Raw genomic sequence first — 41,790 nt, 5'->3', positions numbered from 1 at the left:
ACAACAACATCCAATCATCTGATATTTAACGCTATTAGCTCCTATTATTATACTTTCAAGGTAATAAAATACAATTTCGAAATAAAAAGCAACTAAATATAGTTGCCTATCTACAGGCAATCAAATATAGTTTCTTATGTAGAATAAAATAGGGAAAATAAATATGATTGCTGTATTAACCGGCGATATTGTAAATTCAACCAAAATGACTAATGAAACATATTCAGAGGTTATCAAAAGTATTAAAGGCTTTCTTCGCGAGGTTAATGAAAAATACCAAGCGACTGGTGAAGTATATAGAGGTGACGAATTTCAAATTCAGTATCCAAACGCTGTTTATGCGCTAAAAAGTACCTTATTAATTAAACTCGCCCTGCATTTATCTAAATTTTCAGCAAAGCCTATTCAATGCACACTATCTTTAGCCTATGGCGCGTATGAAATTTATGATAAAAAGCCAAATACTTCCTCTGGCCCTGTCTTCATTGAATCAGGTAGAGGATTAGAAAAAGCGCAAAGAGGTGAGTTATTAGTGAGTTTTGAGCAACAAGCCAATAACAGCGATATGAAACTGCTAAACCAGTTTTTAAATCACTTGCTCAATAGATTAACGAAAACACAAGCCGAATTATTGTATCAATACATAGAAAGCGACTTTGCCGAACATAAAAAAATTGCCGACCTTACAGGAACTACCCGACAAAATATCAGTAATAGGTTAGGTAATATTGGCGCTTTTCTGGTTAGAGATTATATGGCGATGATAAATAAAACAGTTTCGCAGCTTGGTACTCGAGGTAACAACTAATGGAATTACTACTATTAATGCTAACGGCACATTTTGTAGCAGATTTCTATTTCCAACCTGCTAATGGTTTAGAACGCTACGAGTCAAAAAAAATAAAGCCTAAAAAGCTATGGCTGCATTTATTAATGCATACCCTGCTTTATATCATGGTATTTATAATCGCAGAGCTACCATTACTTTCAGCAATCATCGCAATTTTGGTTATATCTCTAACGCAATTTTTGAGAGTGTATTACCGTGATTATCGAGCAAATAATTTACGATATTTTTTGATAGACCAAAGCATTCAACTTTTTGTTATCTCTATTGTTTGGGCCTATCTTGCTCATTTCACAGTAGCTCAGGCTTTACTGTTTTTCGGGCAACTTTTAACCGCTAAAAACATGATCATTGCCCTATCGTACCTACTGGTTTGTAAACCGGCTTCAGTGATTATTTCATTAGCGTTAAAAAAGCATACCGACGACTTAGCAAAGGCTGCTACAGAAGCTCAGGAGCATGCCAGTGACGGCAAAAATGTAAATATGGGGTTGTTATCAGCAGGTGCTTGGATAGGTTATATTGAGCGCTGTTTAGCTATTTCTTTTATCTTCATGGGGCAATTTGCTGGTATTGGCTTCTTAGTCGCAACTAAAACCATCTTTAGATTTGGTGATTTAACCAAAAACAAAGACATGAAGCTTACTGAATATATGATGCTAGGCACTTTATTAAGCTACGCTATTGCCTTGTTTGTTGGCTGGAATGCCATGCAAATGTACCATGCTATATAAATTTCTGGTGCAAAATGCTTGACCATTTAATCAATGATTGAACTAATATAAGGTGAGTTAAGAGTGCAGCGATAGTTATTCTTAACTAGAAAGATTAACTGTAGGGTATTGACGCAAGGTGAAGCGCTCACTCTGATCTACTGAAGTAAACGCTGAAATCAAAGTAAGTATTAACTATCGAGAAATAATTATGCAAAGTAGTCGCTTGCTTCAGGGTGTTTTGCTAGATAGTTAACAATATATGAACACTTGGCAACGGCTTTTTTATTATCCTTTTTGATCTGCTCAAGCACAGCTTCTAAAAGTATTCTAGCAAGTCCTTTCCCCGCTAGTTTTTCAGGCACAGTAGTGTGGGTTAAATGCATATTGCCATTTTGATCATCGTAAGTAATGTACGCAATATGCCCATCGATATGATATTCATATTGGTATGCTGATTCGTTATGTATCAGTGTGTACGACATATTATTTCCTTTATTAATAATTTAATTATATTTATTCATTCATTCATTCTGAAAAATAGCACGAAATATCTATGTGTACATGCCATAATTTACCAGAAGTGTCACATTACTGACATTGGTTATTTTCCTTTACATTTATACTCATACTATCAAATAGGAATAGCTAAAATTAATCGTCGGTGATTTCAACCTTGAGTTATTAATCACCCACTTTATCTTCTAAAATTATTTATAAAAGCTAGTTACAGAAGCTAGTTAAAAAGTTATCTGCAAGATATATATGCAGGAGGTCAGTGTGAATTATAAAGATTATTATAAAATTATGGATGTTGATAAAAGCGCATCCCAAGATGAAATTAAAACGTCATATCGTAAATTAGCGCGAAAATTTCATCCCGATGTAAGTAAAGAAAAAAATGCTGAAACTCGCTTTAAAGATATTAACGAAGCTTATGAAGTGTTGCGCGATAAAGATAAACGCGCAGCGTATGACCAATTAGGCAGTAATTGGAAAGCAGGCCAATCTGGTTTTACACCTCCCCCCAGTTGGCAAGATCAATATCAGCAAGGCAATGGTAATTTCAATGCGGGTGGTCAAGGTGATTATAGCGACTTTTTTGAATCATTATTTGGTGGCGGTTTTGGCGGGGGGCAACACGCATCACGTGGTCGTCGGTCTATGCAAGGGCAAGATAGCAACGCAAAAATATTGATTGATTTACAAGATGCTTACACAGGTGCAAGCCGCAATTTTACGCTACAAGACCAAGTGGTTGATCAACAAGGCAGAATGCAAAACAAAGAACGCACTTTAAAAGTTAGTATTCCAAAAGGCATTAAACCGGGTCAAAAAATTCGTTTGCAAAAGCAAGGTCAACCTGGTGTTGGTGGTGCAAACAATGGCGATTTGTATCTTGAAGTGGGATTTAATCCTGATCCTTTATACGTTATAGAAGGTGCTGATATTACCACTGAGCTTACCATTAGCCCATGGCAAGCCGCTTTAGGTGAAAAAGTAAAAGTACCCACACCTAAAGGCTATATTGATTTAAGTTTACCTAAACTGATCAGTAGTGGCAGTAAAATGCGCTTAAAAGGTCGCGGACTTCCAAGCAAGGTTGCTGGAGACTTTTTTGTTAAGCTAAAAATTGTTTTCCCAAAAAGTTTGTCTGCAGAAGAAGAAGCACTGTATCAATCGTTAAAAAAGCTAGCGACTAATGATAATGAAAACGGCAATGAAAGTGTAAAGCAAAAAGTTGATGCTTAACTTAGCTTAACTAGTATTGACTTACCTAAAAACAAGTGCGCCATACTGAGATATCAGTATGGCGCTATTCTACCTAGCACGTCATAACACCTAAGGCTTTAATAATAGTTAATCTATGCAGCCAGAAATAGTCAGGTTTGGTCGTTCGCCCTTGTTAGCTCGGGTATATACAAGCTTGCAAACGCCAGCACTGTCGATTTCACTTGTTGTCAAATCCTGGGTATCTTTGGTAAATGTAAAAGTGATTGCGGGATTTGATCCCGTAAGTTTAAAGTCGTCTTCGGTAAAATTAAGTACCGCCTTTAAATTTTCTTGCGTTGCAAAAGGATAGCCGTATCTAATTCTGATACCCGATGATAGTGTTTCATCGAAAGAATCTCCCACCCCTTCAATAATGGCTTTAGTGTATGTAAATGTCGACGCTGTTTCTAAAGATGCCTTAAGGCCATTCATTACGGCCTGTCGCGCATCACCTTGTAAATTTATAAATTTTGGTAATGCGGTTGCTGATAGAATTCCTAAGATAATAATAACAATAACTAATTCTATTAATGTAAAACCTGACTGCTTCTTCATTTTGAAAATTGTCTCCAAAAATTATTTTGCCTAATTTACCATTCTTATATTTTCCATAAAAGTGAGACGTATGTTTAAGTGATCAACGACTATGTTGAGCCTGTATAAAAACTGTTACAGACACAACACTTTGAGAATGCGTATTTGACTAGTTCTTAACTAAAGGCGCGTTCGCTAACGTTTGGGTGTATTTCGCTGCTTTTTCTAATGCTTCTAGGTCTTTTACAATAAGTTGATTACGTGTTTTATCTATGGTGCCTTCTTTCTTCCAGTGCTGTAATTGTTTATTAATAACTTGTCTGACTGAGCCGGTCATCCGTGCTAACGTTTCATCGTTTAAACCATTTACCAAATGATGCTGATGTTCTTCTGCTTTGGTACCGGTATAAAACTTAATTTTATTTATATGTTCTAAAATAATACGGCTTAAACGTGTGGTTACATCATGCAAAACTAGGCTACTTGCCTGTTGCTCTTTTTCACGCATTTTTTTTGCTAAATAAGGCATAAATTGTTGGTTAAATTCTGGATAGGTCCACAACCAATTTCGCATCGTTGTTAATTTTACTGATAGTAGTTTTACCGTGGTTAATGGTGAAACTATCACGTCATGGGGTTGATCATCTAATAACACCATTAAATCAAAACAATCACCGGCATAAAGCATATCTAACGTCGCTTCTCTGCCCGTTTCAGGGTTACTTTGTTTAATTTCCAAACTGCCATCTATCACAACAAAAAAACGCTGGGTTAATAAGTTCGAATTAAAGTAGTCACCTTTGCGCCATTCATCAAGCTGGAATTCTTGTTGAAAGTCTTCAATTAATTTTGCAGGTAAATCTGCAAAAATATTAGCTTGTTTAACTAATACTGGGCTGGCTTTTTGTGGTAAATGCGTAACATCGTTATTCATAGGTACAATGATTTAAACCGTGGTTTAAGTGTGTGATTTTATTCTAACCTCTTGTAGTGATATAGCAAAAGATAATCATGACTTTTATTTACTTAGCTTTAGCCGAAAACCCCGATTAATCTATTGATTTTTATATTTAAAAAATATAAAAACAGAAAATCATCATAACTGTCATATTTGTGACAGAAGCATTCTCTTACCTTCCGTATTATAGCTCCACTAACCAAACAGCTTGTGTTAAACCATTTATACAAGTTTGTTTATACGGTCAAATTGCTTACTGGGAAATAGCCATAAAGCATCAGACCTTTTTATGAAGTTCTAAAAGAATAGGTGATTATTATGTCTAAGACTATTGGTATTGATTTAGGTACAACAAACTCATGTGTCGCAGTGATGGAAGGCGGTGTTGCAAAAATCATTGAAAATGCAGAAGGTAGCCGCACTACACCATCAATTGTTGCTTATGCCAACAATGAAACTTTAGCGGGTCAACCGGCTAAAAGACAAGCGGTGACAAACTCGAAAAACACCTTGTTTGCAATTAAACGTTTAATTGGTCGTAAATTTGATGATAAAGAAGTGCAAAAAGATATTAAGCTCGCGCCTTATAAAATAGTTAAAGCAAGTAACGGTGATGCTTGGGTTGAAGTGAACGGTAAAGCTTTATCGCCGCAAGAAGTGTCAGCACAAATTTTACGTAAATTAAAAAAAGATGCTGAAGCTTATTTAGGTGAAACAGTAACAGACGCGGTTATTACCGTACCGGCTTACTTTAACGATTCACAGCGCCAAGCAACGAAAGACGCAGGTAAAATTGCAGGGCTTAATGTGAAGCGCATAATTAACGAACCTACAGCAGCAGCATTAGCCTATGGTGTTGACAAAAACAGTAAAGCTGATCAAAAAGTGGCCGTCTATGATTTAGGTGGCGGTACTTTCGATGTCTCTATAATCGAAATAGCAAATGTGGACGGTGAAAAACAATTTGAAGTGTTAGCAACCAATGGTGATACCTTTTTAGGTGGTGAAGATTTTGATTTACGCTTAATAAATTACCTAGCTGATGAATTCAAAAAAGAAAGTGGTATTGATATCAAACAAGACCCTTTAGCCCTACAGCGCATTAAAGAAGCGGCTGAAAAAGCGAAAATCGAGTTGTCATCAGCACTACAAACTGACGTGAATTTACCTTACGTTACCGCCGACGCTAGTGGCCCTAAACATTTAAAGGTACAAGTTACTCGCGCTAAATTAGAGTCATTAGTGGATGACTTGGTAAAAAGCACCATAGCACCATGTGAACAAGCATTAAAAGATGCTGGTTTAAGCAAAGGTGATATAAGTGAAGTTATTTTGGTAGGTGGTCAATCACGTATGCCAAAAGTACAAGCAGCGGTTAAAGCCTTTTTTGGCAAAGAGCCACGTAAAGATGTAAACCCAGATGAAGCAGTTGCCATGGGCGCAGCGATTCAAGCGGGTGTACTGTCAGGAACAGTCGGTGATGTGCTATTACTTGATGTAACGCCATTATCCTTAGGTATTGAAACCTTAGGCGGTGTAATGACTAAGCTTATTGACAAAAATACCACTATACCAACACGTGCTTCTGAAACCTTCTCTACGGCTGAAGATAATCAAGCTGCGGTTAATGTGCATGTACTGCAAGGTCAGCGTGAAATGGCAACAGATAATAAATCGTTAGGTCAATTTAGCTTAACGGATATTAACCCTGGCCCACGTGGTTCGGTACAAGTGGAAGTTACCTTTGATATTGACGCTGATGGCATTTTAAATGTTACCGCGAAAGACAAAGCCACCGGTAAGGAGCAAAGCATTAAAATTACCGCATCAAGTGGTTTAACGGAAGATGAAGTTAATCGCATGGTGAACGATGCACAAATGCACGCTACTGAAGATAAACAAAAGCGTGAGTTAGTTGAGCAACGTAACCAAGCTGATCAATTAATTCATACAGTACAAAGCTCGATGAACACCTTAAGCGATGATCAACAAGGCGAGCTTAAAACCTTAATTGAGCAACTTAAAATGGCGGTTAATGGTGATGACAAAGGCGCAATTGAAATGCGACAAAAAGCATTACAAGAAGCTTACACTAACATGATGCAAGCCCAACAAGCGCAGTCTCAGCAAGCAGAGCAACCTCAAGGAAATGCTGCTAATGATGAAGCTAGTACCGAAGATGTTATCGATGCTGAGTTTGAAGATGTTAGTAATGGTTAACTCTTAATGGCTAATCAATAGTCGCTAAATGCTAGAAACAAAACCCTAATATTTATTATTAGGGTTTTTTATTATATTTTTTCCAATAAAAACAAACCATTTAGTCAACTAACACATATGTGCCATTTTTATTAAGTAAACAATCACTTTTAATGGCTTAAATTATGAGGCACTATGCCTTTGCATAAAGTGTAACAGTTTGTAAAAAAACTTTAATGCATTGTAAATTTAAACATTAAAATATAAATACAAAACTTAACTAAATGGTTAAAGGTTACTTGTGAATTAACGGTTGTCATGTTTACCGTATGCAACAAACCGATTAAAAAGAAGGAACATTCTTTGAAAAATAATAAAAAATTACTACTCACTTTACTCAGCGGGCTTAGCTTAATGGCTAATGCTGATGTACTCAATGGTAACTTCGAAGCTTGGTCAAATACCAGTGCCGACAATTGGACTACGGTTGACTCTGGTATCAGTGTTAGCCAAAACACCACTACCATTAAAACAGGCGCTAGTTCAGCCGCCATAACGGTTAATACCGCAACGCAAAGCTCAACTGATTTTCTGCAAAATATTGCCGTAACCGCAGGGCAAAGCTATGATTTTTCAGTTTGGGTATATCACACCGAAGGCGGCTTAAAAGCCAGACTTTTTGCTGATGGTTATCAAGGTTACTCAAACCCTAATCTAGTCAATCAATGGCAACAAGTTAGCTATACCTATTCGGCTGCCAGCACCAAAGAAATAGCCGTTGGCTTACGCTTTTACGACACCACAGGATTTGACGGTTCTGAAACTGTTTTCATCGATGATTTTGAACCAACAGCAAGTGCAGGAACAGGTGGTTCAGCCTGTTTAGCTAATGATGTCACGTTTAGTTTAACCACAGATCAATACGGTTATGAAACTAGCTGGTCAATAACAGACAGCAACAACGTAGAACAAGCCAGTGGCAGTAACTTAAGCAATTCAACTAGCTACAATGAAAATATTTGTCTAACTGATGGTGCCTATACTTTCACTATTAACGACAGCTACGGCGATGGTATATGTTGTACCTATGGCAATGGCTCATACGACATTTCACTTGCAGGTACATCACTCGTTTCAGGTGGTACGTTCACCCAAACAGAAAGTAAAATCTTTACCCTTGGCAGTACTGGCGGTGGTTCAGGTGGTGATCCTGGCACATATTACCAGAGCATTACCACGCAAACCGGTTATAGTCTTAAAACTGCATTACACGATCTAATAAAAAACCATACCGCTCAAGGTTATGGTGCAATTTGGACGTTTTATGCTAATCACTCACTGGATACCTATTTCGAAAACGATGGTTCAATTTTAGATATTTACTCTGAAAAACCTTTCGGAAGTGATAGCTACACTTATACTAAAGTGACTAATCAATGTGGTTCTTACAGTGGTGAAGGTGGATGTTATAACCGAGAACATTCTTTCCCTAAAAGCTGGTTTGGCGGAAAAATTGAGCCGATGAATTCAGATATTCATCATATATTTGCTACCGATGGTTTTGTTAACTCAAAACGCGGCGGTTTCCCATTCGGCGAAGTGGCTAGTGCAACTTTCACCTCTACTAACAACAGTAAATTAGGTACAGCTACCTCGGCTTTAGGCTATAACGGCACTGTATTTGAACCTATTGATGAGTTTAAAGGTGATTTAGCTAGAGCGCAGCTTTACATGGCGACTCGCTATCAAAATGTTATTGCTAATTGGCAAACAAATAGCACCTATGGCGATGCCATATTAGACGGCAGTAGTAATAAAGTATTCGAAACTTGGCAGTTAAATATGTTGTTACGCTGGCACGCAAATGATCCTGTAAGCCAAAAAGAAATTGATAGAAATGAAGCGGCCTATGCTCATCAAGGTAACCGTAATCCATTTGTTGATCATCCAGAATATGTCAGTAAAATTTGGACAGCTAACTAGAAGTTAATCCGCACTTTAGAGATACCCATAATTGAGGCCGATTAATTATACAGTATCTTATTTCGGAAGAAGTTAATTAAAATTAACTTCTAAATAGCACGATAGCTAACGCAACAAAAACCCCTAATATATTTTATTAGGGGTTTTTTTATTGCTTAGAGAAAATAACAACCCATACATCAATTTACCTCATGACTTATCATTAGACCCCTAACCTTTAACGATACATGTGTAATGTTTTTCATAACCTCTATAACTTGTCTACAGCCTATACAAAGCATACAAAACCTTATTTTACAGTACCTGCCGCTAAGGTCAGTTTATAAAGCTGAGTTGATAATTTTACAAAAAACCATTAGAATAGAAACTAATTGAACGTTCAATTAATAAAAAAGATATGAAAATATGCCTAAAGTTGGAATGAAACCTCTGCGTAAACAACAGCTAATTGATGCCACATTAGAATCGATTGGCAAACATGGCTTACAAAATACAACCATAATAACTATCAGTAAAATTGCGGGCTTATCTTCTGGAATTATTAGTCATTACTTTGGTGGGAAACAAGGCCTAATAGAAGCAACCATTAGGCATCTTTTAGAACAATTAAAGTTAGCATTACTTGAACGTATTTCGCCGCAAAAACTTAATGCAACCGAACGACTTAATATGATTATAGAGGCTAATTTCACTTCATTTCAGCGCTCTACCCCCACCATTAAAACATGGCTTAGTTTTTGGGCAGAATCAATGCATGATCCAAAACTGAAAAGATTACAAAATATCAATAGCAAGCGTTTGTATAGCAACCTGCTTTTTTCATATCGTCAATTACTAGCAGAAGATGTCGCAATAGTAGCGGCTAAAAAAACCGCGGCGATGATTGATGGTTTATGGCTACGCTGTGCCTTAAGTTCATCGCCAGCAGAAGAGTTCATACAAGCTGAGCAATTATGTAAAAGTTTTATAGACGAACAGATTAACCAATATGGAGATGTTACTTGTCATTAATACGTTATAAAAATTATGTCGATGGTACTTATATAGATAATGCCAGTGGTGAAACATTTGATGTAATTAACCCCGCTACGGGAAAAGTTATCTATCAAGTTGAAGTTGCCGATGAACAAGTCCAAGAAAAAGCTATAGCTAGCGCAAAGCTTGGTTTTGCTACTTGGTCAGCAATGAGCGCTATGGAACGTAGCCGAATTTTACTTAAGGCTGTTGCGTTATTGCATGAACGTAATGACGAATTAGCCAAAATTGAAGTGCTTGATACCGGAAAGCCATGGCAAGAAGCATCAGTCGTTGATGTATTGTCAGGCGCTGATTCAATCGAATTTTTTGCCGGACTAGCTCCTGGCGTTGAAGGCAATCAACAAGCCGTCAATGGCGACTTTTACTATACGCGCCGCGAGCCCTTGGGGATTTGTGCAGGTATAGGTGCTTGGAACTACCCATTACAAATTGCTTGTTGGAAAGCAGCGCCTGCATTAGCTTGCGGTAATGTGATGATTTTCAAACCTTCTGAAGAAACGCCACTTGGCGCATTAAAATTAGCAGAAATTTTTACCGAAGCAGGAATACCTAACGGCGTATTTAACGTTGTTCAAGGTGCGGGTGAAGTTGGTGCTTGGTTAACGCATCATCCAGACATTGCTAAAGTTTCTTTTACTGGTGAAGTGGGTACAGGTAAAAAAGTCATGGCCGCTGCTGCAAGTTCACTTAAAGATGTCACCATGGAACTCGGCGGTAAATCACCACTGATTATTTTTGATGATGCTGATATCGACAACGCCGTTTCTGCCGCTATGTTAGGTAATTTTTATACCCAAGGTGAAGTTTGTACAAACGGTACTCGCGTATTCGTTCATCAAGCAATTTACCCAGCCTTTATCGAGAAACTACTCGAGCGCACTAAAAACAATATTGTCGTGGGCGACCCTATGGACCCTAACACTAACTTTGGTGCACTAATTTCTGCTAAACATATGGATTTAGTACAAAGTTACATCGATATTGGCGTTAAAGAAGGAGCAACGCTTCTTTATGGCGGCAAAGCGTTACAACCAGACAGTGCACCAAACGGTTATTTTGTTGCGCCTACTATTTTTGGTGACTGTACTGACCAAATGACCATTTGCCGTGAAGAAATTTTCGGCCCAGTAATGAGCGTATTAACATTTACGGATGAAGACGAAGTGATCAGCCGAGCTAATGCTACAGAGTTTGGTCTAGCCGCCGGTGTATTTACCCAAGATATTACCCGTGCACACCGTGTAGTTCATCAAATACAAGCCGGTATTTGTTGGATCAATAGTTATGGTGCATCGCCAGCCCATATGCCGGTTGGTGGTTACAAACAGTCGGGTGTTGGTAGAGAAAACGGTCTTGCTACCCTTAATTATTTTACCCAAATTAAAGCCGTGTATGTGGGATTACAGCCACTCGACAGTCCTTTTTAACTAACAGAGCTACTCGAATACTGTTCTATAGTTAGACCGTAAGAAAGGTCTTAATGCACAAAATTATTTAAAAGGTTTTAAATGAAAAGCGAAAAATTTGATTACATTATTGTCGGTGCTGGTTCTGCGGGCTGTGTCTTAGCCAATCGTCTTAGTGAAGACAGTAATAACAATGTATTACTGATTGAAACGGGTGGTAGCGATAAAAGTATTTTTATCCAAATGCCAACGGCATTGTCTATTCCGATGAACTCAAAAAAATATGCTTGGCAATTTGAAAGCCAACCAGAGCCGTTTCTTGATAATCGCCGTATGCATTGCCCTCGGGGTAAAGTTTTAGGGGGTTCGTCTTCAATTAACGGTATGGTTTACGTACGTGGACATGCAAAAGATTTTGATGAGTGGCAGGAACATGGCGCCCAAGAATGGGATTACGACCATTGTTTACCTTACTTCAAAAAGTCAGAAGACTGGGCATTTAGTGCCAATGAATATCGTGCAAAAGATGGCCCTCTTGGCGTAAACAACGGCAATGAAATGAAAAACCCGCTTTACAAGGCATTTATCAATGCGGGAGTTGAAGCCGGTTACTTTGAAACTCAAGATTATAATGCAGCTCAACAAGAGGGGTTTGGCCCAATGCACATGACCGTTAAAAACGGTGTGCGCGCTTCAACAGCAAATGCTTATTTACGCCCAGCAATGTCGCGTAATAACTTAACGGTTATTACCCATGCGTTGGTACATAAAGTGCTACTTGATGGTAAAAAAGCCGTTGGTGTTAGGTACGAACGTAAAGGCAAACTAATTGATGTTGCAGCAAATAAAGAAGTCATTTTATCGGCAGGCTCTATTGGCTCGCCACACATTTTACAATTGTCAGGTATCGGCCCTAAAGCCGTACTTGAAGCCGCAAATATCGAAGTAAAACATGATTTACCCGGTGTTGGCGAAAATTTGCAAGATCATCTTGAATTTTACTTTCAATTTAAGTGCAAGCAGCCCATTACCCTTAATGGCAAGTTAGATTGGTGGAGTAAACTGCTGATAGGTACACGCTGGATATTAAGTAAAAAAGGCTTAGGTTCAACCAACCATTTTGAGTCTTGTGGTTTTATTCGCTCTAAAGCCAGTGTTGAATGGCCAGACCTGCAATATCACTTTTTACCGGCAGCAATGCGTTACGACGGTAAAGAAGCATTTGCAGGCCACGGATTTCAAGTACATGTAGGCCATAACAAACCTAAAAGTCGTGGGCAAATTAAAGCTGTATCAAACGATCCAAAAGCGCATCCAGAAATTCGTTTCAATTACCTTGAACACGAAGCAGACCGTGAAGGGTTTCGTGCCTGCGTGCGACTAACTCGTGAAATTATTAACCAGCAAGCGCTTGATGCATATCGTGGCGAAGAAATTCAGCCCGGCATCAAGGTGCAAACAGATGAAGAAATTGACAGCTTTGTCCGCCAATCAGTTGAAAGTGCCTACCACCCTTCTTGCTCATGTAAAATGGGTACAGATGCAATGGCAGTGGTTGATCCACAAACGCGAGTACATGGCATAGAAGGACTAAGAGTTGTTGATTCGTCAATATTCCCAACAATTCCCAATGGTAACCTTAATTCACCAACCATTATGGTTGCTGAACGTGCCGCCGATATTATTCGTGGGCGAACGCTATTAGCGCCAGCTAACGCTGATGTAACGCTAGCGACTAACTGGCGAGAGCAACAACGTTCAAATTTACCAAAACGTACAACAAACTAATGTTAAATCGTCAGTGTTCTTGCAAACAGTAATTATCATCATAATGGTTTATATCTCGGTATTTTCCTTGGCATAAACCATGACGACAATTAATGTTTCAAGCCGAAAAAGCTTGTTATGAGCACTATAATTATAAGAAAAAAGAGGAGTAAATTATCTTTAAATTGATTAAAAACTTTACAGAGGAATTATCATGACCGCATGGCTATCAGCAGGAATGTTGTTTACTTTTTCCGCTATCGCATTCATTTTATATCGATGGGGAAATATTCGCTGTGTGGGTGTAACACCAGTTAAAACCTTCACATTTATTGCTATTTTATTTACTTCCGGACTTGATGTGGGCCTTATTATGTTCCCATTAACTGAGTTTGCGGGGTACGCCGATTTAGCCACCAGTCCTGAATACGGATTTACCAACCCTTTAGCTATTGAGTTTGGTTTTTGGGCCTTTCTTATCTGGAGTTTTTACTTCCTAACCTGTTTTTACTTTTGTGTTATTGAACCACGCGTACGTTTTTTTGAGATTCCGCTGGTTAAATTCATAAATAACATTGTTATTATAGGTACTTGTGCATTTACAGCTTATTTACTGCTGTCGAACTTACCTTGGTATTTGCCAGAACTGGGTGATGGTGAGTCTGTTATTGGTAGTTTCTACTTAATTGTATTATTAGTGATTGCCTTTGCGGTTTATTCAAGCACCAACATACGTTATGTACGCATTTTAAGCCTAGCTACCACTTGGCTTTTTCTCGCGTTAATTGCGGTCATGTGGGGCGGCGCATTATTTGGAGAAAATTCAAGTATTGGCCAATTTGCCAATATATTTTCTATGCTTGGTGGTTACTTTGGTAACATTCACGAATTCGTGCTACCGATGAATGATTATCATGAATTCTACCTTTACTGGTGGTTTGCATGGAGCATTATGATCGGCCAATTTACCGCCCGTTTTGTCAGTGGTTTACGCACTTATCAAGTACTGTTGGCGATGTTGTTATTTCCGTCTATCCCGATTGCAATCTGGTTTAGCGTTTTGTATTACTACAGCATGAATGGCATAGAAACTACGGGCTTTTATAATATTGCCATGGCGATTGTTGGTATAACCTTCGTGATTAACTCGCTCGATTCATTGATTCGTTTGTACACCGACAATTTGAATATAGGCGTAGCACGCATAGGCAGAGTGAAATACTTCTTAGGTAATATTATTGCCTTGAGTTTACTCACCTTATTATTCAAATTAGAATTTTTAGAAATCCAATGGGTTGGCGCAGTAGTGATTGGACTATTCTTTACTTGCTTTGGTTATATTTTGTTTAGCAAGTTTAAAGAAGTAGCAGCAATAGAAAGCTCACCAAAAGAAAATAAAATCGACTTTACAAAAATAGAACAAGTGACCTAAAAAATGAGTATACAAGTAATGAAAAAAAGTATTATCGCCGTAGCAACAAGTTGTTTACTAGCAACCTCTTCAGCTGTGTTAGCAGACGTATCTGCAACCGTAAATGTTACGTCTGACTATACCTTCAATGGTGTCAGCCAAACGGTTAACGATCCAGCGTTACAAGCAAGTTTAGATTACGCAGGCACTGACGGTTTTTATGCTGGTGCTTGGGCGTCTACAGTTGATTTTGGTAGCGGTGAAGACACTAATATAGAATTGGACGCATACGCAGGAAAGTACTTTCAACTAGACGAAAAAATTGGTCTTGATGCCGGTATTGCCTATTACACTTACCACGGCGATTCAGCTTCAGATACTTACAATTATCCAGAGGCTTACGCCAAGTTTAGTTATAACTCATCTGTTGGTGATACCGAATTAAACTTCTGGTACAGCTGGGACTATTTTGGTCTTGATGCTGGGCACTATATTACAATGGTTGCTCATACGTTTGAAGTAGCGCCAGGTCATAATGTTAGAGCAAGTTTTGACCGTTCAACGTCAAACGATGCAAACAAATGGTCATGGAATGGCAAAGAGTCATACAATCATGTTCGTCTTGAGTATATGACTAGCTATGAAGGTTTTGATTTTAACCTTGCTGTTGAAGACACAAATATGGATATTGATATTGCAGATTCACGCATTATTTTATCCGTATCTCGTACCTTCGGTTTATAACATGAGTAGGTGGTATTAATTTTTTAATATCTCAATACTAATTTAAGCGCCCTAACAGTTACTATGTAAGGGCGCTTTTTTTTTGCCATTTTACAGTTCAAAATTAAGCAATTACTTTATTTGCTCACGCTATCTGAGAACTTGCAAAGTGCAATGACTGCAGCTGGTAGAAAACTTCACCTAAATTTTCACTTCAAGCCTTCTCATCAAACGTCTAACTTTCACTATTAAGTATCGAAAAAGTATAACTAGCACTTCCTGACTACGCACTATCCCTGTATTATCTTCAGCATTAAATTTGCCGCCCAAATGTTGAAAACAAATCAGTTAGATTGGAACATATTATGACCAAAACACATAAACCCAACAGTGCTAAAATGCTCAAAAGAGCACACACCAATATGCCTTTAGGCGTTGCCGATAGTTATCGTTATTGGGGTGAAGAAAACACCGTATTTTTGAGTAGCATGCAAGGCTGCACTATTACTGATTGCGACGAGCAAACATTCGTTGATTTTCGTTTAGCCTATGGTCCTATTATTTTAGGTTACCGTGATGAACGTGTTGATAACGAAGTTATTAAGGCAATTACCGACGTTGGCACTATTTCTGGCTTTTCTACTGGTCTCGACTCTGACGTGGTTGAATTGGTTAAGTCACTTTGCCCTAACATCGACAAAATGCGCTTTGCTAATTCAGGCACTGAAGCGGTTATTGGTGCTGTACGTACTGCTAGAGGTTATACCAAACGCAATAAAATTGTTGTCGTTGAAGGTGGGTTTCATGGTTTGCATGACGAAGTTATGTGGAAATCTGACGTAGATAACTGGGATGCAGACGATAAAAACTCACCAGAAATCATTCCTTTTGGCGCGGGCATTCCGCAAAGTACACGCGAACATCAAGTCAGTGTGCCACTAAACGACATTTCAGCTATTGACGCTGTTTTTGCAGAACATGGCCATGATATAGCGGCCATTTTAATTGAGCCTATTATGGGTAATTGTGGCTCTATTGCATCGACACAAGCCTACATGCAAAAACTACGCGACATATGTAACAGCAATGGCTCTGTACTTATTATGGACGAAGTAAAAACAGGTTTTCGTGTAGCTAAAGGTGGCGCCCAAGCTTTATATAATATACACGCCGATATCACCACTTACGCTAAAGCTATGGGTAATGGTTACCCTGTTGCTGCTTTTGGTGGCCGAGCTGAAGTAATGGACACCATTTCTTTTGACAAAGATGGCGTTACTCATGGCGGAACTTATACCGCAAACATGGTGGCATTAAGCGCAGCAAAAGCAACCTTAACACTACTTAAAGAAACTGATGCGCTTGAAACCATTGACCGAGTAGGCCAAAACATTCAAGCATTGCTTTCTCGTGTATTTACCAAGTTTGGTGTTGAACATTGTTTTGCAGGCCCTAATGCTATGTTTGGGGTACATTTTGGCGCAAACGTACCCCAAAATTATCGTGACTGGAAAAGAACGAATAGCGATTTATACACGCAATTCGCCCTTAACTTAATAGACAATGGCGTAATGTTAGAACCTGATTCACGTGAACCTTGGTTTATTTGTGAAGCGCATCAAACCATGGACTTAAATTGGTTAGAGCAAGTGGCTGAAAAATCGATGGCAGCAGCAGTAAACGCTAAGTAAACGCCATTTTAAAATATGCGTTTACCTGCAAAATAAAAGGTAAGCGCATAAAATATAGCTATAGGTCACTATGAACATCATTAATTAACAGTATTTAATTTATTTTTTTACATTAAATACTGCTAATTAGAATCATTACATAGTTAGATTTAAAAGCACTTTGCTTATTCTTCAAGTGCTATAGCTGCCATTTTCATAGTACTTTCAAAAGATTGCGCACCGGCAATAAATAAACCATTATGACAAAACATAGCGTCATCAATACCGGTTACATCTTGAAGCGCTTTATCAGCTAAACCCGCCCATGATTTAGGTAGAGACTTTCTGTCTTCAAATGAACCAAGTTCAACAGGAACGGTTTGAATTCTAAATGGACCAGAGCCCGACGGATAAATCACATACAAAGCTTCTTTAGATAAAGTATGAACCGTTGTTTTCCACGGCGTGTATTTTTCTAATACGATGACTCTTGGGTCCGCTGCATTTTCAATCGCTTTAGCCACAATAGATTTAGCATTAATGCCGCCGCTAGCAGAAGCAATAAAGCGTGTTAAAATGCGCGATGCAAACTCAACGGCTTCATCAAAACAAGTATCAAAATGACTGTCTTCTTGCCACGTTGGATTAAACATTGAAATAGTTTGGCTTAGGCTAATACCTTTTGAAACACCTTCAACATGACCACAATCAATAGCGTCAATTGTAGACACTAAACCAGCATCAACCGAATTAGCCACTTCTTGAGAACCTTGGCATATTTCTACGCCATATTTTTGCCAAATCAAACCAAATGATGAGTAAGGAATACCATTTTCACGTGCGCCTGCACCACCACGTTGATGATGATCAAAACGGCCTGCGTCTGGGTTATATTCACCACCCACATCGATCACAATATCAGCTTGGGCTATAACGGCTAAATCTCGTGTACGTACAAGTTTAAAACCAGGAAATATACTTTTAAGAGCAGCGATACTGAACACATCATCTGCATGAAAATTACCGTTATGAGTTACTATTGTTTTATCATTCATTTGTTTTGTTTCATGCCGTTTTAGGAAAATAGGAAGATGCTGCGTATTAAATGTTACTTTTAAAAATAGCAAAAAAGTAAGTGCCGAATTCTATCTGAATACCACGAATAACAACAGCTAACTTTAAAGCTCTATCTACTAAATTAAGAATACTGGCTAGACAAATGACTGACTAACACAAGAGTGGCAATTGAGCTTACATCGAACTAGCGCTTAACTAGCTAAGAACTAACCCAAGACACATATTAAATATCAAACAGGTGTTTTTTCTAAAAGCTAGCCATTCAACTTCAAGTTAATGGTATTGATAAATAACCTTGGATCGTCAATTTTATCTAGCATTGAACTATCCGGTAAACAATCGTCATCAACATAATCGGCAAAGTCACCGGCTGAATCAAACACTAAAATATCTAGTGCTAATCGGTCTAATCCATATAAACCACGATGGATCATATCTGCTGAAAACACGAGTAAATCGCCAGCGGATAAACTTATTTTTTTACCCGTAGATAAGTCGTCACTACTGACTCTGCCCTTTTCTTCTTGTCGGACATTAAATTCTTCTTCATTATCCCAGCGTTTATGGGATTCTGGCACTAGTTCCATGCCAAGTTCATCAAACAAAGGTACGCGAAGATGCAAGACTTGTGTCTCTTGAATAGCAAGCTTTTGCCCTTCAACATCATGATCATATTGACAATCTCGATGCCAAAAATCTTTTTGCTTTGGATTAACTGGGTTAAAAAATAATTGGGTATTCATAAACGCGGGATTATTGGTGATAACCGACTCAACAACATTCATGACTTTTTGCGAACTGATAAAATTAAATAGCTTAATCCGATCATCAACCGCTAAATATTCACTGCCAGTAATTAGCGACGAGTTAAACGCTTCCTCTTGATAGAAAGTAGCATTGTCTTGCTGCCATAATTGATGAAACTTTAATACTACGGCGCTAAGTTCAGCTATTTCAGAGGCACTGAAATAATTTCTAATAACAAAGTAACCTTGTTCTTCATAATTTTGCTGAAGTTGACACCTATTTTCTAACATTAACTAACCTTGCCTCTACTTTATTATTAAGCTTGCTATTATACCCATTTGATAACGCGATTGCCTAGCCACTAGTAATTTTACAGCTATTGAGTGTTTACATTCTTGAGTGATTTTTATTGCAATTTTTCAATCAAATAATGATTTAAATATTGTTATCAACGTTAAATTTAGCCATGGTATTGTACTCACATTATATTTCTCCGATTCAGCTTTAGCTAAGGAATGTTTTTTCATGAACTCGCCAGACTCTCTTATTAAACAAATGATGACTTTTTTCAATTATCGAACACTAATCACCATAGGTGCATTTTTCCCTATGCTTGCAAACGCAGCGATTGCCGATGAAGACTTTACACAGTGCAAAGTTAATTTAGCTGAACGTGCAAAAAGCGCAGGATTTTCAACTTATATAACTCAAACTGTTATTGATAATATTTCCCCTATTGAGCGCGTAATTGCTTTAGATAAAAAACAACCAGAATTTACTCAAACCTTTGAGCAATATATAAAGGCAAGAGTTACTAGCTACCATTTACGGGTAGGTCAACAGAAGCTAAAAGAAAACAAAGTTTTATTTGATAAATTAGAAAATAAGTACGGTGTTCCACGACAGTATTTAGTCTCTTTTTGGGGTTTAGAAACCGTTTTTGGCAAGCATAAAGGTAAAATGTCAGTCCTTAATGCTTTAGCTACCTTAGCTTGTGATCAACGCCGTAGTGAATTTTTCACGCTAGAGCTATTAAACTTATTCACTTTAATTGAAACAGAAAAAGTTTCTGTTGAGCAACTAACAGGCTCTTGGGCGGGAGCCATGGGACATATGCAATTTATGCCAACTGCGTTTTTAAAATACGCTGTTGACGGCGACAACGATGGCAAAGTCGATATTTGGCAAAGCGAGGCTGATGCATTAACCACTGCAGCAAATTACTTAAATAAAATAGGTTGGCAAACAAAAGAGCGTTGGGGCAGAGAAGTAAAATTACCCGCAAATTTTGCTTTCGATAAAGTCGCTTTCGACCAATATTACCCACTTAATTACTTTCAGCAGCTAGGGGTAACAAAAACTAACCAACAACCGTTATCTACTTACGATATTCAGGCAGAGCTTTATCTACCCTCAGGTCATAAAGGACCAGCATTTCTCCTCTACCCTAACTTTAATGTCATTATGACGTGGAATTTTTCTAAAAGTTATGCGCTATCAGTCGGCCTATTGGCGAATAAATTAGTCGGCGCGAACGGGCTTGAATTTTTGCACACAGAACAAGCTCAGATGAACCGGTATAGTTTTACACAGATGAAAAACCTACAAAGCCAACTCAATACCTTAGGCTTTGAAACAGGTAAACCTGATGGTGTTTGGGGGCCTAAAAGCAGAGATGCTATTCGCTCATTTCAGTTAAAGCATCAACTTATTGCCGATGGATATCCAAGTAATGAACTGTTTTCAACGATTGAGTTAGTCATCAATAACCCTGAACCTTAACGCTAAACAGCAATTAAGAGAGTTAATAGCCACTTAATACCAACTTAATTCATCAACTAAGTCGTAAAGCACTTTCAGCTCGAGAGGGTTTTTTGCTTCATTATACGCGTCAGTTTCTATTACCCCTGCAGCTAACAAAGCTTCTGTTGAGTTGGATAAATCTTTTTGATAACCATTGCGCATAGGGTAATTGCACCGTCCTTATTAAACTATAATTCAGTCTAGACAAGTTCAACAAATACACAATGTGGTGATATATGTTCAGCTTTAAAGCGTTATTAATAACACACGTTTTCATAGTTCATGGTGTACATATTTTATTGAAAGTGGTACAAAATAATCAGAATTTGACTCGATATACATTGCAATCTATTATCAGTAATTATGAATCTAATGATATACTTACTTTTACTTTATGGTAGTTAGTGTATTGTAGAGATAATGACTCAACATGTGGAATATAAGGAGATATTCAAATGCTAACGAACATTTCAACAAGCTTTTATGATGTCATGTTTGGTGATATAAATTCTAATATACCAATGGGCAAGCTCGAAACTAAGATCTTACAAAAAGTAAGAGTCATATTAAATAATCCCAAAAGACTCAGTCAGCATATTCCAGCACTACCTGCGATGTTAGTTCGCCTCCTAAATGCAATTGACGATCCAGATTCAAGCGTACTTAGCTTTGTTGAAATTATTGAGCAAGACCCAGGATTCGCGATAGCCGTTTTAAAAACAGCTAACTCTGCTCTTTATCATCGAGGCGAAAAGGAAATCGTATCATTGGGTCGAGCTATTACGTTTTTAGGGTTGTCTGGCCTGTTACGCATTGCAACTACGCTTTTGATGGCTAAAATCATTCCATGCAAGCCAATATATTACAGAATGTTCGGTAAACAAATTTGGGTTCATTCTGTGCAATGTGCGACCCTCTGTGAACTATTAGCCACTAAAGATGATGAAAATGGATTTGACGCTTATTTCTTAGGTTTAATTCATGATTTAGGAAAGATCATCATATTCGATTGTCTATCGGAAGCTTTAGCGGAAGAGTTATCAAGCTTACCTGGCACTAAAGTGTTTAAAGAATTGATGACTGAAATGTCTATCGACATCAGCTACTTTATAGCTATAGAGTGGAAACTACCGAATATTTATTCCGAAGCGTTAAGGCTGCAGCAAACTGAAACCCGTTCAAGTTTGGCTGAATTGTTATTTAAAGCCAATCAATTAAGTGAAGTATATTTAATGATGATAAAAGGTATGATTTCTGAAGAAGAGTGTGAAAATATACTGACTGAAAACGCCGTCGATAAAAATATTTGGCTTGAGTTTACTCATATAGCCCCTGAAATTGAAAGCAGCATAATTTAAAAGTTTGTTGAAACTATATGAGAGTTTTATAAGACTAGAGGCAAAGCTTGAAAAAATTTGCCTACTGTTCTTATCGATAAAAATTGTACTTTACGTTATTAACAATAATGACTTGTTCTGATCACCCTCACGCCAAATCAATAAAATAAACGCCACATTATTTCATGACGTTATTTAAGCGTAACGAACTTAATAAAGCGAATTCAATTTAGAAAAGCACTTTATTTTTAAAGTGCTTCAAGCTTAAGTCGAAGTGACTCAATACGTTCTCTATTAACATTAAAGTCTGAATAACCAAGCCTAGACGCTGAACGAACATGAATAGTTGTTTGGTTAATTGAAGATTCAGGAAAGTAAAACTCTACATCATCAACAAAGCCAAAAAGGTCTGAGGTAAACTCAGCTCTAACATAACGACTTTCGGTTACGGTGACTTTCGAATTTTCCAACGTGTTAATAACATTCAAAATGTTATTTTTAACCACTTCTTTAGATCCTTTTGAAACAATCGGAGTAATGTGGTGCGCTTCATCTTCAGCAAAACTATTAACACAATTAGGTTTATCTGGGCACGGCGTTAATTGACCATTATCAACACCTAAAATCGGCGCATTTGATGAACAGCCAGTTAACGCGATTAAGCTTGAGAAAATAATACTGGCGAAAAAAACTTGTGATGATTTGTTCATGATGTTGACTCTTAAATGTATATATAAAAACTATAGTAATAGAGTATGAACTTATTATCTGTTTTTTATTTCAAGTGCTTAAGCCAGCATTGTTAGCTAATTACTTTCAAACTAAAGTTTTTATTACTTAGCGCAAGTTTGGAAAACTGAAGATGAACTATCATTTGATCTTCAACAGATAAAACCGCACAATCCTCCTCCTGCGCTAAACCACAAACGTATATGCAAATAAACTTAAGCGGCACATCTTAATTTCAATCAGCAAAGCAATTAGAGTAGAAATAATGTCTTCAAAAATACAACTGAGCAAAGAAGAGCTTAGAGAAAATAAGCTAACCCGCGACGTATACTTAACTAAACCCAAAAGTCCATTGGTTGTAGTATTAGACAATGTAACTAACAGCTACAATATTGGTGCTTTTATTCGCTTGGCTGATGCTTTTGCTATTGAGAAAGTGATTGTTTGTGGCACTGGTGCATTGAGTATTTCAGATAAAAAGATGAAAAAAGCCTCAAGAAATGAAGCCAAATGGGTTTGTGTTGAATATAGCGACAGTACTACTGCAAGCTTACAAACGTTACTAGATGACGGTTATTCAGTTTACAGTGTTGAGCTCTGTCAGGCATCTGTTGATTACACCACGGTTGCTTACCCAGCTAAGAGCGTATTAGTTTTAGGTAATGAGCGTAAAGGTGTCAGTGAAGCCGCATTAGAAATGAGCCATCAACAAATACATATTCCAATGTTTGGTATGGGTAACTCACTAAATGTTTCAACCGCTGGCGCTATTGTATTAGCTGAATGTGCGAACCAAATTAGAAAGCTAATCTAAAACAACACCAAACCGTTATGAAAAAAATAGCTAAGCAATTAATTGGCTAGCTCTTATCAGTTTAAATACACATGGATTTAATTCAAATGGTCTTAAGGTTACAAAAGCCCCTTAAGCGTCTTTGTGTAAATGCAGATCCATTTGTGGGAAAGGAATGTTTAATCCTTTATTTGCGAAGGTTTTATATACTTTCTCGTTCAATTGGAAATGTCCCCCCCAATAATCTGGCGCATTAACCCAAGCTCTAACAGCAAAATTAACTGAACTGTCTGCCAACGCTGAAACGTCAATAAAACCTCAGGGTCTTTTAAGATAAGATCATCTTCATCAGATAAACGTTTGATAACTTGACGTGTTTTGTCTAACTCATCACCGTAAGCAATACCTTTTCGGTCCAGTTAAGTAATTGATCATTGAAGACGTTGATAAACCGCCATTTCGTTTCTAGCTCACTGATTATGAAGTTTATTGTTCAGAAGTGTATAACTCTACTTACACTCATGACCCTTAACTTTGTTTATTTACAATCGCTTTCAAATAGATAATAAGTGGATCAGAAGATTTTTTGACTATATCTGGCAGCATGTTAATTAAGGGTTCTAGGGCTGATATATTGTTTGATTGCGATGCGGTTTCTATAAATGTTAGATGTTGTCCTAAAGCCTGACAGCCAATTGAACTAGCACTGCTTCGAATGGTATGCGCATGGTCAGCAACTAGCTCTATATCTCTTCGCTGATAGGCACTACAAATTTGTTGCACTCCTTCATCTATTTCGGCCAAAAATAAATTTGATATCTGTGCAAAAGCACTTATACCAATATCGTCTAATAATATACTGGCAGTATCTTGCACAAACCAATTTTTACAAGAGTCTTTTTTCGCTATATTCAGCTGTTCTTTAGGAGAAACTGGTGCTGTATAGTTATCTAATGATTGCACAGGTAACCAACGCGATAGGTGATTATCAAGTAATATACGATCAATTGGCTTGCTCAGCACTGCATCCATGCCGCTATCAATAAAACGCTTATGATAGTGATCTCCAACATGTGCTGTTAACGCTATTATTGGAAGCTGGGTATTGCTCAGTGTTTCTCGCAATATTTTAGTTGCACTCACACCATCGAGAACTGGCATAGATACATCCATGAACACCAAATCATAATGCGTTTCACTAATTTTATCGATTGCTTGCCTACCATCACCTGCGACGTCAACGGTAAGTCCTCTCCCTTCAAGTGAAATACGAGATAGAAATTGGTTAGTTTTATTGTCTTCAACAAGTAGTACATGTCCATTGAAAGATTGATCGACTGGCTGAATAAACTGAGGTTTGATGATAGGCGTTTTAGCAACTTCAACAGGAATAACAAAATAGAAAACCGCACCTTGCGCAGGCTTGGATTCAAAATTTATCGTTCCCCCCATTAACTCTACCAGTCGCCGAGAAATATTTAACCCCAAGCCTGTACCACTGTCTTTCTCACCTTGCTTAGCATCAAAAGTTAAAAAGGGTTTAAATATATTAGGCTGAATATCCAAAGGAATACCTTGACCTGTATCACATACTCTTACCTGTAAATACTGCTGTTCATTCAAACTTACAGTGACTTTTATTTGACCATTTTCAGTAAACTTAACCGCATTACTTAACAAATTAATCAAAATTTGACGAATTTTAGCAGCATCAGCTCTAAGCCAAGGTGCAATATTATCTTCGATTAATAAGCTGAGTTCACTTGCTTGTTCTCGTGCCCGAGCATCAACAACCTGTATAGCAGATTGTAAAATATGTTTAAGATCAAAATCAGTAGGTTGGTTTTCAAAACCACCTGCTTGCAGCTTTGAGTAATCAAGCACATGGTCTACAACATATTTTAAATTTTCAGCCGAATTTTTTACAATGCTTAGCATTTCATTATTGCGAGGACTCAATTCACTGTTATCTATTAATTCTAAAGCAGTAACTACCCCCGTTAGCGGTGTTCTCATTTCATGGCTCATAATAGCAAAAAAGTCAGCCTGGATTTGACTCGCTTTTTCTGCTTTATCTCGGGCTTCTCTTAGCTCACCCGTTAGCTTCTTTAGGTCAGAAATATTATTTTTTTCGGTAGACAGCAGCATAAGTTGATCAAGCTGAGGATCCCAAGGCTTGAATTCATTCATCATTAATTGAGTGTCAGGCTGGTTAGTATTCATCCATGCTAGCCAAGGTGCACCAACAAATATTACGTGCTCGCTGTCATCATCTAAGGTAACAAACTGTCCTCGCATGGCAAAATTACCACCGCATAGAACAAGCAAGGCCATACTGTCTCGTGCATTAATAATACTAGAAAATTCTTTGAGTCTATGGGGTCTGGTAACAGCAAATAAGTCAAAAAAATTTGCTTGCCAAATGTCAGGCCCGCATAAGTCGGTGTCTGGTAAATACTTGCATAAGGTAGGGCTTGGCTTACTGACTTTCATTTGTCTATTAACAGTAAAGAATACTGATGCAAGCTGCTTAATAACGTTAATACTATTATTTGTTGTTGCTGTCTTCATGGGTAAGATAACCAGCTCAGATTAATGAATGACAAAGTGAATTACACTGGTTTCACCTTGACTAACCTGAACTTTCTCTACAGGTTCAAATGTTAATGTAGAGCCAAAACGTTTCGCTAACCCTTTTATGACACCGATCACAAATGGAGTGAGTCCTTCACGTTTACTTTCGTAACGAAGCGCAACGCGGTTGTCGTTGTTACTGACTTCAAAATATGGGGGTGTATAACCTATAAAAGTAGATGTTATACGGTCATGTAAATCATTGGTATGCTGTAAAAACTCCAACAAATTACTGCCTGTACTATCAAGTAATAGTCCATATGACTCTGGTGCAACGACTGTCGCCCAATAGTAACCAAACGCATCTAAACACTCTGCAGGACTTGCATTAAGCTGTTCTGAGGCAGCGCCTACCAATGCATATGTTACTTGGTCGTCATATTGTTGCATACTAACAAAAGAATCTACCGAAACGCCCGAAGCTTCAAATATTTTATTCCAACAATCAGCCCCGTGGTTTTCAGTAATCATAGCTTTCAATGATTTATTAATCAGTCCGTACATCTACACTACTCCGGTGGAGCTAAAAAATATTATAGGTCAATTTAAGTCATCATATTAACCTTACGGGAAGATATGACCTAATCGAAGGTTATATCGTTAAGGTTTGCCACCACTCGCTTAAAAGAAGCGCCTTAATTAGCTATTCTAAAACATAAAGCAGTAAATATTTGTGCCAAACTACATTACTATCTCTGCCAAACTATAACTAAGCAACCGGTAATTATCAAATAAGCTATATCTGCAACATTCAGCACAACCTAAATTTAAAACTCATTACAGATAGCTAATCTCGTATTAATAATTGAACTCAATCGCCGTTAGCCTTAACATCTTATTTATCTGTTCATTGGCGTTTGAGTTAATGTCACTGAGCTATACCGATTAACAATAGCGTTTAACAATACCGAGTAACTTAGCTGTTAATTATTACTGACTAAATTATCACGGCTAAAACCGTAACCACTTTAACGAGTGCCTAATAAAAATTAAGTGAGTTTTTGTGTCATCTTCTTTTACCAGCAAAATGCCTAATGTAGAAACCAGTATTTTTACCGAAATGTCGATCATGGCTAATCAATATCAGGCGATTAATTTATCTCAAGGTTTCCCTGAATTTGATACCCCTAATTTTTTGAAAGATAAAATTAATCAAGCGATCAGTGAAGGGAAAAACCAATACTCACCGTCAAACGGTTTGCCTGAACTATTAACGCAAATTGCCGAAATGGTGCATAGGCAATATCAAACGCATTTACCTGATGCGCAAAAGCTTGATGGACTAAACAACGTAACAATAACCTCTGGTGCTACTGAAGCGTTATGGGTTGCTATACAAACTTTGGTGCGGCCGAATGATGAAGTTATTATTTTTGATCCCGCTTACGACTCATACGAGCCCGCCGTTGAACTTGCAGGTGGTATTTGTCGCCATATCACGCTTGATGCACCTAACTACGCAATAAACTGGCCACGAGTAGAGCAAAGTATTAATGAAAACACCCGCGCCATTATTATTAACAGTCCGCACAACCCAACGGGTTCAATACTGAGTGAGTCTGATCTTGAAACACTGCAAAGCTTAGTTGAAAAACATAACTTATATGTTATTAGTGACGAGGTTTACGAACACATGACTTTTGACGGCTTACGCCATGAAAGTGTGCTTCGTTACCCGCAACTGTTTAACCGCAGCTTTGTCGTTTCTAGTTTTGGTAAAACCTTTCATTGTACGGGTTGGAAAATGGGGTATTGCGCCGCGCCTAATGAACTTATGGCCGAATTTAGAAAAATTCATCAATACGTGACCTTTTGCTCCTTTACGCCAGCACAAATTGCTATTGCACAAATGCTAAAAGAACAGCCGGCACATATCACTGAATTAGCGAGTTTTTATCAACAAAAGCGCGATGTTCTTATTAATGCATTAAAAGACTCACGCTTTACCTTGCTGCCATCTAAAGGCACATATTTCTTATTATTAGATTACTCGGCAATTTCAACGCTAAATGACCGAGAGTTTTGTCAGTGGTTAACTAAAGAAATAGGCGTTGCTGCCATTCCGCTTAGCCCTCTGTACCCTGTTGAACAAAGACCGAGTTACCATAAGAATAATAAAGTGATCAGACTTTGTTTTGCAAAAAATGACGACACATTACGTAAAGCGGCAGAAATATTATGTCAAATTTAACCATAGTTGCCGTGTAATTCGACATACATTAGCGTGGTTAAAGCAAATAGCACAGCAGTACAAAGGTGTAAGTGAAGCCGCATTAACATTGAGCCATTAACACATTCATATCCCTATGTTTGGCATGGGTAACTCGCTTAATGTTTCAACAGCTGGTGCAATCGTCTTGGCAGAGTGTGCTAATCAAATTAGAAGTCAGCTTTAAAGATCAATAACGCTAACTCTAGCTAAGTCATAGGTATAACAATTAACTCTGCCTTATTGATCAATACATTGTCTAAAACCCACTGAATTAGCGATTAACTTATAACGACTGTAAAAAGGATAACAGTGCAGCTTCATCAGCATCAGAGAGTGCTTCGTACTTAACTTTAGCACTTTGTGACTCGCCGCCATGCCAAAGAATAGCTTCATCTATGGTTCTGGCACGTCCGTCGTGTAAGTAACTATGTTCCGGCGTACAAACTTCATTACCTTGTCCGCCAACTGTGTTTACTACGCCACCAGTAACACAAGCCGACAAGCCTATACCCCATAATGGTGTTGTGCGCCATTCAGCACCTGTAGCGTTGCCTTCACCTAAGTTATCAGCCAAGCCTTCACCCATATCGTGCAATAGTAAGTCAGTATAAGGGTGAATTGTTTGGTTTCTTAATTCACTAAAGGGATGATATATGCTGGTTTGTAGAGTCGGGGTATGACAATCAACACAGCCAATGTTTGAGAATATAGCTTTTCCTTGTTGCACTTGGGTATCGTCAAGGTTACGTTGTGCCCGCACCCCTAATAGCGCGATATATTTCACGAGGTCGTCTATATGCTGCTCGCTTAATTCTATTTGGTCGTCACCACATTCATTCCTTAATTTTTGTGCAGAGCCGCAATCTGGCATTGGCAATACAGTGGTCATTACTCCCATATCAGTATTAAATGCTGACGCAACTTGATGCTTGATACTAGACGTTGCAGCTTTCCAACCAAAACGTCCAAGACGAATTTGCTGTGTTTGTGGGTCTATCGTACTTTGTGCTTTGCCTGAAATACCAAAAGGCGCTACCTCGTCATATTCGTCTGCCATCGCTAAAATAGTTTCTTCAGGAATAGCTTCTAATAGCCCTAAGCCGACAAGTTGTGGCGCTATACGTGCCGAAAACTTTTCTGGGGTGCCGGTAGAGAATTGATAATTTGGTGAGCGTAAACCATCAACTTCGGTCCATGAAGCAATAGCAACGGTGCCTTCATTTTGTACATTACCGGTATTAGAAGGCTGTAAAACATTACCGCGCTGGGCATCAGGATTACCATCAGCATCGGCAATTTTAAATACCCATTTATCTAATGCTTCGCCTATAGGAGCCGGTGCTGCTCTGCCGTTACGCTCATGGCAACTAGCACAGCTATTATTAACAAAATGTGTACCTGACTTACCAACCATCTCAGCAAAAATACCATTTGCAGGGTCTTCATCATGCATACCATCAACAAAAGAAGTGTGATGAATACGGCGCCCCAAAACAAATGCTTGGCCATTTAGGCTAGATAAATTAGTCGCCATTTGCATAAAGTGATCGTTAGGCTCATTGGTATATTGATAAGGAAGTGTTGTGTTACCACCTAACCAGCCTTGTTTAGCTATAGGGTGAGAGTTTTCTCGCTGGGAAGATTTATCATCAAAATCACCGAGTGTTTTCCAAGGAACCATACCGCCCTTACCCACTTGATAAAGATAGGTAGTGCCATAATAGTTTGATCGCCCTTCTGGTACCCCGAGTAAAAATTGGCTGATTTCAATTTCCATATGTTGGCCAATGTTGAGGGGTTCAGTACTACCATTAAGTCCACGAAATTCATTTATAGTTAATGAATATTTATATTGATCACCTGTGGTACTGGTTTGCACAAGATCTTCATCATAAGTGCCGCGCCCTTCCGTTATAACATTAGGCTCATAATTACCATGATATTGAGCAACAGTATTCATACCGAAGTACCACGCCCTAAACTCTAATGCTTCGAGTTGCCACTCAGTAACCCACTCAATTAAAATCGATGAACCTCCTTTTTCAACAAAATCGGTAAACTTGTAACGTGCTGTTCTGTGAGTCCAATAATGAGAAAGATAATGATCGTATTGTTGAAATTGATCTTCTTTAGCGTGACGATCTCGACCTCGGTCAGCAAACATAGTGATAACCGCATCATTAGTTTCATAAATTACGGCATGCTCTTGCACTGTACTTGAGGTATAAAGCGGTACAGTATCTCCAAATAAGCCGTAGGCTTGACTATGCCACCCTGCTAATTCATTGCCTTCAGTCATACCTGCGGAATTGTCGCCAATAAAAAAATATAATGGTTTGCTCTGATATGCGGCTTGTGTTGTGCCATCATTACGGATAATTGTAGATAAATTTGGCACACCTGATGCAATACCATCAGTAACTAAAAGTGGAGGCCAGTTGGTTGCACAACTGTTATTGCAATTGCTACCTTCAGAGCCAATGTCATTATCGAATGTATACAATGTAAAGCCGGGATTTGTACTGTCTTTGCCGCCCACCAATATGTCATTCTCAAAAGCCACTTCAATTAACTGTTCTATAGCTTCACAGCCAAAAGCATCGACATTCGTATCAATCGGGGTATTTGGGCAGTTATCAAGATTATCAAACACACCGTCACTGTCAGTATCTGAACAACCAACATCATTAATTATTGCGTTGACTGGTGTATTCAAACACAGGTCATAGTCGTTACCAACGCCGTCCAAATCATCATCAATAACCAAGCTTATTTGTAACCAATTAATATTGAATGAGCCCGTATTTATAGTTAAGCGTAATGTAAAAGTACCGCCGGTTGATAAAAATGAATTTACACGTTGAGTCTGAAAGGTTTGCCATCCGCCAGTATTACCAACACTGTCGCTGCCGACATTATTACCATTTATAGCAATGGAATAGTTACCTCCTCCTGTAGCGGAAGCCACGCGGCTAATAATGTCATATGTCCCCGCGCTTAACGTTATTGAATATTCAAGCCATTCAGATGCTTGTGTATAACCAATATTGTAACCACCACCAGTATCAGATGTAACTTCTATATCTACTTGGTCGTTACGATAATTTGCACCACCTTCATTACTGGGTGAAGTGTCAAAGTAAGCAACGTAATCTTCTGCTTGAATAGTAATATCGGCTATTGGTGAAACAACTTCACAACCTAAACTATCAACCTCTGTGTTTTCTGGCGTGTTAGGACAGCTGTCTATTTCATCATTAACACCGTCATTATCACTATCAACACTTACGATAATTATGCAGCCATTAATGTCTACTTGGCTATTTGTTGGGGTATTAGGACAACTATCGACTTGGTCAAAAACGCCATCCCCGTCGTTGTCTAAGTTTACAACTTCTGGTTCAGACGCTGTGCCTCCTCCCCCGCCACAACTGATAAGGGTTAAAAGTAATAACAAGGAGATTGTTTTTTTAGCTGTAACGTTTAAAGCATGTATTAACACACTAAAATCGCTTATATTTATTAATTGTCGGTTCATTATTTATCTCAAAATTTCTTTCCAAACAAGTAAGACAGCTTATCTATAATTTTCATAAAAATTACAGGTTATTATTTATATTTATTTGATTTTTATATGATAATTAAATCACTGTCAGTATAGTTATAGTTGTAAACAGCAAAATATAAGGAGTTCGCATAAGAAATTTTAAGCGTAAAACACTTCAAATATGGCTAAAAATTACAATACAGTAATCAACCACTTTAACCATAAACATTCGACAAAGGGGTACTTATATCAAGACGAAAAGCTGAAGCGTTAGATAAACAGGTTGAGTTGTTTACATAAAATTGCTATTTGTGTTTTCTCAATCTAGACGATAAAGTCATAGACTCATTATTTGATCACGGTGCGTAATTTATATCCGTGGTATAGTCAGAAAATGTAGAGTTGCTAAGGCAAATAAACCGGCAACCCATTGAATAACAACCAAGGAATACCCCATGATAAATGGTGCTCGTTTTTATATTTTCGTTTCTATTTTACTTTTTTCAACCTTCTCTTCTTATGCTAATTCTGCGGGCAAAGTTAACCCACAAGTTTCTCAAGCAGCAGTAGCGATACCAGACAAATATGCGGCTAAAGTCGCTGAAGACATTCTTCTTGCCGGTGGTAACGCTGTTGATGCTGCCATTGCCACTGGTTTCGCATTAGCCGTTACCTACATTGATGCTGGGAATATCGGCGGCGGTGGCTTCATGCTTATTTATATCGATGGCGAAGCCTTGTTTTTAGACTACCGTGAAACAGCGCCCTTAACAGCACATCGCGATATGTACCTTAATGATGAAAAGGCTGTTATACAAAATTTGAGTTTAATTGGTGCTAAAGCGCCTGGCGTACCTGGTACTGTTGCTGGCTTTTGGGAAGCGCATCAACGCTTTGGTAAACTGTCTTGGAGTAAATTATTAGCACCCTCGATTAAGCTCGCTGAAGAAGGCTTTATTCCAGCAAATATTCTTGTTGACGACATACAAGATCATTACCAACGCTTTGATGGTCTAACTAACTTTAAAACCTATTTTGGCAGTGTTAAGCATGGCAAAAAATTTAAACAGCCAGAACTTGCAGCAACATTAAAGCGCATAGCTGTAAACGGCCGTAAAGAATTTTATCACGGTGAAACCGCAAAATTACTTGTTAAGCAAATGCAGAAAAGCGGCGGTATTATCAGTGCCCAAGATCTTGCTGAGTATAAAGCCGTTTGGCGAGAGCCCTTAAAAGCGAATTGGCGCGACTATCAAATTCTATCTTCTCCACCGCCAAGTTCTGGTGGCTTTGGCGTGATCCAATTATTGAAAATGAAAGACTATTTAAACGACGAGTTTAAAGGTGTGGCCCATAATTCCGAGCAGTATGTTCATTTGGTCGCTGAAATGGAAAAGCGCGTATTTGCTGATCGCGCTGAATATTTAGGTGACCCTGCATTTGTTGATATTGACATGACTCACTTAATTAGTGACGAATACATCAAACGACGCGCCATGGAAGTAAAACCAAATGAAATATCGCGTTTAGAGTCAGTTAACCCAGGACTTCAATCTCCTAATACCACACATTACTCAATTGTTGATGCCGACGGTAATGCTGTTTCAAATACTTATACTATTAACTGGGCATATGGCTCTGGCGTAGTAGTTGAAGGTGCAGGTTTCTTATTAAACAACGAAATGGATGACTTTAGTGTTAAACCTGGTGTAGCTAATATATTCGGTGTTGTCGGAAATACCGCCAATGAAATACAGCCAGGCAAGCGCATGTTATCTTCAATGTCTCCAACTATACTGTTGCAAGACAATAAAGCCGTTATGGTTATCGGCACACCGGGTGGTTCCACCATTTTCACTTCGGTATTTCAAGCAATCGTTAATATAATAGATTTTAATATGACCCCACACCAAGCTGCTAGCGCAAGCCGTTTTCACCACCAATTGCTGCCACCTGATTTGATCACCCAAAGCCCTTCTCTTCCATTACCTGAAAGTACGATTGAAGCCTTAACCAAACGAGGCTATCGAGTTGAACCTCACAGCTGGGAATTTGGCGATATTCAAGTTATTTGGAAGGACGGTGAACAACTCATTCCAGCATCAGACTCGCGCGATCGCGGTGTGTCTAAAGTTATTGATATAAAATAATGACTATGAAAAACGTCACTATTAATTAGGGTTAAACCTACCTGTTCAAAATATAAAAGAGCTGACCAATTAAATTGGCCAGCTCTTTTAAGTTTATAGTACACATGTTTATTTAAGAACGTATAGCCATATAACTATGTAGTACTTGGTCATCATTCAAGTAAAACTACCTTGGGTGTTCTAGTTAGTAATCTATATGAGTTATTATTGAAATGTAGTCATAGCAAATTTTTAATCTATAACGATGTTTTCTAAAAATTCCATGCTACAATATTTACTATATTCATCGTAACAACACCCCCCTATTATAATGGCCAAAAAATCACTCAGCATTCGTGATAAAACTATCTTCGACGGTATTTTCACTAAATATTTCTTAAAATTTCTTTTCACCCTTTGGTTCAAAATTACAGGTTGGAAGCTTTGTAAGAATGCCCCTGAAGGAGCCGGAGTTGCTATTGCTGCGCCTCATACCTCGAATTGGGATTTTTTCTACGCGCTTGGCGCCGCCATACAACAAGATGTTAAAATATACTTTTCCATTAAAGACAGTCTATGCCGAGTTCCCGTATTGGGCACTTGGTTAATGTATCTTGGTGCTATACCGATTGATCGTTCAGAAAAAGGTGTTGGGCAAGTTCAGCAAATAAAAGACTTTATCGATAGCCAAAAATTAAAACGAGTATTTTTCTTATTCACCCCAGAAGGTACCCGTGGCGCAGTACCTAAATGGAAAACAGGCTTTTACCATGTTGCCCAAGGCTCTGGTTTGCCGATATTTTTAGCTAAAGTGGATTACCTAAGTAAAGAGTCGGGTGTTTTTCATACCTTTACGTTAACAGAGAATAAAGAAGAAGATATTAAAGCAATACAAGCGTCTTATAAAAGTATTCGAGGTAAATTCCCGTTACATCAATTCCCTCCATACACCGGGAGTATGCCAAAACTATCTGAAACAGAAGCTAAAATAATTAAGGCTATGTATTCTTTTAAAGGGGTAGCCACTAAAATGGAAATTACCGCAAAAGCTAAACTAGATGAACTATCAACATCCATATTGGACTTTTTGATTGAGAAAGGCATGCTAGAAAAGGTTTCGCCTTCTGCTAACAATAACGAACCTAGCTATCAACTGACTTTTGAGGGTAAGGGTTGTTTTCTGCATTTATCGCCGAGTGTTTAGCGACTATTTATTTTTGCAAACTTCGATGATTGTAGTGAATAACCAGCACACCGTCATTATGGTCCACTAAACTCGTTTGGTCATGATTATATCTTAATCATATTAATGCATATCAATGGCTTCAGTAATCTAATCAATGGGGCCATAGTTAATGACCTTAATAAATTTACAGCTTTTTACTGCTAGCTTTTTACCTCAATGGTAATGACTGACGAACTTCATTTTGAATGAGGTTGCCGAGTAATATCGCTAGTTTGGTCTACCCACTGAATATCTTTATAGTTAAAACCCTTTTTTAGGGTAGGTTTTACAATTTCAAAATATGGTGATAAATCAAAATCTCTTGGAATAAAGTGGCTGTAATGCCTTTTCTCTAAACGGTTTCGAGCGAATAAACGCGGTTTGAGCCTTGATAAACCTCGCGCAGGTACTACTATCGTTTCTGCACTAATGTTCTCAGGAATTTTTAAAGGCAAAATAGGATAGCGAATAAACTGAAAAGCCTGAGCAATTAAGGTAGAGCAAATTGCTTTAGTCGGGTCACCACTACCAAATTCGAGCAGTCGACGACGAAAATTTTGAGGCACCGGTGGCGTAGGCAGCAAGTAACGCATGAGATCAATAATATTCTTGGTGTCGTATTGAAGACCAATTCGCGAAGTAACAAAGTCTAATAAGGCCTCAGTATCTTCGTCAGTAAGTCCCACAGGGCGGCAAATGCGCATATTAAATCCGGCGTATTTTTCTAACGGCACGGTAATAACACCATCAACTAAATCAGCTTCCAATAAGGGTGACAAGTTAGATTTATCACCTATATATATACAGACATGAGACCACGTAGACTGGGTTAAATACTTAATTGCTGTACTTATTCGACTATTACCCTCTATTAGCAGTAAATCGCCTGGCATAAGGCTCTCTTTTAACTGCTCGCTAGTAAGCGTGCTAAAAGTTGTGTAATAAGCGCGTGGTTTATTCAAAAATGTAGCAAGCTTATCGCCCAGTGCATTACCAATGCGAGATATAATACTCTGCTTTTGCTCTTTGTTTTTTAACGACATTACGAATATTTACCTCTTATTAAACGCTGTTGCTTTTGTAAACAGCATAAACCTAGCAACTTTTGCATGCAACTTTGCTCAAGGTTCATTTTTAGCAGAGACACCAGCCTTAAAATATTAACTTTAATGTGACCATAAAGTTATGCGCAGCAAATTAATTATGACTGTCGGTGTTAATAATACGGCAATTTATAATCACTTTTCTCTAGACTTTTAAAGCGATATATAGCTCAAATCAACGCGATACCTTTTCTTTATAATTAATTGAATTAAGCTTCAACGATAGCCTTATTTAAAATCATGAAGTAATTTTAGCTAATAACTCGCTAACACAAGAAAACTAACAACAGTCGACTGCATATATGCAATCATCTATACCTCCATGATAACGGCAAGCAATATTGGGGCGCTGATTATTGTATTCAAAAAAGTAGCTGTATTGTTATTTCGCTTTATTCAATAACGGTTATATATGCTAGAATATAACCATATTATTAATTGAAAATTATTAGGCGTATTTCATGTCTGCACACTCAACTTACGACATTTGTGTTGAACCTATAGAACTTTATAAATTACTTAAAATTGCCAATATGGTTGGCGGTGGCGGCGAAGCTAAAACCATGATCAGTGAAGGTAATATTAAAGTGAATAACGAAGTTACCGTGCAAAAGCGTAAAAAAATTCGCCACGGCGATATTATCGAACTTAACGGTAAAGCTATTAAAATAGCTTATAATCCCGCTCAAAAATCAGCAGAGTTCATTAATACCGTTGTTTCAGCGACTAAAAATGCAAAAAAGAAAAAAAGAGCTAACAGTAAAGCGCCGGTTACTTCATCAGAAACGGTTACTAAACCATCGACCGAACGACCGAAAAGAAAGTCCACTTCTGAATCCTAATAATATAGTTTGAGACAATTTTTATGGTTAAATATTGTTACTGTGTGGCAATATTTAACCATAGTTATAATAAAAATAGAGACATTCTTAAGGAAATTTATTTTTGCCGTTTCAATCCCTAAAAATATTTGATTTATTTGTAGTAGCTCTTACTTAATCTAACACTCTTTCAGTTTGGGCTTGACCTCTTCTTCAATTAATTAGGTCAGAAATGATCTTGAAGTGGATCCTAGAATTAACTAGTTGCTAGCTTCCGCTTTCTTGCCACAAAGCCGACCTAATTTAGACAAGTATTTTTCACCATAAATAGTCCGCTTAGATACGAATATAGTCCTTTCAGTCTGAATAAACCTATAATTAGGGTGTTCAGATCATGTGCTTATTTCATACGAACATTGATACGATATCATTTTGATGGTTACCGGTTTACTTTCGATGTCATAGGTACGCCTTAGCTTAAAAACGAATACTCAGGGCTTGCCCATAAACGCTATCTATATTGCTTTCGAAGAGCTTTGGCATACATGCTGACAATAACAATTGGAGGTAATTATGACTAAGTTTTCAGTTTATATTGGTATTGATTGGGCAAATGATAAACACGATGTCTGCGTTCAAGTGGCTAATTCAAGTACACGAAAGTTTGAAGTAATTAAGCACTCAGCTAAGTCGATCAATGAATGGATAACCAGTATTCATAAGCAATACAAAGGACAAATAGCGGTTGCTATTGAACTATCCAAAGGGCCTATCGTTTACGCACTTCAAAAGTTTGATTTTGTCACTATTCACCCCGTTAACACTTCAATGTTAGCTCAATACCGTAAAGCTTTTTCCCCCAGCGGTGCAAAAGACGACCCAACGGACGCAGAGCTTGCTTTAGATTTAATGCTGAGATATCCCAATAAAATTAAAGCATTAAAAATGGAAAGTGAATCGGTTAGGAAGTTGACATATCTAGTCGAACAGCGTCGTAAGTTGGTTGAAGATAAAAGGCGGTTTAGCAACCGACTAATCATTACTCTTAAAGAATATTACCCTCACTTACTTGATTGGTTTTCACATCGAGGATCGGGGATGTTTTGTGATTTCATTACACGTTGGCCCAACCTACAAAAACTTAAAAGAGCTAGGGCTGATACCTTGAAAAAGTTTTTTAGCTCATACCCTGGACGCACTGCGGCATGTAGCGTTAAGCGTATTCAATCTATTAGTGAAGCAGAGCCGCTCACACTCGATAAGGCAGTTATCGAGTCGCATCAACTGCTTGCAGTTGCATTAGCGAATCAAATGCTTGTTGCTGTGAAGGTTATTAAGGTCTTTGATAGAGAAATTAGTGAGTTGTTTAATGCTTTGCCTGATGCAGAGCTTTACAACTCATTGCCGGGTACTGGCCCGTGTTTAGCGCCTAGGCTACTCGTAGCTATTGGGGAAGACCGTAGTCGATTCAATAGCGCATCGGAAATTCAAATGTATGCTGGGGTAGCGCCCGTAACGGTGCGTAGTGGTCAAAAGAGCTGGATTCATTGGCGATACCAGTGTACTAAATTTACTCGCCAATCATTTATAGAATGGGCAGCTAAAAGCATAAGGCAATCTTATTGGGCGGAAATTTATTATCAGCAGCAAAGGGAAAAAGGTAATACCCACCAGGCAGCTGTGCGTTCACTAGCATTTAAGTGGATAAGGATAGTATATCGTTGCTGGAAAACTAAAGAGCCATACAATGAAGCCAAATATTTAAAAGCATTGAGTGATAGGAATTCCCCATTACTTTTTAAAGAAAAAGCTTGTTAAAGGTCTCAGGGCGTAGACTGGACGTTTCACGATTTCGTTTTTATGACTTCTTGGTGTGCATTTTTATGGGGCAAGATCAGCTCGCTATTAGCTGACATGAGTGGAATAATTTAAAACTCTAACAATTTGCTGGTTTTAGTGCCAGACGTAGATGCCCAGTGGTGTGAAACCGATTGAAGATGCTGATTCTACTATAAAGTAAAAGGCTGAACATTAACTTTAGTTCTCAAAGTGATTTATTTTCAGCAGGACTAAAAAGAAAATACGTATTTCGGATAAAGAGCAAATTAGAGCGAAAAGGTTCTTACTTTTAACAAATGTATTTTTTAAAGAGTCTTTTACTCAAAAAATTCGGAAGAACCACTATGTATCATCAATTCCAAATATATACCCAGTTAACAATAAACATCATTACAATTGATGTTATTCCAAATTTATTTGATATTTTTGAAAAGGTTGAATGACGGCTGAGTATATCTTCAGGCTCTGTCCCTTCAATAAGTTGATTGACTTCCATTTTATTAATTATAGGAATAGTTCTAAACCACATGACTAATGAAGTCAGTAATAAAAAGTTGGTAACACCTAATAAAACACCTGATTCCAAATTTTTTCCAACTAAGAATAGATATAAATAAAGGGCACCATAGCCAAAAGAATAATAGTATTCTTTCTCTTTTTTACTAACTAAGTTTAATATTTGGACATGTCGATATTTATCCGCTTCTGAATACCACCTTTCAGTCACTTTATTTGCTCCATACTTGAGTTAAGTGCTAACGCCTAAATAACAGGCAAAGTAATGGTTGGCTAAAATTGTGTAGCGAAGCGAAACGTAGCCAACTGTTACGTGTCCTTGTTGATTTTCTTGTTAGCTTTACGATTTAACCAATACAAATTCATTTGAGCAATTAACAAAAATATAAAAATTTGGAATAGTGAAAAATACATAGCTAATTTAGATTGCTCGGTATTAAACTTATTTAAGTTTTTAACTTTCAAATTAATTGCTTCATTCTCTTTATACGACTCAATATCAGAGGAAGACGGCTCGAAAATCGTATACCCTCCAGAATTAAGCTTAAACTGGACTGCCACACCGTAATCTATGTAAATCGCTTGAGCAACAAACTTATTATCTTCTTCTGCATTATCCACGTAAGTTTTTTCAAATAATTGAGCCTCATTAAATTGAGATTCAAATCCATTATTCAAAATGTTATCTACATATATCAAACTTTGACTTGAAAAAACATGTAGTCCAACTGACAAACAAAATAAAACTAAAAATCCATTTAGTTTTTTTGGTAATTGAATACCAACTTTAATTTCTGTTGAATGACTAACTAGCGACTTTGAATATGCTAAAGGTAAGAGAACTGACAACAAAGCAAACATGATCCAATTTATGATCCAATTACTAATTAAAATCGGGAAAATGTATTGACCTATCAATGGTATATAAAAGAGAATATTGCAAATTATAGTTAAATACTTCATATCATCCTTGTGTAAAGCTAACGCCCAAATAAGGGGCTGATTAATAGTTGGCTAAAATGTGAAGCGGAGCGAAACCTAGCCAACTGTTAGCAGTCCCGTTTGATTTTCTTGTTATGTTTTACCGTGACTCACACAAAAATTTGAATCCACGCGTTCGCCAAAACTCAGGTTCTATATAGCCACTAGACATACCACCATGAGCAAATCGCTCTAAGAAAAAGTGCTCTTTAGATTCTATTGAGTAACCGGTTAATATTTGAAACGCATCAGACAATATTTCGTAAATTTCACTATCACGATTCGGAACACTGATATCTTTGAGGTGTTCCTTCATTTCTTTCCAAAGGAAAGGGTCTCCTCTAAGCCCCCAAGAATCTGGTTCATAGGAAAACAACCTATCAAAATTCATAGCGCGACTATCCTTGTAAAACCAACGCCTCATTCAGAGGCAAATAACAGTTGGCTAAAATAGTGACTCAGGAGCAAAGCCAACTGTTATTTGTCCTACTGAAATGACTTGTTATGTTACGTTTATGTGCACTTTTTATGCAGTAACTCTACAAAGTTTTTATCCCAAACTAATTCTTGAACTGAAGCTCTAGTAGGTTTAGCCCAAATTTTTTCTATTTTTTGCATTTCAAATATGCCACCGTCGTATAAGCCTTTAATTCTTTTTACATACTCAGCTGACTCGCCTATTTTTAATATGTAAGTAATATCAACGGTTGTATCACTGTTGTTACTATTCCACCCAACAGCGTGTATTTGGCCGTTTAGTTCACATGTACCATTTGATTTACCTGCTGCTATTTCTTTAAAAGCTAATTCAGCCTCAGCTTGAATAATATCTTTAACAGGCTGTTGGAAAACAAACCCTTTCCAACTCCCATCAGATTGACAAAGGACACAGCCAAATCCTGATGTAGCATATTGACTGATATTCCGATGAGGTTCGTAAGTAAAGTTATTAATGCTAATTTCAGGGATGTTTTTATTTATGTTAATTGGGTTACCAGCATAATTACCAGCTAAATCATATTGTATTGGTTGTGCTGCACAGCCGCTAAGCAATATAGACGTAATAATCATAACTTTTTTCATAATTTGAAGTAATTCCTTTTATATTTGATGAGAGTGTAATATTTAATTTAGTAACATAACGCCGCGTTAAGAGGAAATTTATAGCTGGCTAAAATGTTGAACGCAGTGATCTTACACCACTTTCGTAGACACATTTCAAAGTCCTAATTTCTCATATTTTTCAGGCGTTGTATAACCTAAACTTGAATGTAA

At 37.8% G+C, this 41,790-nt stretch carries 35 protein-coding genes and 1 pseudogene; 20 read left to right on the top strand and 16 right to left on the bottom strand.

Going from position 1 to position 41,790, the window contains the following annotated elements; translation table 11 throughout:
- The first annotated feature begins 163 nt into the window (after positions 1 to 163).
- On the top strand, positions 164 to 808 hold the full coding sequence (locus H4J38_RS15685) for a hypothetical protein (protein ID WP_182133213.1): 645 nt from the start codon (positions 164 to 166) through the stop codon (positions 806 to 808).
- Positions 808 to 1,581 (top strand): DUF3307 domain-containing protein, encoded by a 774-nt coding sequence (locus tag H4J38_RS15680; protein WP_182133211.1) that lies wholly within the window; start codon positions 808 to 810, stop codon positions 1,579 to 1,581. The genes H4J38_RS15685 and H4J38_RS15680 overlap by 1 nt, the downstream gene beginning before the upstream one ends.
- A 188-nt stretch (positions 1,582 to 1,769) precedes the next feature.
- Here the strand turns inward: H4J38_RS15680 and H4J38_RS15675 are convergent, their stop codons facing one another.
- Positions 1,770 to 2,045 (bottom strand): GNAT family N-acetyltransferase, encoded by a 276-nt coding sequence (locus H4J38_RS15675; RefSeq protein ID WP_182133209.1) that lies wholly within the window; start codon positions 2,043 to 2,045, stop codon positions 1,770 to 1,772.
- Between the two features lie 295 nt (positions 2,046 to 2,340).
- Between H4J38_RS15675 and H4J38_RS15670 the strand changes: the two genes are divergently transcribed.
- Entirely contained in the window at positions 2,341 to 3,312 is a 972-nt protein-coding gene (locus H4J38_RS15670; RefSeq protein ID WP_182133207.1) for a DnaJ C-terminal domain-containing protein, read from the top strand.
- Positions 3,313 to 3,420: 108 nt separating this feature from the next.
- On the opposite strand, the gene H4J38_RS17395 is transcribed toward H4J38_RS15670, so the two are convergent.
- On the bottom strand, positions 3,421 to 3,888 hold the full coding sequence (locus H4J38_RS17395) for a prepilin-type N-terminal cleavage/methylation domain-containing protein (RefSeq protein WP_182133205.1): 468 nt from the start codon (positions 3,886 to 3,888) through the stop codon (positions 3,421 to 3,423).
- A gap of 148 nt (positions 3,889 to 4,036) precedes the next feature.
- Positions 4,037 to 4,801 carry a Crp/Fnr family transcriptional regulator gene (locus H4J38_RS15660; protein WP_182133203.1) on the bottom strand — a complete coding sequence of 255 codons (765 nt, stop codon included), beginning with the start codon at positions 4,799 to 4,801 and terminating at the stop codon, positions 4,037 to 4,039.
- Between the two features lie 342 nt (positions 4,802 to 5,143).
- Between H4J38_RS15660 and dnaK the strand changes: the two genes are divergently transcribed.
- The 8 genes from dnaK (at position 5,144) to H4J38_RS15620 (ending at position 17,043) form a co-directional block, all read left to right on the top strand.
- On the top strand, positions 5,144 to 7,045 hold the full coding sequence (dnaK, locus tag H4J38_RS15655) for a molecular chaperone DnaK (RefSeq protein WP_182133201.1): 1,902 nt from the start codon (positions 5,144 to 5,146) through the stop codon (positions 7,043 to 7,045).
- 393 nt (positions 7,046 to 7,438) lie between these two features.
- Positions 7,439 to 9,007, top strand: a complete 1,569-nt coding sequence (locus tag H4J38_RS15650) for an endonuclease (RefSeq protein WP_259365536.1) — start codon at positions 7,439 to 7,441, stop codon at positions 9,005 to 9,007.
- Positions 9,008 to 9,412: 405 nt separating this feature from the next.
- Entirely contained in the window at positions 9,413 to 10,018 is a 606-nt protein-coding gene (gene betI / locus H4J38_RS15645) for a transcriptional regulator BetI (RefSeq protein ID WP_182133197.1), read from the top strand.
- Positions 10,009 to 11,472 carry a betaine-aldehyde dehydrogenase gene (betB, locus tag H4J38_RS15640; protein WP_182133195.1) on the top strand — a complete coding sequence of 488 codons (1,464 nt, stop codon included), beginning with the start codon at positions 10,009 to 10,011 and terminating at the stop codon, positions 11,470 to 11,472. The genes betI and betB overlap by 10 nt, the downstream gene beginning before the upstream one ends.
- An 81-nt stretch (positions 11,473 to 11,553) precedes the next feature.
- Positions 11,554 to 13,239: a choline dehydrogenase gene (gene betA / locus H4J38_RS15635; RefSeq protein ID WP_182133193.1), complete on the top strand. Its 1,686-nt coding sequence runs from the start codon at positions 11,554 to 11,556 to the stop codon at positions 13,237 to 13,239.
- Between the two features lie 193 nt (positions 13,240 to 13,432).
- Positions 13,433 to 14,650 carry a BCCT family transporter gene (locus H4J38_RS15630; RefSeq protein ID WP_182133191.1) on the top strand — a complete coding sequence of 406 codons (1,218 nt, stop codon included), beginning with the start codon at positions 13,433 to 13,435 and terminating at the stop codon, positions 14,648 to 14,650.
- A gap of 18 nt (positions 14,651 to 14,668) precedes the next feature.
- Positions 14,669 to 15,373 (top strand): TorF family putative porin, encoded by a 705-nt coding sequence (locus H4J38_RS15625; protein WP_182133189.1) that lies wholly within the window; start codon positions 14,669 to 14,671, stop codon positions 15,371 to 15,373.
- A gap of 344 nt (positions 15,374 to 15,717) precedes the next feature.
- Positions 15,718 to 17,043, top strand: coding sequence for an aspartate aminotransferase family protein (locus H4J38_RS15620; protein ID WP_182133187.1), 1,326 nt, complete (start codon positions 15,718 to 15,720; stop codon positions 17,041 to 17,043).
- A 164-nt stretch (positions 17,044 to 17,207) separates the two neighbouring features.
- Here the strand turns inward: H4J38_RS15620 and H4J38_RS15615 are convergent, their stop codons facing one another.
- Complete coding sequence (locus H4J38_RS15615; protein WP_182133185.1) at positions 17,208 to 18,077, bottom strand: MYG1 family protein; 870 nt, start codon at positions 18,075 to 18,077, stop codon at positions 17,208 to 17,210.
- Positions 18,078 to 18,353: 276 nt separating this feature from the next.
- A complete protein-coding gene (locus H4J38_RS15610) occupies positions 18,354 to 19,136 on the bottom strand; it encodes a phytanoyl-CoA dioxygenase family protein (protein ID WP_182133183.1) in 783 nt (260 codons plus the stop codon).
- Between the two features lie 235 nt (positions 19,137 to 19,371).
- Here H4J38_RS15610 and H4J38_RS15605 point away from each other — a divergent pair, with 235 nt between their 5' ends.
- On the top strand, positions 19,372 to 20,628 hold the full coding sequence (locus tag H4J38_RS15605; protein ID WP_182133181.1) for a lytic murein transglycosylase: 1,257 nt from the start codon (positions 19,372 to 19,374) through the stop codon (positions 20,626 to 20,628).
- 33 nt (positions 20,629 to 20,661) lie between these two features.
- Here H4J38_RS15605 and H4J38_RS15600 read toward each other — a convergent pair whose 3' ends face one another.
- Positions 20,662 to 20,811: a hypothetical protein gene (locus H4J38_RS15600; protein ID WP_182133179.1), complete on the bottom strand. Its 150-nt coding sequence runs from the start codon at positions 20,809 to 20,811 to the stop codon at positions 20,662 to 20,664.
- 293 nt (positions 20,812 to 21,104) lie between these two features.
- Between H4J38_RS15600 and H4J38_RS15595 the strand changes: the two genes are divergently transcribed.
- Entirely contained in the window at positions 21,105 to 22,007 is a 903-nt protein-coding gene (locus H4J38_RS15595; protein WP_182133177.1) for an HDOD domain-containing protein, read from the top strand.
- Positions 22,008 to 22,234: 227 nt separating this feature from the next.
- Here the strand turns inward: H4J38_RS15595 and H4J38_RS15590 are convergent, their stop codons facing one another.
- On the bottom strand, positions 22,235 to 22,696 hold the full coding sequence (locus H4J38_RS15590; RefSeq protein ID WP_182133175.1) for a DUF1499 domain-containing protein: 462 nt from the start codon (positions 22,694 to 22,696) through the stop codon (positions 22,235 to 22,237).
- Between the two features lie 284 nt (positions 22,697 to 22,980).
- On the opposite strand from H4J38_RS15590, the gene H4J38_RS15585 reads away from it, so the two are divergent.
- Positions 22,981 to 23,529 (top strand): TrmH family RNA methyltransferase, encoded by a 549-nt coding sequence (locus tag H4J38_RS15585; RefSeq protein WP_182133173.1) that lies wholly within the window; start codon positions 22,981 to 22,983, stop codon positions 23,527 to 23,529.
- A gap of 111 nt (positions 23,530 to 23,640) precedes the next feature.
- On the opposite strand, the gene H4J38_RS15580 is transcribed toward H4J38_RS15585, so the two are convergent.
- From H4J38_RS15580 to H4J38_RS15570, 3 genes are all read right to left on the bottom strand, one after another.
- The gene (locus H4J38_RS15580) at positions 23,641 to 23,805 is read right to left on the bottom strand and encodes a mechanosensitive ion channel family protein (protein ID WP_182133171.1); all 165 of its coding nucleotides are present in this window, start codon (positions 23,803 to 23,805) and stop codon (positions 23,641 to 23,643) included.
- 231 nt (positions 23,806 to 24,036) lie between these two features.
- Positions 24,037 to 26,079 (bottom strand): ATP-binding protein, encoded by a 2,043-nt coding sequence (locus tag H4J38_RS15575; protein WP_182133169.1) that lies wholly within the window; start codon positions 26,077 to 26,079, stop codon positions 24,037 to 24,039.
- A 21-nt stretch (positions 26,080 to 26,100) separates the two neighbouring features.
- Positions 26,101 to 26,646: a heme NO-binding domain-containing protein gene (locus H4J38_RS15570; RefSeq protein ID WP_182133167.1), complete on the bottom strand. Its 546-nt coding sequence runs from the start codon at positions 26,644 to 26,646 to the stop codon at positions 26,101 to 26,103.
- A gap of 499 nt (positions 26,647 to 27,145) precedes the next feature.
- Here H4J38_RS15570 and H4J38_RS15565 point away from each other — a divergent pair, with 499 nt between their 5' ends.
- Together H4J38_RS15565 and H4J38_RS17390 are read left to right on the top strand one after the other, a co-directional pair.
- A complete protein-coding gene (locus tag H4J38_RS15565; protein ID WP_310733488.1) occupies positions 27,146 to 28,333 on the top strand; it encodes a methionine aminotransferase in 1,188 nt (395 codons plus the stop codon).
- A gap of 58 nt (positions 28,334 to 28,391) precedes the next feature.
- Positions 28,392 to 28,538 (top strand): annotated as a pseudogene (locus H4J38_RS17390) (TrmH family RNA methyltransferase); the annotation flags it as partial.
- Positions 28,539 to 28,637: 99 nt separating this feature from the next.
- Here the strand turns inward: H4J38_RS17390 and H4J38_RS15560 are convergent.
- Positions 28,638 to 31,892, bottom strand: a complete 3,255-nt coding sequence (locus H4J38_RS15560) for a di-heme oxidoredictase family protein (RefSeq protein ID WP_182133165.1) — start codon at positions 31,890 to 31,892, stop codon at positions 28,638 to 28,640.
- A 464-nt stretch (positions 31,893 to 32,356) separates the two neighbouring features.
- Between H4J38_RS15560 and ggt the strand changes: the two genes are divergently transcribed.
- Together ggt and H4J38_RS15550 are read left to right on the top strand one after the other, a co-directional pair.
- Positions 32,357 to 34,051 (top strand): gamma-glutamyltransferase, encoded by a 1,695-nt coding sequence (ggt, locus tag H4J38_RS15555; RefSeq protein WP_182133164.1) that lies wholly within the window; start codon positions 32,357 to 32,359, stop codon positions 34,049 to 34,051.
- 310 nt (positions 34,052 to 34,361) lie between these two features.
- Positions 34,362 to 35,234 carry a 1-acyl-sn-glycerol-3-phosphate acyltransferase gene (locus H4J38_RS15550; protein WP_182133163.1) on the top strand — a complete coding sequence of 291 codons (873 nt, stop codon included), beginning with the start codon at positions 34,362 to 34,364 and terminating at the stop codon, positions 35,232 to 35,234.
- A gap of 218 nt (positions 35,235 to 35,452) precedes the next feature.
- On the opposite strand, the gene H4J38_RS15545 is transcribed toward H4J38_RS15550, so the two are convergent.
- A complete protein-coding gene (locus H4J38_RS15545) occupies positions 35,453 to 36,298 on the bottom strand; it encodes a YiiX/YebB-like N1pC/P60 family cysteine hydrolase (protein ID WP_182133162.1) in 846 nt (281 codons plus the stop codon).
- Positions 36,299 to 36,819: 521 nt separating this feature from the next.
- On the opposite strand from H4J38_RS15545, the gene H4J38_RS15540 reads away from it, so the two are divergent.
- Positions 36,820 to 37,200, top strand: a complete 381-nt coding sequence (locus H4J38_RS15540) for an RNA-binding S4 domain-containing protein (RefSeq protein ID WP_182133161.1) — start codon at positions 36,820 to 36,822, stop codon at positions 37,198 to 37,200.
- Positions 37,201 to 37,752: 552 nt separating this feature from the next.
- Entirely contained in the window at positions 37,753 to 38,997 is a 1,245-nt protein-coding gene (locus H4J38_RS15535) for an IS110 family transposase (RefSeq protein ID WP_182133160.1), read from the top strand.
- Between the two features lie 373 nt (positions 38,998 to 39,370).
- Here the strand turns inward: H4J38_RS15535 and H4J38_RS15530 are convergent, their stop codons facing one another.
- The 4 genes from H4J38_RS15530 to H4J38_RS15515 all read right to left on the bottom strand — a co-directional run bounded on the left by H4J38_RS15530 (position 39,371) and on the right by H4J38_RS15515 (position 41,598).
- A complete protein-coding gene (locus tag H4J38_RS15530) occupies positions 39,371 to 39,745 on the bottom strand; it encodes a hypothetical protein (protein ID WP_182133159.1) in 375 nt (124 codons plus the stop codon).
- 98 nt (positions 39,746 to 39,843) lie between these two features.
- Positions 39,844 to 40,497, bottom strand: coding sequence for a hypothetical protein (locus tag H4J38_RS15525; protein ID WP_182133158.1), 654 nt, complete (start codon positions 40,495 to 40,497; stop codon positions 39,844 to 39,846).
- Between the two features lie 118 nt (positions 40,498 to 40,615).
- Positions 40,616 to 40,906, bottom strand: coding sequence for a hypothetical protein (locus H4J38_RS15520; RefSeq protein WP_182133157.1), 291 nt, complete (start codon positions 40,904 to 40,906; stop codon positions 40,616 to 40,618).
- A gap of 122 nt (positions 40,907 to 41,028) precedes the next feature.
- Positions 41,029 to 41,598, bottom strand: coding sequence for a hypothetical protein (locus tag H4J38_RS15515; protein ID WP_182133156.1), 570 nt, complete (start codon positions 41,596 to 41,598; stop codon positions 41,029 to 41,031).
- Positions 41,599 to 41,790: the final 192 nt, after the last annotated feature.

Origin of the sequence: Colwellia sp. BRX10-3 (assembly GCF_014077505.1) — a bacterium.
In the GTDB taxonomy this organism is placed as follows: domain Bacteria; phylum Pseudomonadota; class Gammaproteobacteria; order Enterobacterales; family Alteromonadaceae; genus Cognaticolwellia.
This window is presented reverse-complemented; position numbering and strand designations above follow the sequence as displayed.

Coding starts and splice junctions, on each gene's coding strand:
- H4J38_RS15660 (WP_182133203.1), bottom strand. CDS start 4,801: ATGAATAACGATGTTACGCATTTACCACAAAAAGCCAGCCCAGTATTA.
- H4J38_RS15600 (WP_182133179.1), bottom strand. CDS start 20,811: ATGCGCAATGGTTATCAAAAAGATTTATCCAACTCAACAGAAGCTTTG.
- H4J38_RS15620 (WP_182133187.1), top strand. CDS start 15,718: ATGACCAAAACACATAAACCCAACAGTGCTAAAATGCTCAAAAGAGCA.
- H4J38_RS15520 (WP_182133157.1), bottom strand. CDS start 40,906: ATGAATTTTGATAGGTTGTTTTCCTATGAACCAGATTCTTGGGGGCTT.
- H4J38_RS15685 (WP_182133213.1), top strand. CDS start 164: ATGATTGCTGTATTAACCGGCGATATTGTAAATTCAACCAAAATGACT.
- H4J38_RS15595 (WP_182133177.1), top strand. CDS start 21,105: ATGCTAACGAACATTTCAACAAGCTTTTATGATGTCATGTTTGGTGAT.
- H4J38_RS15625 (WP_182133189.1), top strand. CDS start 14,669: ATGAAAAAAAGTATTATCGCCGTAGCAACAAGTTGTTTACTAGCAACC.
- H4J38_RS15590 (WP_182133175.1), bottom strand. CDS start 22,696: ATGAACAAATCATCACAAGTTTTTTTCGCCAGTATTATTTTCTCAAGC.
- H4J38_RS15525 (WP_182133158.1), bottom strand. CDS start 40,497: ATGAAGTATTTAACTATAATTTGCAATATTCTCTTTTATATACCATTG.
- dnaK (WP_182133201.1), top strand. CDS start 5,144: ATGTCTAAGACTATTGGTATTGATTTAGGTACAACAAACTCATGTGTC.
- H4J38_RS15570 (WP_182133167.1), bottom strand. CDS start 26,646: ATGTACGGACTGATTAATAAATCATTGAAAGCTATGATTACTGAAAAC.
- H4J38_RS15575 (WP_182133169.1), bottom strand. CDS start 26,079: ATGAAGACAGCAACAACAAATAATAGTATTAACGTTATTAAGCAGCTT.
- H4J38_RS15515 (WP_182133156.1), bottom strand. CDS start 41,598: ATGAAAAAAGTTATGATTATTACGTCTATATTGCTTAGCGGCTGTGCA.
- H4J38_RS15540 (WP_182133161.1), top strand. CDS start 36,820: ATGTCTGCACACTCAACTTACGACATTTGTGTTGAACCTATAGAACTT.
- H4J38_RS15610 (WP_182133183.1), bottom strand. CDS start 19,136: ATGTTAGAAAATAGGTGTCAACTTCAGCAAAATTATGAAGAACAAGGT.
- H4J38_RS15545 (WP_182133162.1), bottom strand. CDS start 36,298: ATGTCGTTAAAAAACAAAGAGCAAAAGCAGAGTATTATATCTCGCATT.
- H4J38_RS15650 (WP_259365536.1), top strand. CDS start 7,439: ATGGCTAATGCTGATGTACTCAATGGTAACTTCGAAGCTTGGTCAAAT.
- H4J38_RS15615 (WP_182133185.1), bottom strand. CDS start 18,077: ATGAATGATAAAACAATAGTAACTCATAACGGTAATTTTCATGCAGAT.
- H4J38_RS15535 (WP_182133160.1), top strand. CDS start 37,753: ATGACTAAGTTTTCAGTTTATATTGGTATTGATTGGGCAAATGATAAA.
- H4J38_RS15605 (WP_182133181.1), top strand. CDS start 19,372: ATGAACTCGCCAGACTCTCTTATTAAACAAATGATGACTTTTTTCAAT.
- H4J38_RS17395 (WP_182133205.1), bottom strand. CDS start 3,888: ATGAAGAAGCAGTCAGGTTTTACATTAATAGAATTAGTTATTGTTATT.
- betI (WP_182133197.1), top strand. CDS start 9,413: ATGCCTAAAGTTGGAATGAAACCTCTGCGTAAACAACAGCTAATTGAT.
- H4J38_RS15680 (WP_182133211.1), top strand. CDS start 808: ATGGAATTACTACTATTAATGCTAACGGCACATTTTGTAGCAGATTTC.
- H4J38_RS15630 (WP_182133191.1), top strand. CDS start 13,433: ATGACCGCATGGCTATCAGCAGGAATGTTGTTTACTTTTTCCGCTATC.
- H4J38_RS15675 (WP_182133209.1), bottom strand. CDS start 2,045: ATGTCGTACACACTGATACATAACGAATCAGCATACCAATATGAATAT.
- ggt (WP_182133164.1), top strand. CDS start 32,357: ATGATAAATGGTGCTCGTTTTTATATTTTCGTTTCTATTTTACTTTTT.
- H4J38_RS15585 (WP_182133173.1), top strand. CDS start 22,981: ATGTCTTCAAAAATACAACTGAGCAAAGAAGAGCTTAGAGAAAATAAG.
- H4J38_RS15550 (WP_182133163.1), top strand. CDS start 34,362: ATGGCCAAAAAATCACTCAGCATTCGTGATAAAACTATCTTCGACGGT.
- H4J38_RS15560 (WP_182133165.1), bottom strand. CDS start 31,892: ATGAACCGACAATTAATAAATATAAGCGATTTTAGTGTGTTAATACAT.
- betA (WP_182133193.1), top strand. CDS start 11,554: ATGAAAAGCGAAAAATTTGATTACATTATTGTCGGTGCTGGTTCTGCG.